The organism is Pseudomonas alkylphenolica (assembly GCF_016009175.1).
Classification (GTDB): domain Bacteria; phylum Pseudomonadota; class Gammaproteobacteria; order Pseudomonadales; family Pseudomonadaceae; genus Aquipseudomonas; species Aquipseudomonas alkylphenolica_B.
Genome location: NZ_JADUCM010000043.1, coordinates 1 through 41,541, shown reverse-complemented (window position 1 = coordinate 41,541; position 41,541 = coordinate 1). Strand labels below are relative to the sequence as shown.

Here is a 41,541-nt window from a genome sequence, read left to right as displayed (position 1 = left end):
CAACCACCGGCACCCTGAAAATTGATGCAAGTAACGGCGAAGACGTCTACACCGACGGCAGCTCGTTGACTGCAACGATCACCGGTGTAAACGGTCCTGGTTTTGAAAGCCTGGGTATTAAAGCGGGCAACGGCTCTGCCACTTCGACGGTGGTGGATACCCTAACCCCATCGACTGTGAGCCTGTCCGGCTCGCAGCAATTCGAAGGCCCGTCGGCGCAGTACATCTTCACCGCCACCCTGAGCCATGCCTCCCAAGGCGTGACCACAATCACCACCGACAAGGGTGTGATCACCATTGCTGATGGCGCAACCACCGGCACCCTGAAAATTGATGCGAGTAACGGCGAAGACGTCTACACCGACGGCAGCTCGTTGACCGCCACGATCACCGGTGTAAACGGTCCTGGTTTTGAAAGCCTGGGTATTAAAGCGGGTAACGGCTCTGCCACCTCGACGGTGGTGGATACCCTAACCCCATCGACTGTGAGCCTGTCCGGCTCGCAGCAATTCGAAGGCCCGTCGGCGCAGTACGTCTTCACCGCCACCCTGAGCCACGCCTCCAAAGGCGTGACTACGGTCACCACCGACAAGGGCGTGATCACCATTGCTGACGGCCAGACCACCGGCACCTTGAAAATTGATGCGGGCAACGGCGAAGACGTCTTTAAGGACGGCAGCTCGTTGACCGCTACGATCACCGGTGTAAACGGTCCTGGCTTTGAAAGTCTGGGCGTTCAAGCGGGCAGTGGCTCCGCGACATCGACGGTGGTAGATACCACCGATACGGTCTTCGCCAAGATCAGCATTGATGGCAACGCCTCTGTCACCGAAGGTGGCGTGCTGACATACAAAGTTGAGTTGGTAGACAAGAACGGTATCGCGGTAACAGTTCCAAGCGGCAAGTCCGTGACCGTAAGCCTGGATTGGGGCGGTTCGGCCAACACCACCGCTGATATCACCGGCAAACTGCCGACCAGCGTCACCATCAGTGGCGGCAACAGCAGCACTTCGTTCCCCGTTCAGACATTCGACGACACCTTGATTGAAAAAAGCGAGTCGCTGACCGCCACCATCAAGGGTGTGACGGACACCAACAACGTGTTCGAAAACCTGGCCGTCGGCAGTCAGAACACCGCTACCGGCACGATTCTGGACAATGACCGCGGCCCAACTGTCACCAGTGATAGCGCAACAATCCAGGAAAGCGGTAAAGGCGGTGGCAGCGATGTGGTTCTGGTGCTTGACCGTTCTGGCAGCATGGGGCCGCAGGGCGGCGATCCAGACGGCAGTGGCCCGTATACTACGCGCATCGCCATGCTCAAGGATGCGGTGAGTAACCTCTTTGCGTCCGGCACTGTGCACTCGGTGTTTATTGTCTCGTTTTCAAGCTCCGCGACGTTCCATGATTCGGGCCAAAATGGTGGCTGGTATACCAATCTTGAAGACGCGATGAAAGCGATTGACGCTATCCAGGCGTCTGGTGGTACCAACTACAACAATGCACTGACAACCGTGATCGACAAATTCACAGCACCTCCACCTGGTGGCGGCAAGCTGGTGTCTATCTTCATGTCGGATGGCGAACCTTCTACTGGTGCTTCGGAAACGAAGTGGATCAACTTCCTCGAAGGCAATAAATTCGACGAATCCTTCGCCGTGGGCTTTGGTGGCCTGAGCAACAGCGATAAGAACTACCTGGAGCCGATTGCCTGGAAACCAGGCGAGACAGCCGGCTCCATCACCAACGGCTCGAACGACAAAAACGTATTGGTAGTTGAAACCTCGCTCAGTTCCTTGACCGATGCACTGGTGAGCAGCGCCGGCGGCAGCGTGGTGTCGGGTAATGTCACCACCAACGATACCGGGGGTACTGCTGGTTGGGCGGCCAATGGCTGGAAGATGGATTCGGTGGAGGTCAACGGTACGATTTACAAGTTCGCCAATGCCAACGACGTGAAAACGTTCGACCTTGGCGATCTCGGCAAGCTGACCTTCAAAGCCGATGGCAGCTATACCTTCACCGGCAAGGACAACTTCGATACCTCAACGTCCCTTCAGACCGTGGTGAAGTACACGGTGAAGGATGCCAATGGCGAGACCGCCGAGTCGACACTGACGCTGACTGTCAATGATCGTAGCGACCCGATTGCAACTGATGACAACACGACGGCTACGTTGACGTCCAGAAGTGTCACAGCAGCAGATACATACACAACACTGGCGAACTTCAACAGTGGCAGTGAAACCAACGCGTGGAAGTTCAACACCACTCCTGTGGACCAGAATCTCGCGGACCTGTCGAGCAGCTCGGTGCTGAAAGCGAATCTCAGCAGCTGGCAGACCAGTTCGCTCAGCGGCAGCACTTCGGATGCCAGCCGCAGCAGCAGTGCCTTGGTATTGAAAGACAATAACGGCAGCAGCGATGGTGATGCCCAGGCGCTGACGCCGACTTACAAGACTGGAACAGGCGCTGGCGAAACCTTGTCGTTCACGACCAGTTTCAGCAACTTCAACAGCGGTGACACCGCACAATGGTCGCTCTACAAGAGCACTGATGGTGGTAACACCTGGTCCTTTGCGCAGAGTGGGTCTATCTACTCCACGACGAAATCGGTTACTACCGATGCGCTGGATGCCAATAGCCAGTATCGGATTCTCCTGAATGTGCACGATGGCAGCGGCAACTCCTCCAGCAAGCTGGCGACGGTAACGTTCGACGATTTCACCGCCAAAGTGCCAGGTGCAACGACCATCGAATGGTCAGCAACGCCAGTTTCTGGCTCGGTGCAAGACAACGACCTCTGGGGCAGCAACGGGGAAACCTCGTCCTTGTCGGTGAAGGTCAACGGCAACTGGATGGAGATCCCGGTAGGCGGCACTACGGTCAAGGGCAGCTTTGGCGACTTGGCAATCAAGAGCGATGGCTCCTATACCTACACCCCGACCGTCAACAAGGATAACGCCGGCAAAACGGACCAGTTCGAGTACAAGGTGACCCAGGCCGATGGCGACTCAGATACGGCACACCTGGACATCACCATCGCTACGACCGGCCCTGGAGCCACTACGACTCAGTCTGCGTCTTACTCGCTGCTGGCCAGTGAGGAGCAGGACATCCTCTTCACCCAGAGTGATTCGCACACGGTATACGGCAACCACGGTAATGACCTTCTGGTCGGCACCAACGCTGCCGACACCTTCGTGTGGAAAGCCGGCGACACCGGTAACGATGTGATTCGTGACTTCAAGCCTGTCGAAGGCGACCGTCTGGACCTGAGTGATCTGCTTCAGGGCGAGAAGGCCAGCACCATCGACAACTACCTGAAGATCACCACGGTCAACAGTGAGTCGACCCTGCAGGTCAGTTCCGAAGGCAAGCTCAACGACGCCGGCGGTCTGGCCAACGCCGACGTGACGATCAAGCTGGAAGGCGTCAACTGGGCCAACACCACGATCAACTCGCTGGTGAGCGGCGCCGACCCGACCATCAAGATCGACCACTCCAACAGCTGATGCCCAGTCCCTGCAGCAACCCGGAAATGGTTGCTGCAGGGTTCGGGCTTGGCCTGCGCGACATTCGCACGGCATACTCGCTCGCCAGGCGCACGGCCGGGCGAGCTTGGCCTATGCTGCTGACTGCGGTGATGGACTCACAATTAGAGGGATACCCCATGTACTACGTGCAACGCGATGCACAGGGTCGGTTGGCGCGGGTCGAGGCCGCTCCCTATGCCGAATACACGGAGTTGTTGCCGGCCGACCATGCCGAGATTCAGGACTGGTTTGCCGACAATACAGTCGAGAACAGCCTCAAGCAGCTCAAGCAAAGTGATCTGGACATGATCCGGGTACTCGAAGACCTGATCGAAGTGCTGACCGCAAAAGGGGTCATCAGCATCACCGACCTGCCGGCCGGTGCCCAGGCCAAATTGCTCAACCGCTCCACGGCGCGTGAGGCGTTAGGCGGCTTGAGCAACCTGATTGATGACAGTGAAGAAAGAGGCCTGATCTAGGCCAAGTCTCTGAAAGCCAGCAGGCCCCAGGGGCCTGCCGGTTACGGTTTACCGCCAGGGCGCCGGCTCGCCGACCAGTCGGCCCTGCACACCGTAAATGCCCATCTCGCACAACACCTTGAGTTCACCTTCGGTTTCCACGCGCTCGGCGATCAGTGGCAAATCGATGCTGTGCGCTGCGCGCTGGATCGCCTCGATGAACAGGCGCTTGTGCTGTTCCTGATCGATAGCGCGAATGTAGCTGCCGTCGATCTTCAGGTAAGCCAGGCCCAGGTGCGCCAGGTTGCCGATCATGCTGAAACGCCCGCCAAAACGTTGCAGGCTCAGGCTGAAGCCCAGTGCGTGCAAGCGCCGGGTCAGCTGTTCGAGTGCGGCCTGATCGGGCAGCTGTTCTTCGCCGATTTCCAGGGTCAGGCGCGGCCCCAGCGCCGTGTATTGACCCAACAGCTCATACACCCGTTGCAGCGTCTTGGGATCGGCCAGGGTCGCTGCCGACAGGTTAAGGGCCAGGGCTTCGGTGTGGTTGAGCAAGTGCTTGAGTACCTGCTCGAGCATCAGGATGTCCAGCCGCGCCGACCAGCCGAAGCGCTCCAGCCAGGGCAGAAAGCGCCCGGCCGCAACGGCCTGGCCCTGATCATCGAGCAAACGTGAAATGACCTTGTAGTGCAGCACCTTCTCCGGGGCATCGCAGGCTACCACCGGCTGGAAAAACAGCTGGAAGCGCCCATGTTCCAGGGCCTCGTCAAGCAGACGATGCCAGGTATGGTGGGTTTCACCGCTCTGCGGCGCCGTGCCTTGCTCAAAGCACACCCAGCCTGGCTCCACTTGCGCCTCGGCGCGGGCCAGCGCTTCATCGGCCAGCTTCAGCAGTGCCTGGGGGGCATCGCCCGGGCTGTAGGGCGCCATGCCGATACAGGCCACCGGTGTGACATCGGTAGCGCCGGTTTCGGCCAGGCTCTGCAGGGTGCCCTCAAGGGCCTGGGCCAGTTGAATCGCCTCTTCATGCACCAGACCGGGGGCCAGTACTGCGAACTCCCCGCCACGGCTACGGGTGATCAGGTTGTTGGTCTCCGGGTAATTGGCGCAGGTGCGCTGCAGCTGCTGGCCGACCGCCTGCAGGAGCTGATCGGTGTGCTGGCCGCCCAGGCGCTGGTTGAGCCCGGCCAGGTCCTTGACCCGCAGCAGCAACAGGTAACCCGGCCGGGCTTCTTCCATGTTGCTGACCTGGGCGTTGAGCTGCATTTCGAAATAGCGCCGGTTGGCCAGGCCGGTCAGGCTGTCCTGATAAGACTCGACCCGCAGCTTTTCACTGCGTTCGGCCTGCTCTTTGAACAAGGCCTTGAGCTTCTCGACCATCTGGTTCATGGCCTGCACCACGCGGCGCAGTTCGGGGGTGCGCGGCAGGTCGGGCAGGCTGAGGAATTCCCGCCGGGCAATGGCGTGCGACTGCTCCACCATATAATCCAGGGGCTTGAGTTGCCGCCGCAACAGCAGGGCGCCTAGCACGGCGCTCAAGGCACCGCACAGCAGCAACCAGCCCAGGCTGCCCAGGGCGCTCTGCCAGAGCTTGGCCAGGGCGAACATAGGGTGGCTGACTACTTCTACGCGGGCAGCCTGTTGCCAGCCACGGCTGACGATGGCGTCGCCGCCGGCAGCCTCAAGGCCGATCAGGCGCGTGAACCAGGCCGGCACGCCATTGGCGTCGGGCTCGGCATGACGTTCCACCAGCACCGCGTTGGAGCCCGAATCGATGACCTTGATACTCGAGTAATAACCGCTGTCAAAAATCGAACTGACCATCAGTTCGACCATGGCCGGGTCATCGATGTTTGGAGTCAGCGACAGTGCCAGCGCAGTGGCTGCGTCCTGGGCGTGCGAACGCAGCTGGTTGACGTACTGGCTACGCGAGCTTTCCAGGCTGACCATGAAGCTGCCACTGAAGGCGACTACCAGGAACAGGCAGATGGCAAGCAGCAATTGTTTGAACAGTGACATCTGTGCTCCTTTAGTAAACCGGTTCGGCCGGGAAACCTTCGGCCTGCATCTTTTTCAACAGGTCCTGCCAGCGCGACAAGCGTTTGGTGTCGCCGACCTTCTTGTTGCCCGTCGCACCGGTCAGCCACAGACCTTCACCGTTGAAGGAGTAGACTGGCAGCAAGTCGGTGCGTTCACTGGCGGGCTTGATGGCATCCATCAGGCTGTCCAGTACCAGGGGCATGGCATTGGGCGTTGCGTAGTAGGTCAGGACCATGTGCGCGCGGTTCTGGCGCAGTGCCTTGACGTACGTGATGCGCAGTTTTTCTGCCGGTACGCCCATGCGCCGCAGGCTGAAGTACTTGGCGATAGCATAGTCCTCACAGTCGCCCGCACCCTTGATCAGTGCCTGGATCGGGGTTGCCCAGTAATCCGTCTCACGCCACAGGTCGATGTCTTCGACATAGCGCAACTGATGGTTGAAGAACTGGTTGACCCGCTTGAGCTGCTCGGCTTCGCTGTCCTGCTTCTGGGTGCTCAGCAGGTTCTGCCAGGCATCGATACGGCCTTGGCCTGCCCCCAGCGGCCCGTACAACGCCTGGGCCTTGCGGCTGATCTGGGAGAAGTCCCAGTCGGCGTGCAGGGTGCCCAGCAACAGGCAGCCGAGCATAACGGCAAGGCTCAGCCGGCGCAGGGTCAGGTGAACAGTCCAGCGTCTCGTCACTACGAAAACCTGCGCAGACCTATGGAAAAGCACCGATGGTGCGGCCTTGCCCCTGAAAAAACAATGGCACCTTACAATCATGGTGGCATCAGCCTGACCACCCACCATTCAGGCGTTTGCCCACCACGTCGGAGTGGCTTCCCTTGGGGAAAAACTTCATTCACGATAGCAACTATCGCCGCACCCATTGCCAACCGTCCTGAGCGGGGGGCCCTTCCGAGCGGTTTGACAAGCACCCACCCCCTGACTACGGTGATTGGATCCAATTCCCGCCGTATTCCGACGACAAAGGGCAGAGTAAAGCGTGACCGAAAAATCCAGACCATTGAGCGAAATACTGGGCAGCGAGCAAGTGCCGCCGCACCTGGCTCGGAGTGTGATTGAAGAGCGGTTGCGCAGCGCTATTCTCGATGGTCGCCTGCCCCCGGGCATGGCGCTGCGTCAGCAAGAGCTGGCGTCGTTGTTCGGGGTCAGCCGCATGCCGGTGCGTGAAGCCTTGCGCCAACTCGAGACGCAATCGTTGCTGCAGGTAGTCGCCCACAAGGGTGCGGTGGTGGCGCCGTTGATCGGCGAAGATGCCATGGACTCCTATGCCTTGCGGGTGCTGCTCGAAAGCGAGGCATTGCGCCAGTCGATTCCCCGCCTTGATGCCGATGACATTGCTCTGGCGCGCAGCTTCATCGCCCAGCTGGAAAACGAAACCCGGCATGCCGAAATCGGTCGTCTGAACCGGCTGTTTCACATGAGCCTGTACAGCAAGGCGACCAACAAGAAGCTGTTGCACCTGATTGAAATCGAGCTCAACGAAGAAGAACGCTTCCTGCGTTTTCACCTGTCTTCGATGGGCCTGGGCAAACTGACGCAGGACGACCACAACGCTCTGGTCGATGCCGCCATCGACAAGTCTGTCGAGGATGCCATCAGGTTGCTCGAGCGCCACTTGAGCAAGGCCGAGAAAACCATCAGGGCCTACCTGGACAGTCGTCCGGCCGAGTAGGCCCGCCCCGCCCGGGTTGCTGCTGATGTGATCGTTAGGTTTAATTTGGTTATTAATAAATAGCTTCTTATTCCTTTACGCTCATATTCATCCCCCTATACTTGGCCTCAAGCACGCAAACCCAGCAGGAGGCGTCCCCATGCGCAATGATTCGATCCGTTACCTGATTGTGCCGGGCTGGCAAGGTTCGCCAGAGGATCATTGGCAGAGTCACTGGCAGCAGGTGTTGCCCAACAGCGCCCGGGTCGAACAGGCCGACTGGCTGACACCACAACGCCAGGACTGGGTCGCCGCCCTGGAACACGCCGTGGCGGCAGATGAGTCGCCGGTGATATTGATTGCTCACAGCCTGGGCTGCATCACCGTCGCCCATTGGGCAACACAAGCCAGTGTCAGCCTGCTGCGTCGCGTCCGCGGTGCCTTGCTGGTAGCCCCGGCCGACGTCGAGCGCCCAACCTGTGCGCCGGCCCTGCAAAACTTTGCGCCCATCGCGCAGCAGTTGCTGCCGTTTCCAAGCCAGGTGGTCAGCTCTGACAACGACCCGGCGGTCAGCGCGCCACGGGCTATGCAGCTGGCACGTGCCTGGGGTGCTGAAGTGGGCTTTCTTGCGGGCGCCGGGCATATCAACGTCAAGTCCGGACACCGCCGCTGGGAACAGGGCTTCGCTTACCTGTACCGCCTGCAGAGCCGCCTGGAACAACACGCGCTGCGCCGCGCCTGATACCCAGGCAAGACCTCAATCAATCCAGCGCCCGGCCCCTGATGCTGCGGGCGGGAGTTTTCCATGAGTCATCACGACACGTTCGGCCAGCCATTGCTGACCTTTCCTGAACTGGACAAAAGCCCCCTGAGCATCCGCGCCAAGGCGCTGGTGTTCGTCGACCCGCGTTCGTTGCAATTGCGCGAAGAGCTGGAGTTGCTGGCGCCGTTGGCGTTGCCGGTGCTGATTCGCGGTGAGACCGGTACCGGCAAGGAATTGCTGGCGCGGCAGATCCACCGTGCCAGTGATCGCAGTGGCCTGTTCGTCTCGGTCAATTGCGCTGCCATCAGCCCGACCTACGCCGATGCCGAACTGTTCGGCTACAGCGCCGGTGCCCACAACGGCGCGCCCAGCAGCCGGGCAGGATGGTTCGGCTCGGCCAATGGCGGCACGTTGTACCTGGATGAAATCGCCGACTTGCCGTTGTCGATTCAGGGCAAATTGCTCGCCGCCCTGGAGAACCGCGAAGTGACGCGGGTCGGCGCCCATCAACCCAACCCCGTGGATGTACGCCTTGTGGCGGCATCGAGTATTGATCTGGCCGATGCCGTGAGTGTGGGCAAATTCAATGAGCGGCTTTACCACTACCTGCACGAAGGCCAGTTGCAACTGCCCGCCTTGCGCGAGCGGGTCGGCGACATCCTGCCGTTGGCCGAGTATTTCGTCGGTATCTACAGCCCGCGGCTGAACCTTGCGGTACCACTGATCAGCGAGGCCGCACAGCGGGTGCTGGAGCTGTACAGCTGGCCGGGCAACACTCGCGAGCTGGAAAACGTCATTCACTTTGCCCTGCTGGTCAGCAGCGGCGAAGAAATTCAGCCCCGCCACCTGAACCTGGCAACGCCACTGCAGGCGCTGCAGAGCCAGCTGGATCAGCTGTGCCAGCACGCTGTGGCGCAGGAGCGCGATGCCTTGAAAGGCTTGCTGGAGCAGGCGCTGTTGCGTTTAACGCAAGGCGCTGCCTGAGGCTATGCACGAGGCGCATCGGCTTTATGGTGTAAATGGAATAAGCAGCTAAATAAAAGATATTGTTCCGGCATAAAAAATCTAGGTATTGTCCGCTCCAAGCCAGCTAGCAATCTGCTGGCAACCTAATTTGCCGTCGACCGATGGCCCAGTATTCGAATAAGGACTGCACATGAAAAAGGCTCTGTTGTTCACTGCTCTGGCGGCCGCTCTGTCGGTTGCAGGTTTCGCCCAGGCGGGCGAAAAACTGGTGGTTGCCGCCACCCCTGTACCGCACGCCGAAATCCTCGAGCTGATCAAACCGACCCTGGCCAAAGAAGGTGTGGACCTGGAGATCAAGGTGTTCACCGACTATGTGCAGCCTAACGTACAGGTCGATCAGAAGCGTCTGGACGCCAACTACTTCCAGACCCTGCCGTACCTGAAGAACTTCAACGAAGGTAAAGGCACCCACCTGGAAACCGTGATCGGCGTGCACGTCGAACCGTTCGGTGGTTACTCGAAGAAGGTCAAGAGCCTGAGCGAACTGAAAGACGGCGCCACCGTTGCCATTCCTAACGAAGGCAGCAACAGCGGCCGTGCCCTGCTGCTGCTGCAGAAGGCTGGCCTGATCACCCTGAAGGATCCGAAGAACGCCCTGGCCACCCCGAAAGACATCGCCGAGAACCCGAAGAAGCTGAAGTTCCGCGAGCTTGAGTCGGCCATGCTGCCACGCGTGCTGGACCAGGTAGACCTGGACATGATCAACACCAACTACGCCCTGGAAGCGGGTCTGAACCCGGCCAAGGACGCACTGGTGATCGAAGGCGCCGACTCGCCGTACGTCAACTTCCTGGTTGCCCGTCCGGACAACAAGGACAGCGACGCCATCCAGAAGCTGGCCAAGGCTCTGACCAGCCCGGAAGTGAAAGCCTTCATCGAGAAAAAATACAGCGGTGCAGTACTGCCGGCGTTCTGATCGCCGCAGGCTTTGAATGCGCTGTAGCCAACGCCGACGTCGGGTGACCACGTCGGCGTTTTTGTGCCTGCTTCAGGTGCGGCGTTGAACCGCGCGCATCAACGCCGCCAGCAGCTTCAGCAGCTCTTGCGGGTCGTGGGCATGCAGCGTCGAAGGGGTATTCATCGTAGTTTTCTTCCATGAAAGTGAGGGAAGTGGCAGCTGTTGGATAGCCGTTGTGGCGGAAAGATCCCGGCACACTCAAGGATTTCTCAGGTTAGCTGTTTGGGTGATATCAATATGCAATAAGGGTATTTAAATAAATATTTTTATACCTTTAGAGTATTAGTCATTGTGCTCACCCGCACTGACAACTCCCGTGTAGAGCGGCCCGTTTATCCTCGGGCCGCGCTGAGATCCTGCCATGTCGTACTGTCACCGCTTGCCGTCGAGGGCTTTTCCATGAGCTTCGACGTTGCGTTCATCCTAAGCACTTTGCCTGCGTTTCTCAAAGCCGTAGGGGTCACCTTGCAGGTGGGCGTGATCGCCATTGCCACCTCGCTACTGGTGGCGTTGGTCAATGCGGCGATTCTGGTCTATCGCACACCCTACCTGCAGCGTGTGGTGCAGTTGTATGTGGAGCTGGCGCGCAACACACCGCTGCTGATCCAGCTGTTCTTTGTCTACTTCGCCTTGCCGAGCCTGGGCCTGAAGATTTCCGGTTTTGCCGCCGCAATCATCACCATGACGTTTCTTGGCGGCGCCTACCTGACTGAAGTGCTGCGTGCAGGTGTCGAAGCGGTACCCCAGGCACAACTGGAGTCGGGACGCTCGATCGGTCTGTCAGAGGGGCAGTTGCTGTGGCACGTGATCCTGCCGCAAGCCGGCTTGCTCAGCTTGCCGTCCCTGTTCGCCAATTTTGTTTTCCTGCTCAAAGAGACCACGGTGGTGTCGGCGGTGGCGGTGCCTGAGATTCTCTACACGACCAAAAGCTATATCGCCCTTTACTACAAAACCTACGAGATGCTCGCAGTGCTCACGCTGATCTGCGTGCTGCTGTTCCTGCCCCTGTCGCTGCTGCTCCGGTACCTGGAAGGGAGGCTGCAACATGGCCAGTTCGGGTCTTGAGTTGTTGCTGGTGTCGCTGCCGCAACTAGGCAAGGGCGCCATGCAGACCCTGGCGATCTCGGCGCTGGGGATTGTCTTCAGTACCCTGGGCGGCGTGGCCTATGGCGTATTGGCGAGCCTGAATCATCGTGGCCTCAACGCGCTGCTGCGCGTTTACCTGGAGCTGTTCCGGGCGATTCCGGTACTGGTCTGGTTGTACCTGCTGTTTTTCGGCTTGCCGATCTTCTTTGCCCTGAGCATTCCCAGCTTCTGGTGCGCCGTGCTGGTGCTGTCGTTGTGGGGCAGCAGCGAGGTCGGTGAAGTGGTGCGCGGCGCCCTGCGCTCATTGCCACGCGGGCAGCGTGAAGCCGGGCTCTCCATCGGCCTGTCGGCCTGGCAGCTGTACGGTTACGTGTTGTTGCCGCAAGCGCTCAAGCGCATGACGCCACCGACCATCAACATTTACACGCGGATCATAAAGACCAGTTCCCTGGCGGTACTGATCGGGGTGGTCGACGTCATCAAGGTCGGCCAGCAGATCATCGAACGCACCTACGAGTCGGTGCTGATCTACGGCGTGCTGTTCCTGTTTTTCTTCTTTATCTGCTACCCGCTCTCGGCCGCCTCGCGTGCCCTTGAGCGCCGCTGGACACACGCATGAGCGCACTGATCGAGTTTAAGGGCTTCAACAAATACTTCGGCGACCAGCAGGTACTGAAGAACGTCGATTTACAGGTACGGCGTGGCGAGGTGGTGGTGATCCTGGGGCCGAGCGGCTGCGGCAAGAGCACCTTGCTGCGTTGCCTCAATGGCCTGGAGAGCGCCGACGGCGGCCACTTGCGCCTGGACGGTGAAGAATTGCTCGCGCCGGGCACGGACTGGCGTCAGGTGCGCCAGCGAGTGGGCATGGTGTTCCAGAGTTATCACCTGTTCGGCCACATGAGCGTGCTCGACAACCTGCTGCTGGGGCCGCTCAAGGTGCAAAAGCGCCAGCGTCATGAAGCCCTGGCCCAGGCGCAAGCCTTGCTGACCCGTGTCGGTTTGCTGGACAAGCGCGATGCCTATCCGCGCCAGCTTTCCGGTGGCCAGCAGCAGCGCATCGCGATAGTCCGCTCGTTGTGCATGAACCCTGAAGTGATGCTGTTTGACGAGGTGACCGCAGCGCTGGACCCCGAGATGGTCAAGGAAGTGCTGCAAGTGATCCAGGGGCTGGCCCGTGATGGCATGACCCTGCTTATCGTTACGCATGAAATGGCCTTCGCCCGCGCGGTGGCCGACCGAATCGTGTTCATGGACGCCGGCAGGATCCTTGAACAAAACGACCCCGAGAGCTTCTTTTCGAACCCGCAGACCGCACGCGCGCAGCAGTTTCTGGAGAAATTCTCCTACATGGAAAGCCTGCCTAAAAAAATGCCCGCGAAGGAGCTGTCATGAAAACTGCCAAGACCTCAAAACTGTTGTTGTCCCTGTTCACCCTTGCCCTGTTGGCCGGGTGCAACAAGGCCGAAGAACCGAACAAACCTGCGGCTGCAGGCGCATCGCCGGCAACGAGTTATCTGGAAACCATCAAGGCACGGGACAAGCTGATTGTCGGCGTGTTTACCGATAAGCCACCGTTCGGCTTTGTGGACGAGAGTGGCCGCTATGTCGGGTTCGATACCGACATTGGTCGTCAGTTTGCCAAGTCACTGCTCGGTGACGAGAACAAGGTCGAGTTCGTTGCGGTTGAACCGGCCAGCCGCATTCCTTTCCTGCAAAGCGACAAGGTTGACCTGATTCTGGCCAACATGACCGTGACCCCGGAGCGCAAGGAAGCGGTGGAGTTCACCAACCCGAACCTGCGTGTGGCCGTGCAGGCGCTGGTGCCTGAGGGCAGCAGCGTGAAGCATCTGGATGACTTGTCCGACAAGACCACCATCGTTACCACCGGCACCACCGCCGATATCTGGCTGACGAAAAATCATCCGGACTGGAAGCTGCTCAAGTTCGAAAAGAACTCCGAATCGCTGCAGGCGTTGGCCAATGGCCGCGGTGACGCCTATGCCCAGGACAATCTGATCCTGTTCAGCTGGTCGAAGCAGAACCCTGGCTACCGCGTGCTGGAAGAAAAACTCGGCGAAGAAGCGCCGATTGCACCGGCAGTGAAGAAGGGCAACATCGAGCTGCGTGACTGGGTTAACGCCGAGCTGGCGCGCCTGGGTGAGCAGAAGTACCTGCTCAAGCTGTATGACCAGTATGTGCGCAAGGAACTGAGCGAAGACACCAAGCCTGAGAGCGTGATCGTCGAAGGCGGCAAGTGGCAGGGGTAATGTGAAGCCGGGGCTGCTGGTGCAGCCCGTCGATGTAAATGCCTGCGTCCAGCCGCTATGGACGCAGGCTCGCCCTGCTAGTTGGCAGGCATCAGGTGCAAGGTGCTTTGTGCCTCAACCACGCCCAGTTGTGCCTTGTGGTAAACCCCCTCTATGTAGTCCTTGGCCTGGTCGGCATAGTGTTTGTCGAACAGCACGCCACTTTGCCCGACCGGGTTGATGGTCAGTGCCTGGCTGGCATCGGCGAAATCAATCAGGCGTCGGGTTGATGGCCCGTAGGTGACCGGCCAGGGTGCAGGGCCGATTTTCGCCGAGAGGTTGTTCGGCACTTCATGGGTGCCCGGAGCGGCGAACGGGCCGACGTTGAACAGCAGGTTCAACGGTTTTTGCAGCCCCAGCGGGTGGTTGTGGGTAAGTGTGTGGGCTTTGCCCCATTGCCAACCGGCCGGGTCGTTGCCCAGCGTTTCACGCAGGTGTGCAAGGCTCGCCCGCCAGGCCTGCTTGACGGCATCGCTGCGGCTGCCATGTTCACTGCTGCCATGCTGCCCCCACCAGGGCGACTCGGCATCGGCGGCCAGGCGCGGCAACGCGGCATCGATGGCGCGCGTGCTGATCAGGGTCTGGAACCAGGCATCGCCCAGCTCGTCATGCAGGGCCGCATAGGCCAGGTCGTAGAGGAACTGGTTGAAGAGCGTGGCGTTGACCGAATCCAGCGGGTAGTCGCCGGTCCAGCTCGCCAGTTGCTCAACGAGCTCCTTCTCCTGATCGCCACTGGCGACTTCGCGCAAAGTCCCCAATAGCGGCGCCAGGGTCCGTGGGCCATAGTCGCTGACGGTGTCGAGCTGCAGCGCCTGGCTGTTTTGCGTATCCCATCGGGTTTGCGGGTCGGCCAGGTGGCGGTCAATCTGCTGGCCGCGGTCGGGCAGGTTGTAGTAGCCAGGAATCGGCATCGCTGCCGGCGGCTGGAAGTTGGCAGAGACGATATAGCCGCTGGCCGGATTCTCCTGCTGCGGGTTGGCGCTGAACGGGTAGAAGCCGAGCTTGTCCGCCTGCGCCGTGCTGCCGTCGAGGATAAACGCCGGGTTTACCCCGTCCGGGCGCACTGGCAGTTGCGCCGCGGCCCACCAGCCGATGTCGCCTCGGGCATTGGCCCAGACCAGGTTGAGGCCGGGTGCCTGGACCTTGGCGGCGGCGGCACGCATCTTGTCCAGGGTGTCTGCGCGATTGATCTGGTAGAAGCCGTCGAGGATCGGGTTTTCGGTTTCCAGAAAGGCCCACCACATGGCAATCGGAGTGGGGCCGGCATTGGCACCGATGACGTCGTTGACGATCGGGCCGTGCGGCGAACGGCGCAGGGTGATGGTGACCGGTGCCTCGCCCTTCACGGCGATGGTGTCCCGGGTTGTGGTCAAGGTTTGCCACTGGCCGTTGATGCGTACCTGCTCGGGATTGTCCGGATTGACCTGTTCGGCGATCAGGTCGACATCGTCGTTCTGGAACATGGTCAGGCTCCAGCCGAAATCCCGGTTGTGGCCCAGTGACGCAAAGGGGTTGAGGGCCTGGTGGAAGCCGTAGAGGTTGAAGCCGGGCGCCGACAGTTCCGCCTCGTACCAGACCGATGGCACCGCAAAGCTGATATGCGGGTCGCCGGCCAGCAACGGTTTGCCGCTACGGGTACGGCTGCCGGATACCGCCCAGGCGTTGCTGCCTTCGTACTGGGGAATGCCGGCTTCACTCAGCGCCTGCTGGCTGGCCAGGGCCAGTTGTTCCAGGCTTTTCCAGTCGGCGGCGGCCAGTGGCGGGCTGCTGTGCAGCGCCCCTTGGGGATTCCAGTCGAGGTCGAAGACCTTCAGGTATTCGCTGCCCAACTGGTCGCGGATAAAGGTCAACGCGGGCTCAGTGCGAAAGGCCGCCGCAAAGCTGTAGGCCATGTAGCCTGCAATACTCAGGGTGTCCTGCGCGGTGAAGGGCCGCGGGGTGATGCCCAGGGTGTCGTACTCCATCGGTTTGGGGTGGCTGTCCTGCCAGGCATTGACGCCATCAAGGTAGGCTTGCAGGGCAAGCCAGGCGGGCGCTTGCTTGTCCTGGCGGGCAACGATGCGCTCGGCCTGTTCGCGGATGCGCAGGCTGCGGAACAAGGTGTCGGTCGGCAGCAGTTTGCTGCCGAGCACCTCGGCCAGTTCGCCGCGAGCCAGGCGACGGATGATCTCCATCTGGAACAGGCGGTCCTGGGCGTGCACATAACCCAGGGCGCGGTACAGGTCGGTCTCGTTGCCGGCCTGGATATGCGGTACGCCGCGGGCGTCATAGCGCACACTGACCGGCGCCTGCAGGCTGGCCAGGGTGACCTCGCCTTCGCGCTGCGGCAACTTGCCTTGCACATACCAGTAACCGCCGCCGGCGGCCGCGGCAATGACCACAGCGAGGAAGGTCAGGCTGCGCTTCATCAAGACTCCTTGTACTTTTTAGCGGACGTTGTGGTCCGATCATCGAGGTAAATCAGGACAGAGGATAGCCCCTGAGGAGGGAAGATGAGTCTTAGCGAAAAACAGAAAATGCTCACTGGCCAGCTCTACCACGCCAGCTGCCCGGAGCTGCAGGCCGAACAGATCGCCAACAAGCACTGGATGCAGCGCTACAACAACAGTGCCGAACTGCTCAACGAGCAGCGTCATGGCCTGCTGCTGGAACACTTTGCCGCGGTGGGCGACGGCGCGGTGATCCGTCCGCCGTTTCATTGCGACTATGGCTACAACATCCGCCTTGGCCGCAACGTGTTCATGAATTTCAACTGCGTAATTCTTGATGTCTGCCCGGTCAGCATCGGTGACGACTGCCAGATCGGTCCGGCGGTGCAGATTTACACAGCGGACCACCCGCTGGACCCGGCGTTGCGCCGCAGCGGTCTGGAGAGTGGCCGCCCGGTGACCATCGGCAGCAATGTGTGGATCGGCGGCGGCGCGATCATCCTGCCGGGGGTGAGCGTGGGCGATGACGCCGTGATCGGTGCGGGCAGTGTGGTGACACGCGATGTGCCGGCCGGGGCGACGGTAGTGGGTAACCCTGCGCGTTCGCGTCAGGGCGTCCAGGGGCAGTAGCAACCCACAGCGAGGGTGTGCGTGGCGCTGACGGCGCGGTTCTGGCTCAGGGCCAGCAGGATCGGCTCGATGAAGCTGTTGCTCGCATTGCAGGTCGCGCCTTCGCTATAGGGGCCAAAGTAGGCCAGCTTGCCCTGGCGGTCCCAGATCGCTACGCCGGGGCTGGCGGGCAGGTGTTCGGCACCGGGAGGCCCGGCCAGTGGTTTGAGTGCCTGCAGCGGCTCGGGCAACTGGCCGCGAGTGCCTGGCTTTTGCACCACATAGAACACCACGCCTTGCGGCGCATACTGTTCGATCAGTTCGGCCAGGTGCTGCTGATTGCCGACATTGCACGGGCAGGCCGGGTCCCAGAAGTGCACCAGGCGGATTGGCCCGGGGCCGGCGATTTCAGCGGGTAGCTGCAGGTTCTCCCCGGAGAACAAGGCGGTCTGGTTGTCGAACGGGCGCAGGTAGCGACTCTGGAAACTGTCATAAGCCCACCACAGGCCAACGGCGCAGAGGGCGGCGATCAGCAGGCCAATCAGGGTACGGGGAGTGCGCGCGTGCATGGGGCAGTATCCGGAAAATGTCGCCTAGCTTGCCATGCTGCCGACGACAGCTGAATATCACAGGTCAATATCCCGCTTTTGTAATTGGAATCGCTCTATGACGGCAACCTTTCAACCCGACGCGTTGCGCGCCAGCCTGGCACCCCTGGTTGCGCGCCAGCCGTTGTCGTCCCAGGCGCAGGCCTATCAGCGTTACTACGGGCTCGACCTGCCGGCGCGCAAGGTCGAGCCACAGCGCTGGCTGGGGCGTTTCGAGGTGGCGGGGTACGAGGTGGTGGGGCAGGTCTGGATGCCGCCAGCGCCGGTCGCAACCCTGGTGCTGTTGCATGGCTTCTACGATCACATGGGGTTGTACCGGCATGTCATTGACTGGGCGCTGGACCAGCAGTACGCGGTGATTGCCTGCGACTTGCCGGGCCACGGGTTGTCCAGCGGCGAGCGGGCCAGTATCGACGACTTTGCGACCTACCAGCAGGTGCTCCAGGCGCTGTTTGAACAGGGTCAGGCCCTTGGGTTGCCACAGCCGTGGCATTTGTTCGGGCAGAGCACGGGCGGGGCGATTGTCATCGATCACCTGCTGCACCGTGGCGCACAAAGCCCGGCCCAGGGCCAGGTGATCTTGCTGGCCCCGTTGGTACGGCCGCGTTCATGGCGGTGGTCGAAACTCAGCTACTACCTGCTGAAGCCGTTCGTCAAAGGCATTGAGCGGCGATTCAGCGAAAACACCAACGACCCGACGTTCCTGCCGTTTTTGCAGGCCGACCCGTTGCAGCCCCGGCAGTTACCCACCGCCTGGGTGGGCGCCTTGGTGGCGTGGGTCAAACGCATTGAAGCGGCACCGGTCAGTGCCCGCCAGCCGCTGATCATTCAGGGGGAGTCGGACATGACGGTCGACTGGCCGCACAATCTCAAGGTGTTGCAGGAGAAATTCGCGGCCCCGGAGATCTTGCTGATCCCCGAGGCGCGGCACCATCTGGCCAATGAACTGCCGACGATTCGCCAGCGTTATTTCGCCTTTATCGACCAGCGTCTGGGCTGACTACTTCAGGTCCGAGGTGTTCTGGCCGACGGCGAGGCCGGCGCGCACGGCGGCCAGGGCGGCCTTGTAGTAGCTCTGGCCCTCGGCAGACTCGGCAAAGGTCGCGAACTCTTCCAGCTCGGCATCCGACAGGTCGCGGTACACATAGAGCAGGGTGTTGTTCAGCTCGCTGCCGATCTGGTCCATCAGGCGCTGGCGCTGACCATCGAGCAGGCTCTGCGCCTGACCGCCACCGAGCAGGCCGGGGATCATCTGGCTGAGGCTGTCGGCGGCCACGCCAGCAATCGCCAGGCTGACTTCGGCGCCGGCTTCGCGGGCGGGCAGCGACTGCGCCAGGTGGCCGATGATCAGCAGGCGGTCATCGCTGGCCTGGATCTTGGGCAGGCCCTTGGCGTTTTTGGCCAGCTGGTCGCGACGGGTGGCGAGCAGTTCGGCGGCGACGATCTTGCGACCCAGCGGCGACTGAAAGAACGCCAGTGCGGGGGCGGGGTTGTCCAGGTTGGCGCGCAGCTGTGCCTGGGCACGCTTATCCACCGCCTGGGCCTGGAAACGCTGGTTGCTGTTATTGACCAGGGCTTGATAAACAGCGGGCGGCAGGCTGTTGCGATAGCGCTGCTGGGCGGCATCGAGGGCATCGGTAAAGTGAGCGCGCTGCTCGGGCCAGCCGGCGACCTTGTAGAGTTGGTCGAGGCTGTCTGCCCAGACAGGCGTGGTGCAGATCATCATCAGCAAAAAAAACAAACGGCGCATTCAGGACTCCTGTCGGCAGGGCGCTATTGTCTTGGCCTTGCCGGGCTTTGTCGAGAAGCCATTGCATACTCTCGGCCAAGTGGCGCTGTCGGATTTCGCAGCAGAACGATACTATGCGCGACATGCACATATCCCCTGATGACCCCCTGCTGTTGCGCATCGTCGACGACCTGGCCACCCGTGGCTGGTCGCAGCAAGATACCTTTCTTCCAGAGTCTTTGACCCTGGCGCTGGCGGCCGAGTGCCGCAAACGCGCAGCCGAGGGCACACTTGCGCCGGCAGGCGTGGGGCGGGGCGTCGCCCAGGAGGTCCGCGAGGGCATTCGTGGCGACCGTATCCAGTGGCTGGAACCCGGCCAGGCCGAGCCTTGTGACCACTACCTGGCGCTGATGGACAGCCTGCGCCTGGCGCTTAATCGCGGCTTGTTCCTTGGCCTTGAGGACTTCGAGTGCCATTTCGCCCTGTATCCGCCGGGTGCCTTTTATCGCAAGCACGTCGACCGCTTTCGCGATGATGACCGGCGCATGGTTTCGGTGGTGATCTACCTCAACGAGGGGTGGCAGGCCGAACACGGCGGCCAGTTGCGCATGACCCTCAAGGGCGATGTCGAGCATGACGTGCAACCGATGGGTGGCTGCCTGGTGGTGTTTCTTTCCGGCGACGTCCCCCATGAGGTGTTGCCAGCCCATCGTGATCGTTTGTCACTGACCGGCTGGTTCCGTCGCCGTGGCAACGAGCCGTTCTAAGATGCACAAGGTGCTGGTCAGTGCCTGCCTGCTCGGTCAGCCGGTGCGCTATGACGGGCGTGCCAGTGGCCATCCCGACTTGCTCCAGCAGTGGCAGGGCGAAGGGCGGGTCGTGCCGTTATGCCCAGAAGTGGCGGGCGGGCTGCCAACCCCGCGGCCGCCGGCGGAGATCCCCGGCGGGCAGGGCGCTGCGGTACTCGATGGTGACGCGCAGGTACTGACTGTCACGGGCGAGGATGTCAGTGCGCAGTTTCTGACGGGGGCGCAGTTGGCGCTGGAACTGGTGCGGCGGCACGGTATCCGCATTGCGGTGCTCAAGTCGGGCAGCCCGTCGTGCGGCAACCGGCTGACCTATGACGGCACCTTCAGTGGTACCAAGGTCAGTGGTGAGGGTGTGACCGTAGCTTTGTTGCGCCGCGAAGGGGTGCAGGTATTCAGTGAGCTGGAGCTTGACGCGGCAGAGCTGGCTTTAAAGCAACTCTGATCCGAAGGCCTCTTCGCAGGCTGTCGCCAGCTCCTACAGGTGAGTGGTGGGAGCTGGCGTCAGCCTGCGATGGGCTGCAAAGCAGCCCCAAAAGCGCGATCACTTTTTCGGCGGCTCGCTGGCATCCATCCCGAACCATTTCTGCGACAGGGATTCGAGCCGGCCATCAGCCTTGATGCGCTGCAAGGCTTTGTCCACCGCACTGTGGAACGCCGGGTTACCCTTCTGAAACGGAATCGTCAGGCTTGGGTTGGCGCCGTTGGTGGCGCCTTCGGTCACCGGTTGCAGGCTATTCTGAAGCACCCCGAGGCTATGGCTCTTGCTCGCGATCAACTGGGCACTGGAGTCGCTGTAGGGTTCGCTGAAATCCAGGCGCTGCTTGAGCTCAGGCGTGGCCGCAACCTGGTCAAGGGCGATGTCGTACTTGCCGGTTTCTACGCCAGGCAACAAATCGTCGCGGGTGGTCACGATGAACTCCGCACGTACATCCAGTTCTTCGGCCAGCATTCTTCCCAGTTCGATCTCGAACCCGGTCAGGCTGTCGTTGTCCTTGAAGTTGAACGGCGGCATGTTGGCTTCGACGGCAATGCGCAGTTCACCGCGGTCGTTCATGTCGTCGATCAGTTCTGCATGTGCCCATGGGCTAAGCAGGGCGGCAAGTAGTACCCCTATGGTCAAACGCATGTAAGTCCCTTGAATTCATTGGCAGTGAAAAAGATCGCCGCAGCTTTCTGATGATGCCACGGTCGAGCGCAACTTAGGACCGCCCCAATGCCTGGATGTTAGACGCAGGGGGAAATATTTTCTGAGAGAATTTTAAGATAAGTTCTGCCCCAATTGATCTATGGTTACAGGCCACTGCCTTTCGTTATCACTGGCAAGGCTATTGAAAGCTACTGAAGAAAAGAACACAGGAGAAGTGAATGAACAGCCTAGTATCGCGTGCAGCCGTCGCCGGCCTGTTGATGGGGGTTTCGGTGTTTGCCGCAGCTGCCGAAGGCCTGAAGAGCCAGGAGCCGCCAAAAGACGCCAAGGTCTTCATCGTTTCCCCGGCCGACGGCGCTACGGTCGACAAGACCTTTACCGTCAAGTTCGGCATCGAGGGCATTGCGCTCAAGCCTGCCGGTGATCCAACCGAGCACTCGGGCCATCACCACCTGCTGGTGGATGTCGACCAGGAGCCGGCTGCCGACCAGGTGCTGCCGACCAGCCTGCTGCCGGAAAACAAGGCGCCATTGCCTGCTGGCCCGCAAGTACTGCACTTCGGCAAGGCGCAGACCGAAGTTGAACTGACCCTGACCCCGGGTAAGCACACCCTGCAACTGGTGCTGGGTGACAAGTTCCACGTACCGTTCAAGCCAAGCGTTGAATCGAAGAAAATCACCGTCAACGTGCAATAACCGTTGCGGCATAAAAAAGGGAGGCCACATGGGCCTCCCTTTTTTGTCGCCAGAAGAACTTAGAACAGTACGCGGGAACGGATAGTGCCCTTGACCTGTTGCAGTTTTTCTTGCGCCAGATCCGAGTACTCGGCATCAACGTCGATCACCACGTAACCGACTTTCTCGTTGGTCTGCAGGAACTGACCGGAGATGTTGATTCCGTTTTCGGCGAAGACTTTGTTGATTTCGCTGAGTACGCCCGGAATGTTTTCGTGGATGTGCAGCAGGCGGTGTTTGCCCGGGTGAGCCGGCAGGGCAACTTCGGGGAAGTTGACCGACGATACGGAGGTACCGTTGTCGCTGTACTTGACCAGCTTCTCAGCCACTTCCAGACCGATGTTGGCCTGTGCTTCGGCGGTGGAACCACCGATGTGCGGGGTCAGGATCACGTTGTCCAGGCCACGCAGCGGGCTTTCGAACTGCTCGTCGTTCGAGCGTGGCTCGACCGGGAACACGTCGATGGCGGCGCCGATCAGGTGCTTGTCCTTGATCGCGGCGGCCAGGTGATCGAGTTCGACCACGGTACCGCGGGCGGCGTTGATCAGGATCGAGCCCTTCTTCATTGCACGGATTTCTTTCTCGCCGATCATCCACTGGGTGGATGGCAGCTCAGGTACGTGCAGCGAAACGATGTCGGCCAGACCCAGCAGTTCGTTCAGGCTGGTGACCTGGGTAGCGTTGCCCAGTGGCAGCTTGGTCAGCGGGTCGAAGAAGAACACCTGCATGCCCAGGCTTTCGGCCAGAACCGACAGTTGGGTGCCGATCGAACCGTAGCCGACGATGCCCAGCTTTTTGCCACGGATTTCGAAGGAGTTCGCCGCGCTCTTGATCCAGCCACCGCGGTGGCAGGACGCGTTCTTCTCCGGGATGCCGCGCAGCAGCAGGATCGCCTCGGCCAGCACCAGCTCAGCAACGGAGCGGGTGTTGGAGTACGGTGCGTTGAACACCGCAATGCCGCGCTCGCGAGCAGCGGACAGGTCGACCTGGTTGGTACCGATGCAGAAACAGCCGACAGCTACCAGTTTCTTGGCGCAGTCGAAAACCTCTTCGGTCAGTTGAGTACGGGAGCGGATGCCGATGAAGTGGGCATCAGCGATCTTTTCCTTCAGCTCGGCGTCCGGCAGGGAGCCGGTGAGGTACTCAATGTTGCTGTACCCGGCGGCCTTGAGGACGTCCACGGCGGATTGGTGGACGCCTTCGAGAAGAAGGAACTTGATCTTGCTCTTATCGAGAGAAGTCTTGCTCATCTGCGTAAACCTGTGTCCCGGAGAAAAAATGGCAGGGAAGTGAAGCTCTCGCAGCATCGGCCTGAAGCACGATCAGCGGGGGGCGTATGCTAGCATATGCACCCCCAGATGCGCCCATCCCTGGCACGTGAAGAGTGCTCAGGGTGACTATGAATAGTTCGAGAGTTCTATTGATGACCGATTCTGCATTGCTTGATGAGCTGAAGACCCTGGTTGAGCCTGGCAAGGTACTCACCGACGCGGCTTCCCTCGAGACGTACGGCAAGGACTGGACCAAACACTTTGCTCCAGCGCCCCTGGCGATCGTGTTTCCCAAGAGCACCGAACAGGTTCAGGCCATTGTCCGCTGGGCCAACCGGCACGCTGTGGCGCTGGTGCCTTCGGGCGGGCGTACCGGCCTGTCGGCGGCGGCTGTGGCGGCCAATGGCGAGGTGGTCGTGTCATTCGACTACATGAACCAGATCCTGGCGTTTGACGAGTTCGACCGCACGGTGGTCTGCCAGCCGGGCGTGATCACCGAGCAGTTGCAGAACTTCGCCGAAGACAAGGGGCTGTACTATCCGGTGGACTTCGCTTCGGCAGGTTCCAGCCAGATTGGCGGCAACATTGGCACCAATGCCGGCGGTATCAAGGTAATTCGCTACGGCATGACCCGCAACTGGGTCGCAGGCCTGAAAGTCGTCACCGGCGCTGGCGACCTGCTTGAGCTGAACAAAGACCTGATCAAGAACGCCACCGGCTACGACCTGCGCCAGCTGTTCATCGGCGCCGAGGGCACCCTGGGCTTTGTCGTCGAGGCCACCATGCGCCTGGATCGGGCACCCAACAACCTCACGGCGATGGTGCTGGGGACGCCGGACTTCGACTCGATCATGCCGGTGTTGCACGCCTTCCGCGACAAACTCGATCTGACCGCATTCGAGTTCTTTTCGGACAAGGCCCTGGCCAAGATCATGGGCCGAGGCGATGTGCCTGCACCTTTCGATACCCCATGCCCGTTCTATGCCCTGCTGGAGTTCGAAGCCAGCAACGAAGAAGTCGCCAACGATGCGCTGGCCACCTTCGAGCATTGCGTGGAACAAGGCTGGGTGCTCGATGGCGTGATGAGCCAGAGCGAGCAGCAGTTGCAGAACTTGTGGAAGCTGCGCGAATACATCTCCGAAACCATCTCGCACTGGACGCCATACAAGAACGACATTTCGGTAACTGTGTCGAAAGTGCCGGCGTTTTTGCGGGATATTGATGCGATTGTCGAAGAAAACTACCCGGATTTCGAAGTGGTCTGGTATGGCCACATCGGCGATGGCAACCTGCACCTGAACATCCTCAAGCCCGATGACCTGAGCAAGGACGAGTTCTTTGCCAAGTGCGCCACGGTGAACAAATGGGTATTCGAGATCGTGCAGCGCTACAACGGCTCGATCTCTGCTGAACACGGTGTGGGCATGACCAAGCGTGATTACCTCACGTACAGTCGCTCACCCGCAGAAATCCAGTACATGAAGGCCGTGAAGGCGGTTTTCGACCCTAACGGGATCATGAACCCGGGCAAAATCTTCGCGGTCGAGTAAGTCCAAGGCATCAACGCTTTCCATAGCGCCAGGAGTCGGAAATGAGCTATCAGCACCAGTATGTAGACGGCACGCGAATTCACTTTCCGCTAGGGAAAGTGGTGTGCATCGGGCGTAACTATGCCGAGCACGCCAAGGAGCTGGATAACCCGATCCCCACCGAACCGCTGCTGTTTATCAAGCCGGGCAGTTGCGTGGTGCCGGTTGAGGGTGGCTTCAAGATCCCGGCCGAGCGTGGCTCGGTGCACTACGAGGCGGAGATCGCCGTATTGCTGGGCAAGTCGCTGTCGCTGGCGCCTAGCGAAGAAGAAGTGCTCGACGCCATTTCCGGTTTCGCCCCGGCGCTGGACCTGACCCTGCGCGACCTGCAGGCCGAGCTCAAGGCCAAGGGCCTGCCGTGGGAGCGCGCCAAGTGCTTCGATGGCGCCTGCGTGCTGACGCCGTTCGTCTCGGGCAGCACCTTCGAAGACCTCGCCGATATCGGTATCCGCCTGACCATCAACGGCGAAGTGCGCCAGGACGGGAACAGCGCGCTGATGCTCAACCCGATCGTACCGATGATCCAGCACATGGCATCGCAATTCAGCCTGCAAGCGGGCGACGTGATCCTCACCGGTACACCGGTCGGGGTGGGTCCGCTCAACCCGGGCGATGACCTGGTGCTGGAATTGCCTGGCGTAAGCCGTTTCGAAAGCAAAGTGCTGTAACGTCCGCTGTGGCAGCCAGTCACCCTGGCTGCCGTCGCTATTGTTGAGCCCGGTGGTCGGGCTTTGCCATTTTTTTCACAAACAATCCGGATAATCTTTGCCGGCCTGGTGCTGCAAAGAGTGCTGGCGTTGTGTTATTAACTGGCAAAAAAGAGCACTCATTCCATGGCCACTCCCCTTCCTTCCCGCGGTTCCTTGTCCTCTGCGCGCAAGCGCCATCTCGCGTTGCGTTGGTCCACCTGGGTGGCTGCGGCGGCAATCATCGGCTACGGCGTGGCCATTGCCATGCATTGGGATGATCGTGGGGTGTTGTGGCTGCAGGAGCGTTTCGAAACGCCCGCTGAGCAACAAGCCAGCATCTGGCTGCCGGACTACCAGGCCGATATCGACGCCAAGGTGTTGCCAGGCATGGAGGACGATGAAGCGTCCGACCTTACCTATAACCCGGCCAGCAAAACCCTGTTTGCGGTCATGGGCAAGAACCCCTTCCTGGTCGAACTGACCCTCGACGGCGACGTGTTGCGCAAGATGCCGCTGGTCGGCTGGAGCAACCCTGAAGGCGTGGCGATGCTCGAAGGCGGGCGTCTGGCGATTGTCGACGAGCGGGATCATACCCTGACCATCGTTACCCTTACGGCAGACACTCAGTCGCTGAATATCGCCGACTTCACGCCTTACGATCTGGGGCCTTCGGCCAACCAGAACAAAGCCTTCGAAGGGGTTGCCTGGGACCCGTTGCAAAAACGCATCCTGCTCGGGGAAGAGCGTCCGCCTGCACTGTTCTCGTTGAGCAGTGATGGCCACAGCCCGCTGACCGGCGACAAGCAGCGCCTGCCAAACGACGAGCTGGACCTGCGCAACCTGTCGGCGCTGGGTGTTGACCCGCGTACCGGCCACCTGCTGGTGTTGTCTGCCGACTCCAACATGTTGCTGGAGCTGGACGAGAAGGGCGAACAGGTGAGCTTCATGACCCTGCTCGGTGGCTTCAACGGCTTGAGCAAGCGTATTCCGCGCGCCGAAGGCGTGGCCATGGATGAGCACGGTACCCTGTACATCGTCAGCGAGCCGAACCTGTTCTATCGTTTCAAGAAGTCCTGATTCAGGAACGTTCCTACGACGGGATTAAGTTTGGTTTCAGTTGCATGTGGTTAGATTCAGGCCGTCCCCTACCGAGTCCACCTGAATGCGCCGCTCCATCCGCCTGCCCCTGATTGTGCTTGCCGTCGGCCTGCTGGCCCTGCTTCTGCTTGTTGCAGCGGGGCAGCATTACCGGCTGTTCGAGCGCGGCTGGTTCAACCTGAAAACCTGGTGGCAGCCTACAGAACAGGGTATTGGCCTGGGCCAGTATCGCGCGGTGCTGCAGGCCATACCGGTCGAAGGCCTGGATGACGACGTCTCGGCGCTGACCTACGACCCCGACCGCAACAGCCTGTTCACCGTGACCAACCAGCGCTCCGAGCTGATCGAGCTGTCACTGGACGGGCGTATTTTGCGGCGGGTGCCACTTACCGGTTTTGGCGATCCGGAGGCGGTGGAATACGTCAGTACCGGCAGCTACGTGATTACCGATGAGCGCGAGCAACGCCTGATTCGCGTGCGCTTGAACGACAGCACACGGTTTCTGGATGCCAAGGATGCCGAGCAACTCACCTTGGGTATCGGCCTTAACGGCAACAAGGGCTTTGAGGGGCTGGCTTACGACGCGGTGGGCAAGCGCCTGTTTGTCGCCAAAGAGCGTGACCCGATGCTGATCTACGAGGTGCATGGTTTTCCCCATGACAACCCGGAACAGCCCTTCGCGGTGCATGTCGTGCAGGACCAGAAGCGTGATTCACGGCTGTTCGTGCGTGACTTGTCGAGCTTGCAGTTCGATGAGCGCAGCGGCCATTTGCTGGCCCTGTCGGATGAGTCGAAGCTGGTGGTCGAGCTTGATACCAAGGGCAAGCCCCTGAGCACGATGTCGTTGCGCAAGGGCTTCCAGGGGCTGGAGCAGAGCGTGCCCCAGGCCGAAGGCATCGCCATGGACGATGCCGGGACCATTTACCTGGTCAGCGAGCCGAACCTGTTCTACGTGTTCAAGAAGCCGGCCGAGCAGTAATTGCGGGGGCAGCGGGGCCGCCCCAACCCTCAGGCCTTGAGGGTCTTGACCCCTTCAGGGGTGCCCAGCAACAGCAGGTCGGCCGGACGCGCGGCAAACAGGCCGTTGGTGACCACGCCGACAATCGCATTGATCTGGCTTTCCAGCTCCACTGGATTGGTGATCTGCATATTGAACACGTCGAGAATGATGTTGCCGTTGTCGGTGATCACCCCTTCACGATAGACCGGGTCGCCGCCCAGCTTGACCAGCTGGCGCGCCACATGGCTGCGGGCCATGGGGATGACTTCCACCGGCAGCGGGAACGCGCCAAGTACAGGGACCAGTTTGCTGGCGTCGGCGATGCAGATGAAGGTCTTGGCCACGGCGGCAACGATCTTTTCGCGGGTCAGGGCAGCGCCACCGCCCTTGATCAGGTTCAGGTGCTCGTCGCTCTCGTCGGCGCCGTCGACATAGAACTCAAGGTCGCTGACGGTGTTCAGCTCGTACACTGGAATGCCGTGGCCTTTCAGGCGCGCGGCAGTGGCTTCGGAGCTGGCAACGGCGCCGTCGAAGGCGGTCTTGTGCTTGGCCAGGGCGTCGATGAAGCAGTTGGCGGTCGAACCGGTGCCGACGCCGACAATGCTCTTGTCGTCGAGCTTGGGCAGAATGAAATCGACAGCGGCCTGGGCGACAGCCTGTTTGAGTTGGTCCTGGGTCATGCGGGCTCCGAAACGGGGAGGAGTATCGTGAAGGCGCGTAGTATAGCGGCTAAAACCCGGCACTTGCTGTGGTCGCCCGACAAGGCGCTGGGGTAGACTTCCAGCCCCGCCCAACCGCTCAGTGATGCTTTCCCGATGCTCGAACAGTACGTCAAGAAGATCCTCACCTCGCGCGTTTACGACGTTGCGGTCGAAACCCCGTTGCAGACCGCTGGCCAGCTGAGCAAGCGCCTGGGCAACAACATCCTGCTCAAGCGCGAAGACCTGCAGCCGGTGTTCTCCTTCAAGATCCGCGGCGCCTACAACAAGCTGGCCCAGCTGACGCCTGAAGAGCTGGCTCGTGGCGTGGTTACCGCCTCGGCCGGCAACCATGCCCAGGGCGTGGCGCTGGCGGCGCGGGAACTGGGGATCAAGGCGACGATCGTCATGCCCAAGACCACCCCGGAAATCAAGGTTGAGGGCGTACGCTCGCGCGGTGGCAAGGTCGTGCTGCACGGTGATTCGTTCCCGGAGGCGCTGGCCTACTCGCTGAAACTGGTCGAGGAAAAAGGCTTCGTCTATATCCACCCCTACGACGATCCGCACACCATTGCCGGGCAGGGCACGGTGGCGATGGAAATCCTTCGTCAGCACCCGGGCCAGCTGGACGCGATTTTCGTACCGGTGGGCGGCGGCGGCCTGATCGCCGGCATCGCTGCTTATGTGAAGTACCTGCGCCCCGAGATCAAGGTCATTGGTGTTGAGCCGGACGACTCCAACTGCCTGCAAGCCGCCATGGCCGCGGGTGAGCGGGTGGTATTGCCGCAGGTCGGGCTGTTTGCCGACGGCGTGGCGGTGGCACAGATCGGCCAGCACACCTTCGACATCTGCAAAGAGTATGTCGACGAAGTGGTGACCGTCAGCACCGACGAGATCTGCGCTGCAATCAAGGATATCTACGACGATACCCGCTCGATCACCGAGCCTGCCGGCGCCTTGGGTGTGGCAGGGATCAAGAAGTATGTCGAGCTCAAGGGTGTCAGCGGGCAAACCCTGGTGGCCATCGACTCGGGGGCCAACGTCAACTTCGACCGCTTGCGCCATGTTGCCGAGCGCGCGGAGCTGGGTGAAGGGCGTGAGGCGATCATCGCCGTGACCATTCCCGAGCAGCCGGGCAGCTTCAAGGCGTTCTGCGAAGCGATCGGCAAACGCCAGATCACCGAATTCAACTACCGCTACCACGCCGATGGCGAGGCGCACATTTTCGTTGGTGTACAGACCCACCCGGACACCGATCCGCGCAGCGCCCTGCTGCAGAGCCTGACGGATCAAGGCTTCCCTGTACTCGACCTGACCGACAACGAACTGGCCAAGCTGCATATCCGCCACATGGTCGGCGGCCATGCGGCGCGGGTCAGCGACGAGCTGGTGCTGCGTTTCGAGTTCCCGGAGCGGCCGGGGGCGCTGTTCAACTTCCTCAACAAGCTGGGTGGGCGCTGGAACATCTCGATGTTCCACTACCGCAACCATGGCGCGGCAGATGGTCGCGTGGTCGCCGGCCTGCAAGTTCCGGATGATGAGCGGCACCTCGTACCGGCGGCGCTGGCCAAGATCGGCTACCCGTACTGGGACGAAACCGACAATCCGGCCTACCGCCTGTTTCTGGGCTGAGCGACTAAGCTCAGGGCAGTCCACAAGGAAGCAATGACATGGAACACCTGACTACCCTGAAGGCGCTGCATATCTCGGCAACCGTGTTGTTGCTGGGCAGCGCCCTTGGCCTGGCGATCTGGACCTGGCTGGCGCGTCGAAAGGGCGATGCCACGGCGCACACCCGCTTGATGCAGCGGCCGTTGGTGTTCGTCTGGTTGTTGATGGGCATTTGCCTGGTGAGCATGCCGGTCACCGGCTGGTGGCTGGTGCACCTGATCGGCTGGCCGCTGGGCCAGACCTGGCTGCTGGCCTCCAGCGTGATTTACACCGTCGGGGCGTTCAGCTGGTTCTGGCTGCTGGCGCGGGTGAATCGCTGGCGTACGGCGCCGACGGTCGGCGGCGCAACCTTTACCCTGGTGCTGGCGGTGTTCAGCGGTGTGTGCTTTATCGCCATCGCCGGCCTGATGGGCGCCAAGCCAATCTGACGGCGGCGCGCCTTATCGCCGGCCATGCCGGCTCCCACAGAGATTGGTGAATCACACAGAACCTGTGGGAGCCGGCAAAGCCGGCGATGGGCTGCACAGCAGCCCTGATCAGTCGCGCAGGCTGATCACCGGCCATCCACGCTTCTCGGCCTCGGCCCGCAGGTTCGGGTCCGGGTCCACAGCCACCGGGTTGGCCACCTGCTTGAGCAGCGGCAAATCATTCAGCGAGTCGCTATAGAAGTAGCTGCCTTCGAGGTTAAAGCCGTTTTCTTCAAGCCAGCGGTTCAGGCGCGTCACTTTGCCTTCACGAAAGCAGGGTATATCGGTACTGCGCCCGGTGTAGCGGCCACCGGCCATTTCGCACTCGGTGGCCAACAGGGTTTCAACGTCCAGGCGTTTGGCAATCGGGCCGGTGATGAAACGGTTGGTCGCGGTGATGATGACCAGCTTTTCGCCCGCGTCGCGGTGCTTTTTCAGCAGGGCCAGGGCTTTGGGCAGGATGATCGGCTCGATGCAGTCACGCATGAAGTCGGCATGCCATTCGTCGAGCTGGGCCATGTCGGTAGCGGCGAGGATCTCCAGGGTGAATTCCAGGTAGGCATTCAAGTCCAGCGTGCCGGCCTGGTAGTCCTGATAGAAAGCATCGTTACGATTCTTGTACGCCACCGGGTCGAGAATGCCGCGTTCACACAGGTAGTCGCCCCACGCATGATCGCTGTCGCCACCCAGGAGCGTATTGTCCAGATCGAATAAAGCCAGGCGCATCGCAGTCACTCGCATAACTTCTGAAAAGTCCCACAGAATACGGACTTTTCACATCGGTGCACATAAGGTAAACAGGCGCGTTGCTGGCCTTGTGGGCTTTGTGGAACAATGCCGTGACATGCGTTTGCGAGGTTGCTGCCGTGATCGACCCCGATGGTTTTCGCCCCAATGTTGGGATCATTCTTACGAATGATCTCGGGCAGGTGCTATGGGCTCGGCGGATCAACCAGGATGCCTGGCAGTTTCCCCAGGGTGGTATCAACCCTGAAGAAACGCCGGAAGATGCCCTGTACCGCGAGCTGAACGAAGAAGTGGGGCTGGAACGCGATGATGTTGAAATTCTTGCCTGCACCCGCGGCTGGTTGCGTTATCGTTTACCCCAACGTCTGGTCCGTACCCACAGCCAACCGCTGTGCATCGGCCAGAAGCAGAAATGGTTTCTCCTGCGCCTGGTCTCGAACGAGCAGCGGGTGCGGATGGATTTGACCGGTAAGCCGGAGTTCGATGGCTGGCGCTGGGTCAGTTATTGGTACCCGCTGGGCCAGGTGGTGACATTCAAGCGCGAGGTTTACCGCCGCGCTCTCAAAGAGCTTGCCCCGCGCCTGCTGGCGCGCGACTGACGACGGAGTTCGACCCCGAGCCATGCTCAATACGCTGCGCAAGATCGTCCAGGAAGTTAACTCCGCCAAGGATCTCAAGACGGCGTTGGGGATCATTGTGTTGCGCGTTAAAGAGGCCATGGGCAGTCAGGTCTGTTCGGTCTACCTGCTCGATCCCGAGACCAACCGCTTCGTGCTGATGGCCACCGAGGGCTTGAACAAGCGCTCGATCGGCAAGGTCAGCATGGCGCCCAACGAGGGCCTGGTCGGTCTGGTCGGCACCCGGGAAGAGCCGCTCAACCTGGAAAATGCCGCCGATCACCCGCGCTACCGTTACTTCGCCGAAACCGGTGAAGAGCGTTTTGCCTCGTTTCTCGGTGCACCGATCATCCACCACCGTCGCGTGGTCGGGGTGCTGGTCATCCAGCAAAAGGAGCGTCGCCAGTTCGACGAGGGTGAAGAAGCCTTCCTGGTGACCATGAGCGCCCAGCTCGCCGGTGTAATTGCCCACGCCGAAGCCACCGGGTCGATCCGTGGCCTGGGCCGTCAGGGCAAGGGTATCCAGGAGGCCAAGTTCGTCGGTGTGCCCGGTTCTCCCGGCGCTGCCGTGGGTAAGGCGGTGGTCATGCTGCCGCCGGCCGACCTCGATGTGGTGCCGGACAAGAGCGTCGATGACATCAACGCCGAGCTGGTCCTGTTCAACAACGCCCTGGAGGGTGTGCGCGAAGACATGCGCAACCTCTCCGCAAAACTTGCCACGCAGTTGCGCCCGGAAGAGCGCGCCTTGTTCGACGTCTACCTGATGATGCTCGAAGATGCGGCCCTGGGCGGCGAAGTGGTGCAGGTGATCAAGACCGGGCAGTGGGCCCAGGGCGCCTTGCGCCAGGTGGTCGGCGAGCACGTCAACCGCTTCGAGCTGATGGACGACGCCTACCTGCGGGAGAGGGCTTCCGATGTGAAGGATCTGGGCCGGCGTCTGCTGGCCTACCTGCAGGAAGCACGGCAGCAGACGCTGGTCTATCCCGATAACACCATTCTGATCAGTGAAGAACTGACCCCGGCGATGCTCGGCGAAGTGCCGGAAGGCAAGCTGGTGGGCCTGGTGTCGGTGTTGGGCTCGGGCAACTCCCACGTGGCGATCCTGGCCCGGGCCATGGGTATCCCCACGGTAATGGGCCTGGTCGACCTACCGTATTCGAAAGTCGACGGCATCGACATGATCGTCGATGGCTACAAAGGTGATGTCTACACCAACCCCAGCGAAGTGTTGCGCAAGCAGTACGCCGAGGTGGTCGAGGAAGAGCGCCAGCTGGCCCAGGGCCTGGATGCCTTGCGCGAGCTGCCATGCATTACCCTCGATGGACACCGCATGCCGCTGTGGGTCAACACCGGCCTGCTTGCCGATGTTGCACGTGCCCAGCAGCGCGGCGCCGAAGGCGTCGGGCTGTACCGCACCGAAGTGCCCTTCATGATCAACCAGCGCTTCCCCAGCGAAAAAGAGCAGCTGGCGATTTACCGCGAGCAACTGGCAGCCTTCCACCCGTTGCCGGTCACCATGCGTAGCCTGGATATCGGTGGTGACAAGGCACTGTCGTATTTCCCGATCAAGGAAGACAACCCCTTCCTTGGCTGGCGCGGTATCCGCGTAACCCTCGACCACCCGGAAATCTTCCTGGTGCAGACCCGTGCCATGCTCAAGGCCAGCGAAGGCCTGAACAACCTGCGCATCCTGCTGCCGATGATTTCCGGTATTCACGAACTGGAAGAAGCCCTGCACCTGATCCACCGTGCCTGGGGTGAAGTGCGTGACGAAGGCACTGACGTACCGATGCCGCCGGTGGGGGTGATGATCGAAATCCCGGCGGCGGTGTACCAGACCCGCGAGCTTGCGCGTATGGTGGACTTCCTCTCGGTCGGTTCCAACGACCTGACCCAGTACCTGCTGGCGGTCGACCGCAACAACCCGCGTGTTGCCGACCTCTACGACTACCTGCACCCTGCGGTGCTGCAAGCGCTGCAGAACGTGGTGCGCGACGCCCATGCCGAAGGCAAGCCGGTGAGCATCTGCGGCGAGATGGCCGGTGACCCGGCTGCGGCGGTGCTGTTGATGGCCATGGGCTTCGACAGCCTGTCGATGAACGCCACCAACTTGCCGAAGGTCAAGTGGATGCTGCGCCAGGTCAGCCTGGGCAAGTCCAAGGAACTGCTGGCCCAGGCCATGGGTATCGACAACCCGCAAGTCATCCACAGCTCGCTGCAGCTGGCCCTGAAAAACCTGGGCCTGTCGCGGATGATCAACCCCGGTTCCGCCAAGAATCTCTGACACCTAAGGCCTTCGCGGGTAAACCCGCTCCCACACTGTGGGAGCGGGTTTACCCGCGAAGCGTCACGCCAGCGATAGCGTCAAACCTGCACGTCCACTTCCCCAAGGTGCCCCCCGAACGGCCCGAAACTGCGCTCCACCAGGCGCCGTCGGCCATCGGCCTCGACGATCAGCACGGTACTGGCCCGCGTCCCGTAGTTCTGGCTGGCGATGAACACACTCGACAACAAGCGTTCGGTACCGAGCCCCACACCGGTTTCCGGAAGCTCGCTGTCTGCAGCCTGCTGACTGTCCCCCAGCAAGGCGAGTAACGGTTCGGGCTGCGGATCGTCCAGGTGCTGGCTGAGCACGCTGCGTGCCTTGAGCAGCTTTGGCCACGGGGTGTCGAGCCCGGCATTGGACAAACCGTAGACCCCTTCGCCAAGCAGCTTCACCCGGGCGTCCCGGGCATTCAGGTAGCCCAGCGAATGGCCGTCACCGATCAGCAGGTTGAATCCCGAGTACTGCTGGCTGCGGCTGGCGACCTGGTCCAGATAGGCCTCGACACCCAGCTCGCCGCGCAAAAACGCCGCCACCAGCTCGCCCCTTGAGCGTGGGCCTTGCGGCTGGTGCGGGTCGCGGATGTTGGTCAGCGCGGCAAAACGCCCAGCCGGGCCAACGCCCAGCCAGGTGCCGCCGGCTTCCAGGTCGCGTCCGGCGACAACCCCCGGTGCATCCTCCCAGGTGCCCAGCATGCGGCTGGGACGGGCATAGAACTCATCGCGGTTGGCCGCGACGATCAGTGGCTGGGCATGCCCGGGGCGCCAGGCAAAAACGATCAGACACATAGGTGGTCCTCTGTGTTTTTGTTCACTCTACCGATAGCGCATGGCCGGATCTATAGACTAAACGTGTCTTCACTAGAGCCGCAGGCCTCCCTTCCGTTACCATGCCGGACTGAATTTACGGGGGCGACAATGGAATTCGTGCTCTATCTGCTGCTGGGCGCCTGTGCAGGCGTGCTGGCCGGGCTGTTCGGCGTTGGCGGCGGGATCATCATCGTGCCGGTGCTGGTCTTCAGTTTCACCTTGCAGGGCTTTGACGCCTCGGTGCTCACCCACCTGGCCGTCGGCACCTCGCTGGCGACCATCGTGTTTACCTCGATCAATGCCATTCGCGAGCACCACCGCAAAGGCGCGGTGCAATGGCCGATCTTCATCTGGATGACCCTGGGCATCCTGCTCGGTGCCGGTATCGGCGCCAAGACGGCTGCGGCGATCCAGGGCCCGATGCTGCAGAAGATCATCGGCGTGTTCGCCCTGGTGATTGCCGTGCAGATGGCCCTGGACCTCAAGCCCAAAGCCAGTCGCGGCATCCCTGGCAAAGCCGGGCTGACGGCGGCAGGCGGGGTGGTCGGCTGGGCGTCGGCGATTTTTGGTATTGGCGGCGGGTCGTTGACCGTACCGTTCCTGACCTGGCGCAGCCTGCCGATGCAGCAAGCCGTGGCGACGTCTTCGGCGTGTGGCTTCCCGATTGCGGTGGCCAGTGCCCTGAGCTTTATCTGGCTGGGCTGGCACGAGCCGCAGTTGCCTGCGCATAGCCTGGGCTTTGTCTACCTGCCAGCGCTGTTGGGGATTGCCCTGACCAGCATGTTTTTCGCCCGCTTTGGCGCGCGCCTGGCGCATAAACTGTCGCCACGTCTGCTCAAGCGGCTGTTCGCCGCACTGTTGTTCTGTGTCGGCCTGAGCTTTTTGCTTTAACGAGAGGAGTCACCATGCTGCCTTACCCGCAGATCGATCCCGTGGCCATTGCCTTGGGACCGCTGAAAATTCACTGGTACGGCCTGATGTACCTGGTCGGCATCGGTGGTGCCTGGCTGCTGGCTTCGCGCCGGCTGAACCGCTTCGACCCGACCTGGAGCCGCGAAAAACTCTCGGACCTGGTGTTCTGGCTGTCGATGGGCGTAATCGTCGGCGGACGCCTGGGCTATGTGCTGTTCTACGACCTGCACGCCTACCTGGCCAACCCGGCGCTGATCTTTGAAGTGTGGAAGGGCGGCATGTCGTTCCACGGCGGCTTTATCGGCGTGATGCTGGCGGCCTTGTGGTTCGGCAAGCGCAACAACAAGTCATTCTTCGAGCTGATGGACTTCGTCGCGCCGCTGGTGCCGATCGGCCTGGGTGCCGGGCGTATCGGCAACTTCATCAACGCCGAACTGTGGGGCAAAGCCACCGACGTGCCATGGGCCATGGTCTTCCCGCCGTTCAGCGACCCGGCCCAGTTGCCACGTCACCCGTCGCAGCTGTACCAGTTTGCCCTGGAAGGTGTGGCATTATTCCTGATCCTTTGGCTGTACTCGCGTAAACCGCGCCCGACCATGGCCGTTTCCGGCATGTTCGCGCTGTTCTACGGCATCTTCCGCTTCATCGTGGAGTTCGTGCGGGTACCCGACGCCCAGCTCGGCTACATTGCCTTCGGCTGGTTGACCATGGGTCAGCTGCTCTGCGTGCCGATGATTGTCGGTGGCATCTTCCTGATCTGGTGGGCCTACAACCGTAAACCCACGGCCAAGGCCGCCGTTTGATTTTCCACGGCAGGGGCGATCCCCCTGCCGTCTTTGCTACAGGTAAGCCATGAAACAGTATCTAGATCTGGTCCGCGACGTCATCGAAAACGGCACCCTGCAGGGTAACCGTACCGGTATCCGCACCATCAGCCTGCCTGGCGCCATGCTGCGCTTTGACCTGCAGAAGGGCTTTCCGGCCATCACCACCCGCAAGCTGGCGTTCAAGTCGGCCATTGGCGAGATGGTGGGTTTTCTGCGCGGCGTGAAGAACGCCGGCGAGTTCCGTGAGCTGGGCTGCAAGGTCTGGGACCAGAACGCCAACGAAAACGCCCAGTGGCTGGCCAACCCGTTCCGCCAGGGCCACGACGACCTCGGTGAGATCTACGGTGTGCAATGGCGCCAATGGCCGGCCTACAAGCGCATTCCGCTGAGCAACCCGGCCGCGATCGAACTGGCGCAGAGCCAGGGCTTCCAGGCGATTGCCCAGTCTGAAGAAGATGGCGAAGCCTTTGTCGTGCTGTACAAGGCAATCGACCAGATTCGCCAGTGCATCGACACCATCCACAACGACCCGGGCAGCCGCCGCATCCTGTTCCACGGCTGGAACTGCGCCCAGCTCGACGAAATGGCCCTGCCGCCGTGCCACCTGCTGTACCAGTTCCACCCGAATGTCGAGACCAGGGAAATCTCCCTGACCCTCTACATCCGCTCCAACGACCTGGGCCTGGGCACACCGTTCAACCTCACCGAAGGCGCCGCACTGCTGTCGCTGATGGGCCGCCTGACCGGCTACACGCCGCGCTGGTTCACCTACTTCATCGGTGATGCGCACGTGTACGAAAACCACCTGGACATGCTGGGCGAGCAGCTCAAGCGCGAGCCGCTGGCAGCGCCGAAGCTGGTCATCAGTGATCGCGTACCGGAGTTTGCCAAGACCGGCGTGTACGAGCCGGAGTGGCTGGAGAAGGTCGAGCCGAGCGACTTCAGCCTGGAAGGTTACGAGCACCATGCGCCCATGACGGCGCCGATGGCGGTCTGATTTACGCGTCTTCAATCACTGCCCAATCCTTTTCTCAGGATTAGGGTGGCAGCCTTTCGCGGGTAAACCCGCTCCCACAGGTACGGTGCAGCGTTCTGTGGGAGCGGGTTTACCCGCGAAAAGGCCACAGGCAATTCAGTGCCCGTGGCTCCTGCCCACATGCGAGTGTTCCGCCTCGGGCGCCGTCACCGCACCGTTGACCTCCAGGTGCTGGAGGATCGAACACTGAGCTTCTTTGGGATGGCAATGCTGGCGCAGCTCCAGCAATTGCGCCTGCAACGCCTGCAACCCTTCGATTCGTGCATTGACGTGCTGGATATGCTCGTCGATCAAGGCGTTGACGCTTTCACACTGGTCGTCCGGGCTGTCGCGCAGGCGCAGCAGGCTGCGGATCTCTTCCAGGGTCATGTCGAGGGTGCGGCAGTTGCGGACGAAGGTCAGGCGCTCGACGTGGGCCTGGGTGTACAACCGATAGTTACCTTCGCTGCGCGCAGGCTCTGGCAGCAGGTTTTCCCGCTCGTAGTAACGGATGGTTTCCACGGCGCAGTCGGTGGCCTTGGCCAGTTCTCCGATCTTCATCTGAAAATACCTCGGCAGGTTGCTTGACCCTATAGTGGCTACAGGGTGTTCACTTGGCAACAGGACATTTAGGGATGAACCCATGAACCAGCCTGTCAGCCATACCCCGGGTAAAGACCCGCATGATCACGCCAGCCATAAGCATGCCCATAGCTGCTGCTCCCATGACGCCGCGCCGGCATTGGTGCAGTTGAGCGAAGCGGCCAGTTCCACGGGGCGCCTGAGCCGCTTCCGGATCGAGGCCATGGACTGCCCGACCGAACAGACGCTGATCCAGAACAAACTGGGCAAGCTGGACGGGGTCGAGCAGCTGGAATTCAACCTGATCAACCGCATCCTCGGCGTGCGCCATACCCACAGCGACACCCTGGCCATCGAGCAGGCCGTGGCTTCGCTGGGCATGCAGGCGGAACCGTTGTCAGACACCAGCGAACAAGCCGCCCCCGAGCCTGCCCCGGTGAAAAAGCACTGGTGGCCGCTGGCGCTGTCGGGGGTGGCGGCGATTGCCGCCGAGGTCATTCACTTCACCGCGCTGGCACCCAACTGGGTGGTGGCGCTGGTGGCGTTGCTGTCGATCCTCTGCTGTGGCCTGGGTACTTATAAAAAGGGCTGGATCGCCCTGAAGAACCGCAACCTCAACATCAACGCGCTGATGAGCATCGCGGTAACCGGCGCGGTATTGATCGGGCAATGGCCGGAAGCGGCCATGGTCATGTTCCTGTTCACCGTTGCCGAGTTGATCGAAGCCCGCTCGCTGGACCGCGCGCGCAACGCCATCGGCGGCTTGATGCAGTTGAGCCCCGACATGGCCACGGTGCAGCAAGCCGATGGTCAATGGCGTGAAGTCGAAGTCGGCCAGGCCGCGTTGGGCGCCCTGGTGCGTTTGCGTCCCGGTGAGCGGGTAGGCCTGGATGGCGAGGTGGTCAGCGGCCAGTCGAGCATCGACCAGGCGCCGATTACCGGCGAGAGCCTGCCGGTGGAAAAAGGGCCGGGTGACAAGGTGTTCGCAGGCACCATCAACCAGGCCGGTGCACTGGAGTACCGGGTAACGGCGGCCGCTGGGCAATCGACGCTGGCACGCATCATCAAGGCAGTAGAAGAGGCGCCGGGCGCCCGCGCCCCGACCCAGCGTTTCGTTGATCAGTTTTCGCGCATTTACACGCCGGCGGTATTTGCCATGGCGCTGGCGGTTGCGCTGATTCCGCCGCTGTTCATGGCCGGTGCCTGGTTCGACTGGATCTACCGCGCCCTGGTGTTGCTGGTGGTGGCGTGTCCGTGCGCCCTGGTGATTTCTACGCCGGTGACCATCGTCAGCGGGCTGGCGGCGGCAGCGCGCAAAGGCATTCTGGTCAAGGGCGGGGTGTACCTCGAAGGCGGTCGCAAGCTGGACTTCCTCGCGCTGGACAAGACCGGCACGATCACCCACGGCAAACCGGTGCAAACCGATCATGTACTGCTTGAGCCGTTGTTCGAAGGGCGTGCCCAGGCACTGGCTGCCAGCCTTGCCGACCGCTCCGATCACCCGGTGTCGCGTGCCATTGCGGTATGGGCCAACGAACAGCAATTGCCCCTGAGTGACGTCACCGCGTTCGAAGCTCTGGCCGGTCGCGGTGTACGTGGCGAAATCGACGGTCAGCTGTATCACCTGGGCAATCACCGCCTGGTCGAAGAGCTGGGCTTGTGCTCGCCGCAGCTGGAAGCCCGGCTCGATGCTCTGGAGCGTCAGGGCAAGACCGTGGTGCTGCTGCTCGACACGTCCGGCCCGCTGGCGTTGTTCGCGGTGGCCGACACGGTCAAGGAAAGCAGCCGCGAGGCCATTGCCGAACTGCATGCCCTGGGTATCAAGACTGTCATGCTCACCGGTGACAATCCCCACACTGCCGAGGCGATTGCCGCGCAAGTGGGCATCGACCAGGCCCAGGGCAACCTGCTGCCGGCCGACAAGCTGAAGGCGATCGACGACCTGTATGGCCAGGGGCATCGGGTCGGCATGGTCGGCGACGGTATCAACGATGCGCCGGCGCTGGCCCGCGCCGAGATCGGTTTTGCCATGGCGGCGGCCGGTACCGACACGGCGATCGAGACGGCCGATGTGGCGCTGATGGATGATGACTTGCGCAAAATCCCTGCCTTCGTCAGGCTTTCGCGCCAGACCGCGGCGATCCTGACCCAGAACATCGTCCTGGCCCTGGGGATCAAGGCGGTATTCCTGGCGATCACTTTCGCCGGTATGGCAACCATGTGGATGGCGGTGTTCGCCGATATGGGCGTGAGCCTGTTGGTGGTGTTCAACGGCCTGCGTCTGCTGCGCAAATAGAGGATGTATGTTGAGTTCCGAGTTGAAAGCCTTCTACATGGTTGCCCGCCTGGGCAGCATCACCCTGGCGGCGAAGAAACTCGGGCTCAGCCAACCGACGGTGACCACGCAGATCCGCAACCTGGAAAGCCAGTACGCGGTAGAGCTGTTCTACCGTGGCGGCCGCCGCCTGACCCTCAGCGATGACGGGGCGCGGCTGTTGCCGATGGTCAAGACGTTGCTGCAGCAGGAAGCCGATATCGAGTTCTTTCTGCGCAACAGCGGTCAGGTCCAGGGCAGCTTGCGCATTGCCGCTACCGCGCCGTATTACATCCTCGATCTGGTGAAGATCTTTCGCGAGCGCCTGCCGCATGTCGAGGTTTCCGTAGAGATCGGCAATTCCCAGCAGGTCCTCGAGCTGCTTGAGGACTACCGGGTGGACATTGCCGCGTCGTCACAGCTGCTTGAGGACACGCGCCTGGTTCGCCGGGTGCTGGGTACCGATCCGCTGGTGGTGGCGGTGCACCGCAATCATCCGCTCGCCAGCCGCGAGTCGCTGCCGTTGTCGGCGCTGGCCGGGCACTGCTTGCTGGTGCGTGAGCAAGGGTCGACCACACGCAAACTGACTGAACAGATGCTTGAAGAGGCGGGGGTCAAGGTCGGTTCGATACTGGAAATCGGCAGCCGTGAGTCGATTCGTGAAGCGGTGCTGCGCAATATCGGCATCAGCATCATTGCCCGCCATGAAGTGCCGCATAACCCGGAATTGCGGGTGCTGAGCCTGGACAACGCACCAGTGATGCACGAGTACCTGTATTGCCTGAAAGAGCGGCGCCAGGCGCGCCTGCCTGCGGCCTTCCTGGGCCTGGCCCAGGAAGTGTCGGCGCTGGAGATCTAATCAATCGCCAGCAAGCCGGCTCCTACACCCACCTGTAGGAGCAACTGTCTTTGGATCTCTTTCTAAGAAGATCTTTTTTCAGCATGACCCGGTCGGCGATGGTGCTAAAGCAGCATCGCTGATAAGGCTGATCCAAACCCAACCTCCAAATGCAGTCCGA

General features: G+C 61.3%; 39 protein-coding genes. 28 read left to right on the top strand and 11 right to left on the bottom strand.

Translation table 11 applies throughout. The features are described 5' to 3' along the window. Together I5S59_RS24365 and I5S59_RS24360 are read left to right on the top strand one after the other, a co-directional pair. A partial coding sequence (locus I5S59_RS24365; RefSeq protein WP_197878845.1) for an immunoglobulin-like domain-containing protein occupies positions 1-3,515 on the top strand: 3,515 nt, incomplete at its 5' end. Positions 3,516-3,673: 158 nt separating this feature from the next. Next, positions 3,674-4,015 (top strand): tryptophan synthase subunit beta, encoded by a 342-nt coding sequence (locus I5S59_RS24360; RefSeq protein WP_128323192.1) that lies wholly within the window; start codon positions 3,674-3,676, stop codon positions 4,013-4,015. Positions 4,016-4,063: 48 nt separating this feature from the next. Here the strand turns inward: I5S59_RS24360 and lapD are convergent, their stop codons facing one another. Together lapD and lapG are read right to left on the bottom strand one after the other, a co-directional pair. Next, complete coding sequence (gene lapD, locus I5S59_RS24355) at positions 4,064-6,010, bottom strand: cyclic di-GMP receptor LapD (RefSeq protein ID WP_197878844.1); 1,947 nt, start codon at positions 6,008-6,010, stop codon at positions 4,064-4,066. 10 nt (positions 6,011-6,020) lie between these two features. Then, positions 6,021-6,659, bottom strand: coding sequence for a cysteine protease LapG (gene lapG, locus I5S59_RS24350; RefSeq protein WP_232239954.1), 639 nt, complete (start codon positions 6,657-6,659; stop codon positions 6,021-6,023). Positions 6,660-7,017: 358 nt separating this feature from the next. Here lapG and I5S59_RS24345 point away from each other — a divergent pair, with 358 nt between their 5' ends. The 8 genes from I5S59_RS24345 to I5S59_RS24310 all read left to right on the top strand — a co-directional run bounded on the left by I5S59_RS24345 (position 7,018) and on the right by I5S59_RS24310 (position 13,789). Continuing rightward, positions 7,018-7,710 (top strand): GntR family transcriptional regulator, encoded by a 693-nt coding sequence (locus I5S59_RS24345; RefSeq protein ID WP_197878842.1) that lies wholly within the window; start codon positions 7,018-7,020, stop codon positions 7,708-7,710. Between the two features lie 139 nt (positions 7,711-7,849). After that, positions 7,850-8,431 carry an alpha/beta hydrolase gene (locus I5S59_RS24340; RefSeq protein WP_197878841.1) on the top strand — a complete coding sequence of 194 codons (582 nt, stop codon included), beginning with the start codon at positions 7,850-7,852 and terminating at the stop codon, positions 8,429-8,431. 63 nt (positions 8,432-8,494) lie between these two features. Continuing rightward, positions 8,495-9,436 (top strand): sigma 54-interacting transcriptional regulator, encoded by a 942-nt coding sequence (locus I5S59_RS24335; protein ID WP_197878840.1) that lies wholly within the window; start codon positions 8,495-8,497, stop codon positions 9,434-9,436. A 172-nt stretch (positions 9,437-9,608) separates the two neighbouring features. After that, positions 9,609-10,394 carry a MetQ/NlpA family ABC transporter substrate-binding protein gene (locus I5S59_RS24330; RefSeq protein ID WP_128323197.1) on the top strand — a complete coding sequence of 262 codons (786 nt, stop codon included), beginning with the start codon at positions 9,609-9,611 and terminating at the stop codon, positions 10,392-10,394. A gap of 441 nt (positions 10,395-10,835) precedes the next feature. Further along, positions 10,836-11,501 carry an amino acid ABC transporter permease gene (locus I5S59_RS24325; protein WP_197878839.1) on the top strand — a complete coding sequence of 222 codons (666 nt, stop codon included), beginning with the start codon at positions 10,836-10,838 and terminating at the stop codon, positions 11,499-11,501. After that, positions 11,482-12,141 carry an amino acid ABC transporter permease gene (locus I5S59_RS24320; protein ID WP_197878838.1) on the top strand — a complete coding sequence of 220 codons (660 nt, stop codon included), beginning with the start codon at positions 11,482-11,484 and terminating at the stop codon, positions 12,139-12,141. Before I5S59_RS24325 ends, I5S59_RS24320 begins: the two co-directional genes overlap by 20 nt. After that, positions 12,138-12,914: an amino acid ABC transporter ATP-binding protein gene (locus tag I5S59_RS24315; protein ID WP_197878837.1), complete on the top strand. Its 777-nt coding sequence runs from the start codon at positions 12,138-12,140 to the stop codon at positions 12,912-12,914. The genes I5S59_RS24320 and I5S59_RS24315 overlap by 4 nt, the downstream gene beginning before the upstream one ends. Then, on the top strand, positions 12,911-13,789 hold the full coding sequence (locus tag I5S59_RS24310) for a transporter substrate-binding domain-containing protein (RefSeq protein ID WP_197878836.1): 879 nt from the start codon (positions 12,911-12,913) through the stop codon (positions 13,787-13,789). The genes I5S59_RS24315 and I5S59_RS24310 overlap by 4 nt, the downstream gene beginning before the upstream one ends. A 77-nt stretch (positions 13,790-13,866) precedes the next feature. Here I5S59_RS24310 and I5S59_RS24305 read toward each other — a convergent pair whose 3' ends face one another. After that, the gene (locus tag I5S59_RS24305) at positions 13,867-16,236 is read right to left on the bottom strand and encodes a penicillin acylase family protein (protein ID WP_197878835.1); all 2,370 of its coding nucleotides are present in this window, start codon (positions 16,234-16,236) and stop codon (positions 13,867-13,869) included. An 84-nt stretch (positions 16,237-16,320) separates the two neighbouring features. On the opposite strand from I5S59_RS24305, the gene I5S59_RS24300 reads away from it, so the two are divergent. Then, positions 16,321-16,887, top strand: a complete 567-nt coding sequence (locus I5S59_RS24300; RefSeq protein ID WP_197878834.1) for a sugar O-acetyltransferase — start codon at positions 16,321-16,323, stop codon at positions 16,885-16,887. Here I5S59_RS24300 and I5S59_RS24295 read toward each other — a convergent pair. Next, positions 16,866-17,435: a DUF6436 domain-containing protein gene (locus I5S59_RS24295; protein ID WP_197878833.1), complete on the bottom strand. Its 570-nt coding sequence runs from the start codon at positions 17,433-17,435 to the stop codon at positions 16,866-16,868. The two genes, I5S59_RS24300 and I5S59_RS24295, sit on opposite strands and share 22 nt — an antisense overlap. Positions 17,436-17,532: 97 nt before the next feature. Here I5S59_RS24295 and I5S59_RS24290 point away from each other — a divergent pair, with 97 nt between their 5' ends. Continuing rightward, positions 17,533-18,474 carry an alpha/beta hydrolase gene (locus I5S59_RS24290; protein ID WP_197878832.1) on the top strand — a complete coding sequence of 314 codons (942 nt, stop codon included), beginning with the start codon at positions 17,533-17,535 and terminating at the stop codon, positions 18,472-18,474. Here I5S59_RS24290 and I5S59_RS24285 read toward each other — a convergent pair whose 3' ends face one another. Further along, positions 18,475-19,224, bottom strand: a complete 750-nt coding sequence (locus I5S59_RS24285; protein WP_197878831.1) for a DUF2059 domain-containing protein — start codon at positions 19,222-19,224, stop codon at positions 18,475-18,477. Between the two features lie 113 nt (positions 19,225-19,337). Between I5S59_RS24285 and I5S59_RS24280 the strand changes: the two genes are divergently transcribed. Then, positions 19,338-19,970, top strand: coding sequence for a 2OG-Fe(II) oxygenase (locus tag I5S59_RS24280; RefSeq protein WP_197878830.1), 633 nt, complete (start codon positions 19,338-19,340; stop codon positions 19,968-19,970). 1 nt (position 19,971) lies between these two features. Beyond that, complete coding sequence (locus I5S59_RS24275) at positions 19,972-20,454, top strand: DUF523 domain-containing protein (protein ID WP_197878829.1); 483 nt, start codon at positions 19,972-19,974, stop codon at positions 20,452-20,454. A gap of 99 nt (positions 20,455-20,553) precedes the next feature. Here I5S59_RS24275 and I5S59_RS24270 read toward each other — a convergent pair whose 3' ends face one another. Next, positions 20,554-21,138 carry a transporter substrate-binding domain-containing protein gene (locus I5S59_RS24270; protein ID WP_197878828.1) on the bottom strand — a complete coding sequence of 195 codons (585 nt, stop codon included), beginning with the start codon at positions 21,136-21,138 and terminating at the stop codon, positions 20,554-20,556. A 239-nt stretch (positions 21,139-21,377) separates the two neighbouring features. Between I5S59_RS24270 and I5S59_RS24265 the strand changes: the two genes are divergently transcribed. Then, positions 21,378-21,854: a DUF4399 domain-containing protein gene (locus tag I5S59_RS24265; RefSeq protein WP_197878827.1), complete on the top strand. Its 477-nt coding sequence runs from the start codon at positions 21,378-21,380 to the stop codon at positions 21,852-21,854. A gap of 59 nt (positions 21,855-21,913) precedes the next feature. On the opposite strand, the gene serA is transcribed toward I5S59_RS24265, so the two are convergent. Then, a complete protein-coding gene (gene serA / locus I5S59_RS24260) occupies positions 21,914-23,143 on the bottom strand; it encodes a phosphoglycerate dehydrogenase (RefSeq protein WP_197878826.1) in 1,230 nt (409 codons plus the stop codon). A 173-nt stretch (positions 23,144-23,316) separates the two neighbouring features. Between serA and I5S59_RS24255 the strand changes: the two genes are divergently transcribed. From I5S59_RS24255 to I5S59_RS24240, 4 genes are all read left to right on the top strand, one after another. Continuing rightward, a complete protein-coding gene (locus I5S59_RS24255) occupies positions 23,317-24,714 on the top strand; it encodes an FAD-binding oxidoreductase (protein ID WP_197878825.1) in 1,398 nt (465 codons plus the stop codon). Between the two features lie 41 nt (positions 24,715-24,755). Further along, positions 24,756-25,421 (top strand): fumarylacetoacetate hydrolase family protein, encoded by a 666-nt coding sequence (locus I5S59_RS24250; protein ID WP_197878824.1) that lies wholly within the window; start codon positions 24,756-24,758, stop codon positions 25,419-25,421. 165 nt (positions 25,422-25,586) lie between these two features. Beyond that, positions 25,587-26,519, top strand: a complete 933-nt coding sequence (locus I5S59_RS24245; RefSeq protein WP_197878823.1) for an SdiA-regulated domain-containing protein — start codon at positions 25,587-25,589, stop codon at positions 26,517-26,519. 85 nt (positions 26,520-26,604) lie between these two features. After that, complete coding sequence (locus I5S59_RS24240) at positions 26,605-27,519, top strand: SdiA-regulated domain-containing protein (protein ID WP_197878822.1); 915 nt, start codon at positions 26,605-26,607, stop codon at positions 27,517-27,519. A gap of 29 nt (positions 27,520-27,548) precedes the next feature. Here I5S59_RS24240 and rpiA read toward each other — a convergent pair whose 3' ends face one another. Beyond that, positions 27,549-28,220: a ribose-5-phosphate isomerase RpiA gene (gene rpiA, locus I5S59_RS24235; RefSeq protein ID WP_128323216.1), complete on the bottom strand. Its 672-nt coding sequence runs from the start codon at positions 28,218-28,220 to the stop codon at positions 27,549-27,551. A gap of 135 nt (positions 28,221-28,355) precedes the next feature. Between rpiA and ilvA the strand changes: the two genes are divergently transcribed. Both ilvA and I5S59_RS24225 read left to right on the top strand, forming a co-directional pair. Beyond that, positions 28,356-29,870, top strand: a complete 1,515-nt coding sequence (gene ilvA, locus I5S59_RS24230; RefSeq protein WP_128323217.1) for a threonine ammonia-lyase, biosynthetic — start codon at positions 28,356-28,358, stop codon at positions 29,868-29,870. 38 nt (positions 29,871-29,908) lie between these two features. Beyond that, positions 29,909-30,337 carry a DUF2269 family protein gene (locus I5S59_RS24225; protein WP_197878821.1) on the top strand — a complete coding sequence of 143 codons (429 nt, stop codon included), beginning with the start codon at positions 29,909-29,911 and terminating at the stop codon, positions 30,335-30,337. Between the two features lie 108 nt (positions 30,338-30,445). Here the strand turns inward: I5S59_RS24225 and I5S59_RS24220 are convergent, their stop codons facing one another. Then, a complete protein-coding gene (locus tag I5S59_RS24220) occupies positions 30,446-31,102 on the bottom strand; it encodes an HAD family hydrolase (RefSeq protein ID WP_197878820.1) in 657 nt (218 codons plus the stop codon). Positions 31,103-31,242: 140 nt separating this feature from the next. Between I5S59_RS24220 and I5S59_RS24215 the strand changes: the two genes are divergently transcribed. Beyond that, positions 31,243-31,722, top strand: coding sequence for an RNA pyrophosphohydrolase (locus I5S59_RS24215; protein ID WP_010222140.1), 480 nt, complete (start codon positions 31,243-31,245; stop codon positions 31,720-31,722). Between the two features lie 22 nt (positions 31,723-31,744). Further along, entirely contained in the window at positions 31,745-34,024 is a 2,280-nt protein-coding gene (gene ptsP / locus I5S59_RS24210; RefSeq protein ID WP_197878819.1) for a phosphoenolpyruvate--protein phosphotransferase, read from the top strand. Between the two features lie 80 nt (positions 34,025-34,104). Here ptsP and I5S59_RS24205 read toward each other — a convergent pair whose 3' ends face one another. Continuing rightward, complete coding sequence (locus I5S59_RS24205) at positions 34,105-34,851, bottom strand: NRDE family protein (protein WP_197878818.1); 747 nt, start codon at positions 34,849-34,851, stop codon at positions 34,105-34,107. A gap of 129 nt (positions 34,852-34,980) precedes the next feature. On the opposite strand from I5S59_RS24205, the gene I5S59_RS24200 reads away from it, so the two are divergent. Genes I5S59_RS24200 through I5S59_RS24190 form a run of 3 tightly spaced genes read left to right on the top strand, consistent with a single transcriptional unit; the run spans position 34,981 to position 37,608 of the window. Then, on the top strand, positions 34,981-35,763 hold the full coding sequence (locus tag I5S59_RS24200) for a sulfite exporter TauE/SafE family protein (protein WP_128323222.1): 783 nt from the start codon (positions 34,981-34,983) through the stop codon (positions 35,761-35,763). A gap of 14 nt (positions 35,764-35,777) precedes the next feature. After that, complete coding sequence (gene lgt / locus I5S59_RS24195; protein WP_197878817.1) at positions 35,778-36,587, top strand: prolipoprotein diacylglyceryl transferase; 810 nt, start codon at positions 35,778-35,780, stop codon at positions 36,585-36,587. A gap of 49 nt (positions 36,588-36,636) precedes the next feature. Further along, complete coding sequence (locus I5S59_RS24190; RefSeq protein ID WP_197878816.1) at positions 36,637-37,608, top strand: thymidylate synthase; 972 nt, start codon at positions 36,637-36,639, stop codon at positions 37,606-37,608. 135 nt (positions 37,609-37,743) lie between these two features. On the opposite strand, the gene cadR is transcribed toward I5S59_RS24190, so the two are convergent. Continuing rightward, entirely contained in the window at positions 37,744-38,187 is a 444-nt protein-coding gene (gene cadR / locus I5S59_RS24185) for a Cd(II)/Pb(II)-responsive transcriptional regulator (protein ID WP_197878815.1), read from the bottom strand. Between the two features lie 82 nt (positions 38,188-38,269). Between cadR and I5S59_RS24180 the strand changes: the two genes are divergently transcribed. Beyond that, a complete protein-coding gene (locus I5S59_RS24180; protein ID WP_197878814.1) occupies positions 38,270-40,504 on the top strand; it encodes a heavy metal translocating P-type ATPase in 2,235 nt (744 codons plus the stop codon). A 7-nt stretch (positions 40,505-40,511) separates the two neighbouring features. After that, positions 40,512-41,381 (top strand): LysR family transcriptional regulator, encoded by an 870-nt coding sequence (locus I5S59_RS24175; protein ID WP_197878813.1) that lies wholly within the window; start codon positions 40,512-40,514, stop codon positions 41,379-41,381. Positions 41,382-41,541: the final 160 nt, after the last annotated feature.

Coding starts and splice junctions, on each gene's coding strand:
- I5S59_RS24275 (WP_197878829.1), top strand. CDS start 19,972: ATGCACAAGGTGCTGGTCAGTGCCTGCCTGCTCGGTCAGCCGGTGCGC.
- I5S59_RS24310 (WP_197878836.1), top strand. CDS start 12,911: ATGAAAACTGCCAAGACCTCAAAACTGTTGTTGTCCCTGTTCACCCTT.
- I5S59_RS24290 (WP_197878832.1), top strand. CDS start 17,533: ATGACGGCAACCTTTCAACCCGACGCGTTGCGCGCCAGCCTGGCACCC.
- lapG (WP_232239954.1), bottom strand. CDS start 6,659: ATGCTCGGCTGCCTGTTGCTGGGCACCCTGCACGCCGACTGGGACTTC.
- I5S59_RS24285 (WP_197878831.1), bottom strand. CDS start 19,224: ATGCGCCGTTTGTTTTTTTTGCTGATGATGATCTGCACCACGCCTGTC.
- I5S59_RS24305 (WP_197878835.1), bottom strand. CDS start 16,236: ATGAAGCGCAGCCTGACCTTCCTCGCTGTGGTCATTGCCGCGGCCGCC.
- I5S59_RS24255 (WP_197878825.1), top strand. CDS start 23,317: ATGACCGATTCTGCATTGCTTGATGAGCTGAAGACCCTGGTTGAGCCT.
- I5S59_RS24225 (WP_197878821.1), top strand. CDS start 29,909: ATGGAACACCTGACTACCCTGAAGGCGCTGCATATCTCGGCAACCGTG.
- I5S59_RS24240 (WP_197878822.1), top strand. CDS start 26,605: ATGCGCCGCTCCATCCGCCTGCCCCTGATTGTGCTTGCCGTCGGCCTG.
- lgt (WP_197878817.1), top strand. CDS start 35,778: ATGCTGCCTTACCCGCAGATCGATCCCGTGGCCATTGCCTTGGGACCG.
- I5S59_RS24175 (WP_197878813.1), top strand. CDS start 40,512: ATGTTGAGTTCCGAGTTGAAAGCCTTCTACATGGTTGCCCGCCTGGGC.
- I5S59_RS24245 (WP_197878823.1), top strand. CDS start 25,587: ATGGCCACTCCCCTTCCTTCCCGCGGTTCCTTGTCCTCTGCGCGCAAG.
- I5S59_RS24270 (WP_197878828.1), bottom strand. CDS start 21,138: ATGCGTTTGACCATAGGGGTACTACTTGCCGCCCTGCTTAGCCCATGG.
- cadR (WP_197878815.1), bottom strand. CDS start 38,187: ATGAAGATCGGAGAACTGGCCAAGGCCACCGACTGCGCCGTGGAAACC.
- ptsP (WP_197878819.1), top strand. CDS start 31,745: ATGCTCAATACGCTGCGCAAGATCGTCCAGGAAGTTAACTCCGCCAAG.
- I5S59_RS24190 (WP_197878816.1), top strand. CDS start 36,637: ATGAAACAGTATCTAGATCTGGTCCGCGACGTCATCGAAAACGGCACC.
- I5S59_RS24335 (WP_197878840.1), top strand. CDS start 8,495: ATGAGTCATCACGACACGTTCGGCCAGCCATTGCTGACCTTTCCTGAA.
- I5S59_RS24330 (WP_128323197.1), top strand. CDS start 9,609: ATGAAAAAGGCTCTGTTGTTCACTGCTCTGGCGGCCGCTCTGTCGGTT.
- I5S59_RS24200 (WP_128323222.1), top strand. CDS start 34,981: ATGGAATTCGTGCTCTATCTGCTGCTGGGCGCCTGTGCAGGCGTGCTG.
- I5S59_RS24360 (WP_128323192.1), top strand. CDS start 3,674: ATGTACTACGTGCAACGCGATGCACAGGGTCGGTTGGCGCGGGTCGAG.
- I5S59_RS24295 (WP_197878833.1), bottom strand. CDS start 17,435: ATGCACGCGCGCACTCCCCGTACCCTGATTGGCCTGCTGATCGCCGCC.
- I5S59_RS24315 (WP_197878837.1), top strand. CDS start 12,138: ATGAGCGCACTGATCGAGTTTAAGGGCTTCAACAAATACTTCGGCGAC.
- I5S59_RS24205 (WP_197878818.1), bottom strand. CDS start 34,851: ATGTGTCTGATCGTTTTTGCCTGGCGCCCCGGGCATGCCCAGCCACTG.
- I5S59_RS24280 (WP_197878830.1), top strand. CDS start 19,338: ATGCGCGACATGCACATATCCCCTGATGACCCCCTGCTGTTGCGCATC.
- rpiA (WP_128323216.1), bottom strand. CDS start 28,220: ATGACCCAGGACCAACTCAAACAGGCTGTCGCCCAGGCCGCTGTCGAT.
- I5S59_RS24320 (WP_197878838.1), top strand. CDS start 11,482: ATGGCCAGTTCGGGTCTTGAGTTGTTGCTGGTGTCGCTGCCGCAACTA.
- lapD (WP_197878844.1), bottom strand. CDS start 6,010: ATGTCACTGTTCAAACAATTGCTGCTTGCCATCTGCCTGTTCCTGGTA.
- I5S59_RS24265 (WP_197878827.1), top strand. CDS start 21,378: ATGAACAGCCTAGTATCGCGTGCAGCCGTCGCCGGCCTGTTGATGGGG.
- I5S59_RS24340 (WP_197878841.1), top strand. CDS start 7,850: ATGCGCAATGATTCGATCCGTTACCTGATTGTGCCGGGCTGGCAAGGT.
- I5S59_RS24220 (WP_197878820.1), bottom strand. CDS start 31,102: ATGCGCCTGGCTTTATTCGATCTGGACAATACGCTCCTGGGTGGCGAC.
- I5S59_RS24300 (WP_197878834.1), top strand. CDS start 16,321: ATGAGTCTTAGCGAAAAACAGAAAATGCTCACTGGCCAGCTCTACCAC.
- I5S59_RS24325 (WP_197878839.1), top strand. CDS start 10,836: ATGAGCTTCGACGTTGCGTTCATCCTAAGCACTTTGCCTGCGTTTCTC.
- I5S59_RS24180 (WP_197878814.1), top strand. CDS start 38,270: ATGAACCAGCCTGTCAGCCATACCCCGGGTAAAGACCCGCATGATCAC.
- serA (WP_197878826.1), bottom strand. CDS start 23,143: ATGAGCAAGACTTCTCTCGATAAGAGCAAGATCAAGTTCCTTCTTCTC.
- ilvA (WP_128323217.1), top strand. CDS start 28,356: ATGCTCGAACAGTACGTCAAGAAGATCCTCACCTCGCGCGTTTACGAC.
- I5S59_RS24250 (WP_197878824.1), top strand. CDS start 24,756: ATGAGCTATCAGCACCAGTATGTAGACGGCACGCGAATTCACTTTCCG.